Origin of the sequence: Daejeonella sp., assembly GCF_044342615.1 — a bacterium.
GTDB lineage: Bacteria > Bacteroidota > Bacteroidia > Sphingobacteriales > Sphingobacteriaceae > Daejeonella.
In genome coordinates this window covers 1-41407 of sequence record NZ_JBIIPN010000004.1, presented here as the reverse complement: position 1 = coordinate 41407, position 41407 = coordinate 1, and the positions used below count along the sequence as shown (strand labels likewise).

Annotated in this window: 33 protein-coding genes; 18 read left to right on the top strand and 15 right to left on the bottom strand. The window is 35.5% G+C overall.

All coding sequences use genetic code 11. The features are described from left to right. Nucleotides 1-43: 43 nt before the first annotated feature. The 3 genes from ACIQ0D_RS00780 to ACIQ0D_RS00770 all read left to right on the top strand — a co-directional run bounded on the left by ACIQ0D_RS00780 (nucleotide 44) and on the right by ACIQ0D_RS00770 (nucleotide 2449). Nucleotides 44-1336: a M20/M25/M40 family metallo-hydrolase gene (locus ACIQ0D_RS00780; protein ID WP_395802148.1), complete on the top strand. Its 1293-nt coding sequence runs from the start codon at nucleotides 44-46 to the stop codon at nucleotides 1334-1336. Between the two features lie 150 nt (nucleotides 1337-1486). Further along, complete coding sequence (locus ACIQ0D_RS00775) at nucleotides 1487-1918, top strand: hypothetical protein (protein ID WP_395802146.1); 432 nt, start codon at nucleotides 1487-1489, stop codon at nucleotides 1916-1918. A gap of 63 nt (nucleotides 1919-1981) precedes the next feature. Further along, on the top strand, nucleotides 1982-2449 hold the full coding sequence (locus ACIQ0D_RS00770; RefSeq protein ID WP_395802144.1) for a pyridoxamine 5'-phosphate oxidase family protein: 468 nt from the start codon (nucleotides 1982-1984) through the stop codon (nucleotides 2447-2449). 31 nt (nucleotides 2450-2480) lie between these two features. On the opposite strand, the gene glk is transcribed toward ACIQ0D_RS00770, so the two are convergent. Genes glk through ACIQ0D_RS00755 form a run of 3 tightly spaced genes read right to left on the bottom strand, consistent with a single transcriptional unit; the run spans nucleotide 2481 to nucleotide 4521 of the window. Further along, the gene (gene glk / locus ACIQ0D_RS00765) at nucleotides 2481-3503 is read right to left on the bottom strand and encodes a glucokinase (protein WP_395802142.1); all 1023 of its coding nucleotides are present in this window, start codon (nucleotides 3501-3503) and stop codon (nucleotides 2481-2483) included. A 41-nt stretch (nucleotides 3504-3544) separates the two neighbouring features. Then, nucleotides 3545-4138, bottom strand: coding sequence for a hypothetical protein (locus ACIQ0D_RS00760; RefSeq protein ID WP_395802140.1), 594 nt, complete (start codon nucleotides 4136-4138; stop codon nucleotides 3545-3547). A gap of 20 nt (nucleotides 4139-4158) precedes the next feature. Beyond that, complete coding sequence (locus tag ACIQ0D_RS00755; protein ID WP_395802138.1) at nucleotides 4159-4521, bottom strand: hypothetical protein; 363 nt, start codon at nucleotides 4519-4521, stop codon at nucleotides 4159-4161. A gap of 203 nt (nucleotides 4522-4724) precedes the next feature. On the opposite strand from ACIQ0D_RS00755, the gene ACIQ0D_RS00750 reads away from it, so the two are divergent. Further along, nucleotides 4725-4901, top strand: a complete 177-nt coding sequence (locus ACIQ0D_RS00750) for a twin-arginine translocase TatA/TatE family subunit (RefSeq protein WP_395802136.1) — start codon at nucleotides 4725-4727, stop codon at nucleotides 4899-4901. A gap of 34 nt (nucleotides 4902-4935) precedes the next feature. On the opposite strand, the gene ACIQ0D_RS00745 is transcribed toward ACIQ0D_RS00750, so the two are convergent. Beyond that, complete coding sequence (locus ACIQ0D_RS00745) at nucleotides 4936-5778, bottom strand: endonuclease/exonuclease/phosphatase family protein (protein ID WP_395802134.1); 843 nt, start codon at nucleotides 5776-5778, stop codon at nucleotides 4936-4938. Between the two features lie 84 nt (nucleotides 5779-5862). Beyond that, entirely contained in the window at nucleotides 5863-7212 is a 1350-nt protein-coding gene (locus tag ACIQ0D_RS00740) for an amidohydrolase family protein (RefSeq protein WP_395802132.1), read from the bottom strand. Nucleotides 7213-7528: 316 nt separating this feature from the next. On the opposite strand from ACIQ0D_RS00740, the gene ACIQ0D_RS00735 reads away from it, so the two are divergent. The 4 genes from ACIQ0D_RS00735 to ACIQ0D_RS00720 all read left to right on the top strand — a co-directional run bounded on the left by ACIQ0D_RS00735 (nucleotide 7529) and on the right by ACIQ0D_RS00720 (nucleotide 13617). Beyond that, a complete protein-coding gene (locus ACIQ0D_RS00735; RefSeq protein WP_395802130.1) occupies nucleotides 7529-7942 on the top strand; it encodes an HNH endonuclease in 414 nt (137 codons plus the stop codon). A 25-nt stretch (nucleotides 7943-7967) separates the two neighbouring features. Next, nucleotides 7968-8216 carry a hypothetical protein gene (locus tag ACIQ0D_RS00730; RefSeq protein ID WP_395802128.1) on the top strand — a complete coding sequence of 83 codons (249 nt, stop codon included), beginning with the start codon at nucleotides 7968-7970 and terminating at the stop codon, nucleotides 8214-8216. Between the two features lie 276 nt (nucleotides 8217-8492). Continuing rightward, nucleotides 8493-10115 (top strand): SUMF1/EgtB/PvdO family nonheme iron enzyme, encoded by a 1623-nt coding sequence (locus ACIQ0D_RS00725; RefSeq protein ID WP_395802126.1) that lies wholly within the window; start codon nucleotides 8493-8495, stop codon nucleotides 10113-10115. 4 nt (nucleotides 10116-10119) lie between these two features. Beyond that, nucleotides 10120-13617 (top strand): T9SS type A sorting domain-containing protein, encoded by a 3498-nt coding sequence (locus ACIQ0D_RS00720; protein WP_395802124.1) that lies wholly within the window; start codon nucleotides 10120-10122, stop codon nucleotides 13615-13617. Nucleotides 13618-13680: 63 nt separating this feature from the next. Here ACIQ0D_RS00720 and mnmE read toward each other — a convergent pair whose 3' ends face one another. From mnmE to ACIQ0D_RS00700, 4 genes are all read right to left on the bottom strand, one after another. After that, the gene (mnmE, locus tag ACIQ0D_RS00715) at nucleotides 13681-15141 is read right to left on the bottom strand and encodes a tRNA uridine-5-carboxymethylaminomethyl(34) synthesis GTPase MnmE (protein WP_395802122.1); all 1461 of its coding nucleotides are present in this window, start codon (nucleotides 15139-15141) and stop codon (nucleotides 13681-13683) included. A 298-nt stretch (nucleotides 15142-15439) separates the two neighbouring features. After that, nucleotides 15440-17995, bottom strand: a complete 2556-nt coding sequence (locus tag ACIQ0D_RS00710) for a family 20 glycosylhydrolase (RefSeq protein ID WP_395802120.1) — start codon at nucleotides 17993-17995, stop codon at nucleotides 15440-15442. A gap of 179 nt (nucleotides 17996-18174) precedes the next feature. Then, nucleotides 18175-18864, bottom strand: coding sequence for a lysoplasmalogenase (locus tag ACIQ0D_RS00705; RefSeq protein ID WP_395802118.1), 690 nt, complete (start codon nucleotides 18862-18864; stop codon nucleotides 18175-18177). 2 nt (nucleotides 18865-18866) lie between these two features. Then, nucleotides 18867-20072 (bottom strand): sterol desaturase family protein, encoded by a 1206-nt coding sequence (locus ACIQ0D_RS00700; protein WP_395802116.1) that lies wholly within the window; start codon nucleotides 20070-20072, stop codon nucleotides 18867-18869. A 134-nt stretch (nucleotides 20073-20206) separates the two neighbouring features. On the opposite strand from ACIQ0D_RS00700, the gene ACIQ0D_RS00695 reads away from it, so the two are divergent. Continuing rightward, complete coding sequence (locus ACIQ0D_RS00695; protein WP_395802115.1) at nucleotides 20207-20959, top strand: FKBP-type peptidyl-prolyl cis-trans isomerase; 753 nt, start codon at nucleotides 20207-20209, stop codon at nucleotides 20957-20959. Between the two features lie 96 nt (nucleotides 20960-21055). Here ACIQ0D_RS00695 and ACIQ0D_RS00690 read toward each other — a convergent pair whose 3' ends face one another. Beyond that, the gene (locus ACIQ0D_RS00690; RefSeq protein WP_395802113.1) at nucleotides 21056-21826 is read right to left on the bottom strand and encodes a queuosine precursor transporter; all 771 of its coding nucleotides are present in this window, start codon (nucleotides 21824-21826) and stop codon (nucleotides 21056-21058) included. A gap of 95 nt (nucleotides 21827-21921) precedes the next feature. Between ACIQ0D_RS00690 and ACIQ0D_RS00685 the strand changes: the two genes are divergently transcribed. From ACIQ0D_RS00685 to msrB, 5 genes are all read left to right on the top strand, one after another. After that, on the top strand, nucleotides 21922-23064 hold the full coding sequence (locus tag ACIQ0D_RS00685; protein WP_395802111.1) for a methionine aminotransferase: 1143 nt from the start codon (nucleotides 21922-21924) through the stop codon (nucleotides 23062-23064). A 40-nt stretch (nucleotides 23065-23104) separates the two neighbouring features. Beyond that, entirely contained in the window at nucleotides 23105-23884 is a 780-nt protein-coding gene (locus tag ACIQ0D_RS00680; protein ID WP_395802109.1) for an amidohydrolase, read from the top strand. Between the two features lie 295 nt (nucleotides 23885-24179). After that, nucleotides 24180-26645, top strand: a complete 2466-nt coding sequence (locus ACIQ0D_RS00675; protein ID WP_395802107.1) for a transglycosylase domain-containing protein — start codon at nucleotides 24180-24182, stop codon at nucleotides 26643-26645. A gap of 90 nt (nucleotides 26646-26735) precedes the next feature. Then, on the top strand, nucleotides 26736-29858 hold the full coding sequence (locus ACIQ0D_RS00670; protein ID WP_395802105.1) for a DPP IV N-terminal domain-containing protein: 3123 nt from the start codon (nucleotides 26736-26738) through the stop codon (nucleotides 29856-29858). A 93-nt stretch (nucleotides 29859-29951) separates the two neighbouring features. Next, nucleotides 29952-30446 carry a peptide-methionine (R)-S-oxide reductase MsrB gene (gene msrB / locus ACIQ0D_RS00665; protein ID WP_395802103.1) on the top strand — a complete coding sequence of 165 codons (495 nt, stop codon included), beginning with the start codon at nucleotides 29952-29954 and terminating at the stop codon, nucleotides 30444-30446. On the opposite strand, the gene ACIQ0D_RS00660 is transcribed toward msrB, so the two are convergent. Further along, nucleotides 30447-30821, bottom strand: coding sequence for a GIY-YIG nuclease family protein (locus ACIQ0D_RS00660; RefSeq protein WP_395802101.1), 375 nt, complete (start codon nucleotides 30819-30821; stop codon nucleotides 30447-30449). Between the two features lie 94 nt (nucleotides 30822-30915). Here ACIQ0D_RS00660 and ACIQ0D_RS00655 point away from each other — a divergent pair, with 94 nt between their 5' ends. From ACIQ0D_RS00655 to bioD, 3 genes are all read left to right on the top strand, one after another. Continuing rightward, the gene (locus tag ACIQ0D_RS00655; RefSeq protein ID WP_395802100.1) at nucleotides 30916-31692 is read left to right on the top strand and encodes an XRE family transcriptional regulator; all 777 of its coding nucleotides are present in this window, start codon (nucleotides 30916-30918) and stop codon (nucleotides 31690-31692) included. A gap of 109 nt (nucleotides 31693-31801) precedes the next feature. Next, nucleotides 31802-32926 (top strand): aminotransferase class I/II-fold pyridoxal phosphate-dependent enzyme, encoded by a 1125-nt coding sequence (locus tag ACIQ0D_RS00650; protein WP_395802098.1) that lies wholly within the window; start codon nucleotides 31802-31804, stop codon nucleotides 32924-32926. Next, nucleotides 32923-33528, top strand: coding sequence for a dethiobiotin synthase (bioD, locus tag ACIQ0D_RS00645; protein ID WP_395802096.1), 606 nt, complete (start codon nucleotides 32923-32925; stop codon nucleotides 33526-33528). The genes ACIQ0D_RS00650 and bioD overlap by 4 nt, the downstream gene beginning before the upstream one ends. 83 nt (nucleotides 33529-33611) lie before the next feature. Here the strand turns inward: bioD and ACIQ0D_RS00640 are convergent, their stop codons facing one another. The 3 genes from ACIQ0D_RS00640 to ACIQ0D_RS00630 are packed head-to-tail and all read right to left on the bottom strand — an operon-like array spanning nucleotide 33612 to nucleotide 38439. Continuing rightward, on the bottom strand, nucleotides 33612-34055 hold the full coding sequence (locus ACIQ0D_RS00640; protein WP_395802094.1) for a hypothetical protein: 444 nt from the start codon (nucleotides 34053-34055) through the stop codon (nucleotides 33612-33614). Between the two features lie 11 nt (nucleotides 34056-34066). After that, the gene (locus ACIQ0D_RS00635) at nucleotides 34067-35485 is read right to left on the bottom strand and encodes a RagB/SusD family nutrient uptake outer membrane protein (protein ID WP_395802093.1); all 1419 of its coding nucleotides are present in this window, start codon (nucleotides 35483-35485) and stop codon (nucleotides 34067-34069) included. Between the two features lie 17 nt (nucleotides 35486-35502). Beyond that, complete coding sequence (locus tag ACIQ0D_RS00630) at nucleotides 35503-38439, bottom strand: SusC/RagA family TonB-linked outer membrane protein (RefSeq protein WP_395802091.1); 2937 nt, start codon at nucleotides 38437-38439, stop codon at nucleotides 35503-35505. A gap of 379 nt (nucleotides 38440-38818) precedes the next feature. Between ACIQ0D_RS00630 and ACIQ0D_RS00625 the strand changes: the two genes are divergently transcribed. Then, nucleotides 38819-39709, top strand: coding sequence for a 3-hydroxybutyryl-CoA dehydrogenase (locus tag ACIQ0D_RS00625; protein ID WP_395802089.1), 891 nt, complete (start codon nucleotides 38819-38821; stop codon nucleotides 39707-39709). Between the two features lie 44 nt (nucleotides 39710-39753). Here ACIQ0D_RS00625 and argS read toward each other — a convergent pair. Next, nucleotides 39754-41407: arginine--tRNA ligase (argS, locus tag ACIQ0D_RS00620; protein ID WP_395802088.1), on the bottom strand; the 1654-nt coding region annotated here is incomplete at its 5' end.

The following is a 41407-nucleotide window of genomic DNA, read 5'->3' as shown; positions in this document are numbered from 1 at the left end:
TGAATTACTATATTTAATAATTCAATCTTAAGAATTTTTTTTTATGAAAAAAGCATCACTTTTCACACTTTTTTTCTTCGCTTCCGCGATGCTTTTCGCCCAAAATGAGAAAAACATAAATGCTCAACCTATTTTTAAGAAGGACATTGAAAAACTAAGCAAAAACGATAAAGTACAAAAGGCTTTCCAAATCATTCAGGATTTAGAGCCTACTAGTATCAAAGAGCTTATTGAGCTCACTGAAATACCCGCTCCACCCTTCCAAGAGCAGAAAAGAGCAGAACACTTCAAAAAAATGCTGGAAGATGCAGGAATTGACAGCATATGGATTGATGGTGTAGGTAATGTCTTAGCTTTAAGAAAAGGCAGTGGAAATGGCAAAACTGTCCTGATTGATGCACATTTAGACACTGTATTTCCTATCGAAACGGATGTTAAAGTAAAAATGAAGGGGGATACACTTTATGCACCTGGAATTGGTGATGATACCCGTGGATTAAGCATGATGCTTACCATTTTAAAAGCCATGAATAGCGCTTCAATAAAAACAGAATCAGATATTTTATTTGCGGGCACTGTTGGTGAAGAGGGTTTAGGAGATCTTAGAGGCATCAAAAACATCTTTAAACAAGGAGCTAAAAAAATAGTTTCACATATTGCTATTGATGGTGGCGAAATAAACCGGGTGGTTACTAGCGGACTTGGATCATTACGCTATAAAGTGACTTTTAATGGTCCTGGAGGACATTCTTTTGGTGCTTTTGGATTAGCTAATCCGCATCATGCAATGGGAAAGGCAATCGATTACTTCAGTACGGTAGCTAGTGATTTTGTGAGTACGGGACCAAAAACCACCTTCAATGTGGGACGTATTGGTGGTGGAACCTCGGTAAATTCTATACCTTTTGAGACTTGGATTGAAGTTGATATGCGTTCTTTAAGTCCTGAGAAATTATTAGGAACCGAAAAAATATTAAAAGAACAGATGAATAAAGCCTTGAACGACTATAATTCTAAAGTTCAAAAAGGCCCGAAACTTAGTTTAATTTTCGAAAAGATTGGTGAGCGTCCTTCAGGCCTTCAAGAAGAAAACTTGGCTATAATCCAAAGAGCAGCTGCAGCAAATGAATTCTTTAATCGTACGGCAAAAATTGGGGCAGGATCAACAAATTCGAACATTCCCATTTCATTAGGCATTCCAAGTATTACGATTGGACGAGGTGGAAATAGTGGAAATGCCCATTCACTAGACGAGTGGTGGATTAATGAAAAAGGCGATGAAGCCATAAAGTTCGGATTGCTCTTACTAATTGCCGAAGCGGGTTTATCCAAATAAGTTTTTTTATTCATCATGCTTGAAAATATCATTTTCAGGCATGATTATTCCTCAAAGCAAAGCTTGATAAACATCATAGATTTTGTTAGCCATTATCATCTAGCCTTTAAGCTAAAAAATGCAAATTGACCCAAGAAAAAAACAGGGTCAATGAAGTATTCAAACAAAACTATATTAAGATTTTACCAGCTCTTAGGTAAGATATTTTATGCCGCTGCAGCAGTAGATAAAATCGTAAGAAAAGAAGAAATGGCTGAATTAAAAAAATCAGTAAAAGCACATTGGTTAGCTTTTGATGATACTTTTGACGAATTCGAAACAGATTCAGCCTATCAGATTGAAATTGTGTTCGATTGGTTATCAGATAAGCATCCAGATCCGGGAAAAGCAATACATAGCCTACAAGTTTTTAAGGAAAAATACCCAGACCTATTTACTGAAAAAGTTAAGGGAATGATTATGAAAACTGCATCTGCGATAAGCTATTCTTTTGCTGCAAAAAATAAATCAGAATTAATTTTTTTAAGTCGTTTAGAACGTGCCCTAGAAGAATCGGATATTTATAAAACATTGGTGCTCTAAAAATTGTTAAAATAGAGAGTGTAAAAAACAATAAAAATGAGTAAACCATAAAAATCCGGAATTATGCTGGGAAATTTGAATGAAGAAGAAGTTGAAAACCTATTAAAGAGACAGGTTATTGGGCGTATTGCATGCCATGCAGACGGGGCTATCTATTTGGTCCCGACCAATTATATTTATGATGGCACCAGTATCATCTCACATTCGGCTTTGGGAAAAAAAATAGAGATGATGCGGAAAAACCCGGAGGTTTGTTTCGAAGTTGAAGAAATTCAATCCATTTTTCGATGGCAGACGGTAATTGCTTGGGGAAGATTTGAAGAAATCACTGACCCACAAGAGCGTGGCAGGGCTATGCAGGGATTAATTCACAAGATTATGCCTTTGGTAAGCGATCCTGCTCAGCATCCTTTTCATGCCATAAGTGTAAATGAATATGATATTGAAACCAAGATCGAGCTTATTTTATTTAAAATTGTTTTGAGTAATAAAACTGGACGTTTTGAGAGTGGTAAGCATCCTATGGTTTAAGATTTGGGAAGAAAATTATTATTCTTTTAAATTAATCATGATTAACACCAAACCAAGCTGCCCCCAACAAGGCAGCTTTTGTATTGAGAATGACCCTAACCGTAACATTCTCAATTAAATCGTTCAATCGACCACTTTGGCAGAAAAACCTATTAAAATCATATTCTTTAAAAAGAGCTAAAATAGAGGGCGCTATTCCACCACCAATAAATAGTCCGCCAGTAGCATTATGCTTTAAAACCAAATTGGCAGATTCAAAGGCTAAAAATCGTATAAAAAGCTTCATTGTTTCCTTGCAAAGCGGGCATTTTTCAACATTCCGACTAATTATAGAGGCATCGTAGCCATTTTTAAACTGCTCTTTTATAAAAGCACTTTCCTCTATTTTTACTTCGTGAACAAGAAATTGATAAATCTGAATAATTCCTGGTCCGCTAAGCACCCGCTCCCAACTCACATGTCCAAATTGCTTTTGTAAATAAAGGAATAAATCAAAATCTTGCGCATTGCGAGAAGCAAAATCAGCATGACCACCCTCGGTTGCAAAGGGATGATAAAATCTCCCATCCCAGTAAATTCCTGCTTCACCTAAGCCAGTACCTGGAGCAATAACTGCAGCATTTCCTGAAATTTGATCTTTCCCTTGATGAATTACAACGGTATCAGACTCATTCAGCATCGCCAAACCATAGGCTGTTGCTTCTAGGTCGTTGATGATTGAAAAATCCTTTTTAAAATGTTTTTTAAGTTCTTTTTGATCAATTTCCCATTTAATATTGGAGAGTTTAGCATGGCCATTGAGTACGGGACCAGCAACACCGAGGCAAATTTTATTGGGATCAGGTATATCTTTTAAAAATAAAGCCAAAAGCTCAACCAGGCTTGAGAAATCAGATGTGCGATATGAAAGATTATGCAAGGATACAATTTCATCGCCAGAGGCCTTAAATAAAGCCAGGTTGGTTTTAGTACCGCCAATATCTCCTGCCAATACCAGCATATCTTGCTTATTTGCTTGTAATTGATTGATAGATGGTTTAAAGTTTAATATCATCTAGAAATGATTATGGCTTGGACAGCGATTTTGAAGCACTATTATCCGAAATCCAATTTATAAAGCAGGTCTTTTCTACCATTCATCGCGGCAATCAAATCGATATCATGCTGATCTAAAATACTTTCCAAATTATTGAAAGCCGTTGCCTTCTCAATATTTACAAGCTTAAGTTCTAGTCCATTAACCTTCGACATCCCCTTATTCATGAAAAAGCTATGGGCATAATCATCATCCATTTCAGGAATTGCAGGTTCAGCAAAATTAAAAAGGGTTAATCCTGCCTGGAAGGATTTCGCAATTTTAACAATCATGGCAATGGTAGCGAGGCCCGTAAATCGTATGTCTGTGAAAAAACCTATTTTTTGAATAATGTTGCCACTTTGTATCCGCGGAAGCAATAATAATGGACATTCTAAATCATCCAATAATTTCAATATTCTTTGATTATAAACCGGGACCTTGGCTTGCTTCTCTTTATCCTCATTAAGCACATATTCATCAAAATTTAAAACACCTATAATCGGCATTTTAACCTTTTCTGTTTTAGGCTTCAGTTTAATTTTTTTTTCATGAGCAGGCTCAAAGAAAGTATCTGAAATCTGCTCAGGTAATATTTTAGATTCAATTTTCATATTTAATTGATTAATATTTATCATCCTGCTGTGAGCAAAGTTTGGGATGGGTAAGAATCCTTCCTTTTCTGCTTCTTTTCTTTTGTATTAGATAATTTTGTTTTGGGTCTTACAACCTCAAAAAGCTCAAAAACTCGATCCGAAACCTCATAAAGAATTCCTCTTTGTCCGCCATGAGTTTTTAATGCACATAAAATATTTTGCCTTCCCGGATACTCCTTCGAAGGAAATTTATAGGTCTCATCAATCTCTACATCCGTTAAGTCGATTTTTAGCTTCAAAGGCACGCAAATAATGTATTTAGAATAAAAATTAAAATCTAATCGGTACCCTCTTTTGCGAAGGTCGAAAATAGCTGTATTAACATCTTGGAGATTTTTCATAGCAAAAGAATTTATACAAAAATGTAAGAAATTAAGATGCTTTATATTGATTAAAATCAGTGAAATGCTTGATTTTAATTGAAGCCACATGGAAAGGATTTAGGTAAATTAAGGCCAAGAAAAAATATTTTGAAACAGATTAATTAATAATTTTAAAAAACTAAAATTTATTCACACCTTGCTTAAAAATAAGATATAAAATTATGGCTGGACTAGGCGGACCTGAAATTATTTTAATTGTGGTGGTGGTATTATTGATGTTTGGAGGCAAGAAGCTTCCAGAACTTATGCGTGGCTTGGGCCGTGGCATGAAAGAGTTTAAAGATGCTAAGGATGGAGTTTCAGAAGAACCCAAAAAAACCGAAGTAAAAGAGAGCTAAAAGGGTAAAAATTACCCTCTTTATCTTTTTAAAATCATTTATTGAATTTCAAGTAACTTACAACCGGGAAATGATCTGAAGGATATTTCCCAAAATAAGTATCCGTTAAAATGCCCCATTTTGTGGATGTAAAATGCTTTGAAATAAATATATGATCAATAACATCCATTCCTTTTGGGGTTTTAAACCCACTGAAGGATGTATTATTTTCATAAGGGAATTTCACTCCCGAATATGAATCGCTTAAAATCAGAGAGTTCGTTAAAATTTGGTATAACTCGCTTGATCGACTGCCATTAAAATCGCCAGTTAACACAACCGGCTGATTAGCAGAAATTTCCTTTATTTTTTGCACCATTAGCTTGGCACTTTCTCTTCTTGCAATTACTCCTTGATGATCAAAATGTACATTAAATAGATAAAACTTTTTGCGAGTCTTAATCTCTTCCAAATACACCCAAGAACAAATTCGATTACAACAAGTGGCATCCCAACCCTTTCCTGGTACATTTGGAGTCTCAGACAGCCAGAAATCGCCACTTTTAAGCAATTTAAATTGATTTTTTTTATAGTAAATAGAAGAATGCTCACCAGCTTGCTTTCCATCCTCCCTTCCAACTCCATAGCGTGCATATTCTGGCAAAGCACTGCTCATATCGTCCAATTGGTTTTTAAAAGCTTCTTGGACACCAAAAACATCAAAATCGTGAAAACGAATCAGACTGGCAACACGTGGGGCGCGATCTACCCATAAATTGCCAGTATCTCCATTATTATAAAGACGTACATTATAAGTGGCAATTTTAAGAGTCTGAGCCTCAATTCTAAGTATGCTAATTAACAAGAATGAGCATAAAAAAGCCTTTTTGATGAACATAATGAAGGTTATTAATATTTAATGAAGGTATAATAAAAAAGGTGCTTCCCAAATGAAAAGCACCTTTAAATTATTTCTTAAAAATTATTTTACTGCAGTTGGTCCCGCAACTTGAGCTATACCATTTAAATCATAAACAATATTACCATCTCTGATGGTCATTTCAGTTTGGAATCTTTTTGTTCCTTCAATTTTACCACCTCTAACTGGCCAGCCAAACTGACCCTCATTTATTTTAAAGATTGCAATATCAGCCACAGAGCCTACAGAAAGGTTACCCAATTCCTCACGCTTAATTGCTTTTGCAGGATGCCAAGTACTAGCTGCAACCACATCTTTTAATGGCATTCCTGTAGCCATGAATAATCCCATTAGGTTTTCCATGCTTTTCATCGGACCATTCATACTTCCTGTATGAAGGTCGGAGCTGATCGTAGTTGGGAAGAATCCAGCTTTAACGGCAGGAACACCTTGATTGTATAGATAAGATGCACCACCAAAACCAATATCGAATACAATTCCTCTGTCACGAGCTTTATAAACAAATGGCTTTACTTTACCATTCATGTCAACGATTGACTCTCTACCATTAGGGCTACTAGTACCATTACCACCGAATGCATGGGTATAAATATCGCCAGGGCGGAATTTCACATTAAATAATGAATCAAGAGGTAAGAAAGGATCTGCAGAACCAAAATCAACCATTACTGGAAGATTTGCCAAACGACCTGCCTCTATTAAACGATCTGTTGGTTCCCAAGTACGACCGCTATAGTGAGCTAGCTTGAAACCTACCACATCTTTTGGATATTTCTTAGCCATTTCAGCAGCTTTTTTAGAATCCATTTCATTGATATTGTTTTCTCCAGCACCGTCCATACCTGTACCGACAATGTTTAGCATGGCCATTACACGAGTTTTAGAAGCATCAATCGTTTGCTTTTTATAGAGTTCAAAATCTCTCCATCCAGTACATCCTGCATCAACTACAGAGGTTACCCCACTACGGAAAGTAAAACCATCAGCAGGTAATGCGGTTGCAGCATTTTTCAAATAAGAACCATCATGTCCCCAGAAAAAATGAACGTGAATATCAATCAAACCCGGAGTTACATAGAGTCCCTTAGCGTCAATAATTTGATCTGCAAGATCTGCGTTAATATTTTTTGCAATCATTGCCACTTTACCTTCTGTAGCAGGTACTGCGGGGCTTGCCGGACTGTTTGCACTTGCTGGGCGTGCTGCTTGTGCACGAGCTCCTGCCGTAATGGCAATATCCATTACTTCGTTGATATTATTCTTAGCGTCGATTACATGCCCACCTTTAATAATATAACTATAAGGTTTGCCTGAGCTTTTGACCGACTGCTGAGCATTTGCAGCCATTCCGAAGAATAAGAATGCAAAAAATAAAAAATGCTTTGTTCTCATTGTGTTTTTTAAATTTTAAACTGAAATATAAGAAAATACTAAAGAAGAAACAATAAGAAAGACGAAAAAAGAGATGGATTAAAAAAATTAAAATACATAAATAATTAATTATCAAAGACTTATGGTAAAAATTTGGAGATTGTAACAATAATATGGTTTGGGGAGAAAGTAGAATTGAAATGAAATGAATACTAACTTATAAAAAAACGCAAATAATGTGCCTCAACAGAATATATTTCTCTCAATTTTATATTTTTTTGATTGTTAATTCAAACGTAAATTATTTAATTAATTTAGCGCTCAAAAACATCCCATAATGAAAAAACTATCCCTCATCATAACACTCCTTTTATTTAGTGTTTGTTGCTTTTCTCAGAGTCGTTATATATCAGCAACAACAAAAAAGATTGTTTTTGCGAGAGATGGTGGCCTTTGTCAATGTTGTGGTAGTTCTCTAAACTTAGAATATGATCATATCACTCCATTTTCTTGTGGTGGTAAGAATAATGCCTCAAATATTCAGTTACTTTGTCAAAAATGTAACCGAAGTAAATCAAATAGCTGTTATTGTAAGGTACATGACAGGAAAGTGGGAAGAGATTGTTGTGATGTCAAGACCACCAGTACAAAATATAAAAGTACTTCAACACAATGCACCGGAACAACACAGAAAGGGTTAATATGCAAAAGGATGACAACAAGTTCCAATGGTAGATGTCAATCACATTAATAATTTAAAAGCAGTTTAAATCGCTATGAGCCAAAATATATTATTTGCAATAGATAAGCATACAGACGAAATAATTGTTTCAGAATCTCCAAATGGAAGTAATACAATCAATTTTATAGAACGTATTGCAAGTCAAGATAATGAAATGCTGTACCATGCTGTTTTAACTTTAACAAGCATTAGCAATGCTACCGATTTAGATGTTAAAATTTTTAAGGCAATGGATAAGGTTTGTCAAATGATGTATAGTAAGTATAAGGAAGGCATCGTTTAATTTTAGAAATCTTTATCTAGGTTAAGAAACTTCGAAACTGCATTAGAAGGAATGCTAAAAAAGCTTTGAAATAAGGGCTTTGAATTGCTTTGGATAACTGATTCTGGCAAAAATGCAAGATTATGGCTTTCTAAGAGCAGTTTAATACATAATGTTAATGAAATGACTTTGAAAAAAATCATTATCACTAACTATAAACTTGTAATTTTTACTTTAATTACCATGTTGTTGACACAAACAAAAAAATATTTAATTTAGTAAATCATTTATCAGATTATGAAAAAATATATACCAAGCATGATTTTAGTTTTCTTGTTAATTTTATTTGGGGAAGCAATTTTTGCAAACAATATCCGAATTAAAAAACTAACTCTAACAGATACAATTAAAACCACAAAGGACATAAAAATAAAATTTGACTTATCATGGGAGAATTCTTGGAGAGATGATATTAACTGGGATGCAGCATGGATTACAGCTAAGGTAAAAAGGCCGAACGGTACTTGGAAGCATATTAAATTTCAGACCTCAGGCAATTCTATTGAAGGTAATCCACAGAACGCAAAAATCGTGGTACCTTCAGATAGAATGGGGGCATTTATTTACAGATCATCTAAGGGTTCGGGGAATATCGATTTAAGTGGAATAAAAATATTATGGAACTACGGTATAGATTCTGTTGCAAATATTGACAGTGCAGAAATTAGATTCTTTGCTACAGAAATGGTTTACGTACCTCAGGGAAGTTTCGCTTTTGGAGATTCGTATACACCTACAAAAGATATTTACATGCAATCATCACCCGACCGATTGGTTTCCTCAATTTTTAAAAACTTCATCCCTTCCGATACAACTAAATTCGGAAGAAATACACCAATGTTTACAATCATTTCAGATAAAACCAGTCCCAAAATAACCACAGCTTCTACAAATTCAGGTCCAGGAAATAATTCAGACCAAGTAATTATAAATGGAATTTACATCAATGGTACTAAAGGAATTGGAATAAATAATGAAGAGCCATTTAAATATTCTAATTATCCGGTTGGATATAAGGCTTTTTACGCCATGAAATATGAAGTTAGTCAGGGTCAATACACAGATTTCCTAAATACTACAAAAGTATCGACTACTAACTCATCACCGCCTATGCCAATTCCTATGACAAACATGTTATTGCCTGCACCAAACTCTCCAAATCAACCCCTTGTACGATTTTCAATAGAAAAACAAGGTGAAAATTACATAGTTTCCAGACCCGATCGTGCCATGGATTATGCCAATTCTAATCATGTATTTGCATTTGCAAACTGGAGTTCCTTAAGGCCAATGACTGAATTAGAATTTGAGAAAGCAGCGAGAGGGCCACTAGCGCCAAGCTATAATGATCGGGCAAATGGTAAGATTCCGCAGGGGAATATGACTCCCATGGGAAATAATAATTTACTCGTTAATTCATTAAAGCTCAATGGGGCAGAAAATGGTACAGAAGCACCAGTATCAACTGATTCTACAAAATTTCTTGCTTTATACGATGGTAATATTGAAGGTGGCGATGGTGGATCCGGAGCCTATCGAGTAGGAGTATTTGCTACTAGCTCGTCTAGCAGAAGTAGCTCTGGGGCCAGCTATTATGGAATTATGGGGCTTACAGACAATGCATCTGAATTTGTAATAAGCTTAAACACTGAATCATCACGCTCTTTTAAAGAAGCAAACGGCATTGGTGAAAATTCTTCAAATGGAACCCCTAACATCAACCATTGGTTCGCTGGAACATATTTTGATAGCTGGTCATCCTCAATATATAAAAACAATTGGAGTGGTGTTTCAGGGAGGTCTTCGGGAGGTCAAAGCGGGGGATTTAGATTAGTTCGTTCAGCTCCATCAGATAATTAATCAATTGAAACGACTAATATTATTTCTGATTATTGGCCTACTTACTCAGTTTGCCTTTGCTCAAGACGCGCTGCTACTCAAAACGCCAACGAACGACCAAGTAATTTCAGGTGGCGATTATTTTAGTATCAGCTGGGAAAGTAGTAATGTGGACAATATAAAAATTGAATACTCTTTGGATGGAGGTATTTCATGGAGTACGATTATCAATTCTTACCCTTCCTCCGCTTCAAAATACGCCTGGCTAGTTCCCGCAAAACCTACTAAAAAAGGAAAGATAAGAATCTCAGATATTGAAAATATTAATATTGCGAGTGTTAATCCAGGTAATTTTATTATTTCAGAACCAACTCTGAAACTTGATGTCGATAGTACAACATCATTAGTAAGAGGAAACGCATTCAAATTTGGTTGGAAAAGTCAAACAGTAGAAAAAATAAATATTTATTATTCAATTAATGGGGGTACTGATTATACGCTAATTCGTAAAGGATACCCCTCCTTGGCAGAAGCGTTTACATGGATTGTTCCAGAACTAAATAGTTCAACAATTAGGTTAAAAATTGAATCCGCAGATAGTTCCGCAATATCAAGTATCTGGAATAGTCCTTTAATTTCTAATCCTGTGTCTTCCAATAAAAAGTTTCTTGGTGGTAGTTTTGATGGACACAGTGGAGTATCTAACACTTCACCAAAGCTTAGTTTACTTTTCCCATTAGGAGACGAAACTTTTGCTGCATCATCAATTCAAACTCTGAAATGGGACTCGAACAATATTGAATTTATTAAAATTGAATTTTCTATTGATAATGGACTAAATTGGTTAACCATAAATGAAAGTTACCCGGCAAATGCCAAAAAATATGAATGGAGAGTACCCCCTAACATTACCAACACTGGATTAATAAGGATTTCATCTATTGAAAGTCCAACCCTAAAAGCATTAAACATTATTCCATTTAAAATCCCCCTAAAAAGTATTGCAATCTTCAACCCTGAAGATAATTATTTTGTTAAAGATCAGCCTATTCCGATCTCATGGGTTAATAATGGAGTAGATTTTCTATCTATAAAATACAGGGAGAATAAAGCCAAACCATGGAAGAGTATAACTAATTCTGTATCCGCCTTATTGCTGAACTATATTTGGATTCCACCTACAACATTAATTACTGATTCACTTGAATTTAAAATAAGTTCTACCGATAATTCAGTGCAAGATTCATCGAAAACTTTTTTAAGAGTTAAACCTGCTAATAATTCAACTTCGAAATACAAGGGAGGTTCTTATGATGGTTTCAGCCAGGTATCGAATTTAAAGGCTAATATTCAAATTTTAAATCCTTTAGCTGGATTAAAACTAAATGGACTTTCCAAAACGTTAATTACGTGGAAGTCAGAAAATATAGAAGATATAGATATCTATCTTTCTGTAAATAATGGAAAAAGTTGGACTGTTATAAATAAAAACTATTCTGCCAATGCTATGAAATATGATTGGGAGATACCTGCCACTCCTACTGTTTCAGGACTAATTAAAATAAGTTCTTCCAATGATTCCACCATTAATAGCGTTAGCGGAGTATTTCAAATCATTGATGGTTATATTAAACTCACATCGGGTACAAAATCAAATGGCGATGCTAATAGTATCATTCCTATCTCATGGACACATTCAGGAGTTTCCAAATTAAATGTTTATTTGAAACAGAAATCATTGACAAACTGGACAAAAATCATCGATAACTACCAAGCAGACGCAGGAAGCTATTTATTTATTAATACACAGGAAATGAATGGTTTATTTGATATTAAAGTGGTTAGTGCCGATAACTCCTTAATTAGTGATTCCATTGCGGTAAATTTTGAAAAAAGCCTTAATTCAATAACGCCATCAAAATACAAAGGAGGTAGCTATGACGGACATGCAAACAGAAGTAATATCTCAAAAATATTAGTTACTAAACCACTGGCTGGCGAGGTGCTAATATCTGGCACTAAGTACTTAATTACTTGGAGTACTGTTAATGTTTCTGACTCAGTTAAAATCGAATACACAACAGATAACGGTAAAAATTGGAAAATAATTAGCGTTGCAGTTGATTCAAAATTAGGTACTTATCAATGGACTGTGCCTGGAAGTACATTGCCAAAAACTGGACAAAAACTCAAAAATAGTGGCAACTTTTATGTTAGCGAATTTACTGATGAATGTAAAATTCGAATTTCAGAAACCGGATCACAAGATGAAATAGTTGGTCTATCGAATAGCACATTTAAGATTTCAAGTTCTGGATCAAATGCGGCTAAACAAACACTTATTTTCAATGAAATAACAGACAAAACTTTTGGAGCCACTACATTTACAATTTCTGCAACAGCTAGTTCAGGCCTTCCTATAACGTTTTCAATTGTCTCTGGGCCTGCAACAATTTCTGGAAATATAATTACACTTACTGGGGCAGGCATAGTGGTCGTGAAAGCGTCACAAGCCGGAAATGCCAACTTCGATGGAGTAAGTGCAGAGCAGACTTTTAAAGTGTTGCAAGCTTCACAAACCTTAAACTTCAAGGAAATAGCGGATAAAATTTTTGGATCTAAACCGTTTGAAATATCTGCAACAGCTAGCTCAGGCTTGCCTGTCACCTTTTCAATTGTCTCCGGTCCTGCAACAATTTTCGAAAATACGATAACCTTAACTGGAAGCGGAACGGTTGTAGTCAAAGGAGTACAAGAAGGAAATGCTAATTATCAATCTGTACAAGAATTAAAAACATTTAGGATCCGTGAACTTCCAATTAATAATTTTACAATTCGAACAATTAGTTCTACTTGCGTGTCAAGCGATAATGGTAAAATTGAAATTAAGGTTGAAAACAAACTAAACTATACTGCGATAATTAAAGGGCAAGGCTTAGATAAACCTTATTCTTTTACAGATTCTCTTAAAATAACAAATCTAAAACCAGGAACTTATTCTCTTTGTATCACTGTTGAGGGGTTAAAAGACTATGTTCAATGTTATGAGCTAATTATTACAGAACCTAAAGAACTTAAGACATATATTTCAATAAACAGAAATACTAATTTCATTGATTTAACATTAGCTGGTAGCTCTACCTACACAATCGAATTGAACGGCAAACAGTATAAAACTAAGCTACCTTTTATAAGTCTTCCACTTGAAAAAGGTAATAATAATATAAAAATTTATACTGATATCCCATGTCAGGGTGTTATTTCTAAAAATTTCGAGGGATTTTCACCATTATTGGTTTATCCCAACCCTTTTTTAGACATATTAAAAATTGATCTCAGAGAAATTTCATCTAATTCTAAAATTGTAATAACAGATGCCACTGGCAAAACCGTTTATTCTGGTATAAACAATAACATTGGTGGTATTTTTGAGATTAATTTAACACACCTTAATCCGGGAACTTACTATGTTCAAATAATAACAAATGATGTTGTAATTACAAATAAGGTACTCAAGTTATAGAGAAACAAGGGAAAATATTTTGTCTGAAGCAGCCGGGTAAGATCTTAGCTTGATTTAAAAATATTACTTTCCGATACAAAACTTACTAAAAATCGTCTCCAATAAATCATCTGTAGTAACCTGACCTGTAATCTCGCCTAAGTAATAAAGAGCTTGTTTGATATCCGAAGCCAAAAAATCGGAGGTAATCGGATTGTCAATATTGAGCAATACGCGATTCAAGGATTCTTCCGTTTTTTGCAATGCCTCTAAATGGCGAATATTGGAAATAAGCACGTCATCTGTATTGATTTTATGAAGATTTACTTTTTCAAGTATACTTAATTTCAAGTCCTCAATTCCAATCTTGTTTTTAGCAGATATGAAAATGATTTTATTGTCCTTTGGCTTTTGACTCTCCTCCCTGCCTGACAACTGATAACCATCAACTGATAACTCATCCCCTTCTGACAACTGATAACTGACAACCGACAACTCTTCTTCCCATTCACTACTAACCAAATCCTTTTTATTCACTACCGTTAAGAAGGGAATTCCAAGTTCCTTTAGATAGGTAATTTGCGATTCTATTTCCTTTACATCTTGCTCTGGATCAACAAGATAGATGATTAATTTAGCCTGCTTTATTTTTTCATGAGTACGTTCTACGCCTTTGGCCTCAATTACATCCGCAGTATCACGTATTCCTGCGGTATCAATAAATCGAAAGCGCAAACCTCCAATAATCATCTCATCCTCAACGGTATCTCTAGTAGTTCCTGCAATTTCCGAAACTATCGCTCGCTCTTCGTTCAATAAGGCATTGAGCAAGGTTGATTTTCCCACATTTGGCTTCCCTGCAATTACTACCGGGACTCCATTTTTCATCACATTACCTTGTTCAAAAGATTGAATTAAACGGTGTAAAATGCGGTTTATCTGATAAATCAATCCTTTTAGATCCTCACGGTTCGCAAATTCAACATCCTCTTCACCAAAATCAAGCTCCAACTCAATCATAGATGCAAAATGAATCAATTGATCACGCAAATGTTGTAACTCGCCCGAAAAACCGCCTCGCATCTGCTGCATAGCCACTTGATGTGAAGCTTGAGAGTTAGAAGCAATTAAATCGGCTACAGCCTCTGCTTGAGATAGGTCTAATTGACCATTTAAGAAGGCTCTAAGCGTAAATTCACCCGGATTAGCTGGCCTTGCCCCTTTACGAATCAATAGCTTGATTATGCTCTCAATTATAAATGCAGAACCATGCGTAGAAATCTCAATTACATTTTCACGGGTATAGGATTTCGGACCAATAAACAAGGATATTAAAACCTCATCTAATAGTTGATTTCCATCTCTAATCGTCCCAAAATGAATGGTATGTGAGGGCTGTACACTTAAATCCTTACCCGCAAAGACCTGATTAACGATATGTATTGCATCGGGTCCGGAAAGCCTAATGACTCCAATTGCACCAATTCCTGATGGGGTTGCTAATGCAATTATTGTTTCGGAATTGTGTATTGGGCTTTGCTGCATATTTCTCATTTGGGATTATGCAAATATCGTGATTTTTGTTGGTAGTTGGTTAGATGGTTAGATGGTTAGATGGTTAGATGGTTAGGCTTACGACATCTTTTACCAGGTGGTTGAGGTATTCGAAGCCCGGAAAAGAGTTAACGGTTGTGAGTTATCAGGCAAACGACATCAGAAACAGGCAATCAGGCAAACGACAACAAAAATCATGAAAATCACACCAATCTCATAAATCATAGTTCAGACAATTAAATTGAAAAAATACCCCAATCGATAAAATTTATCGATTGGGGTAAAAAATCTATTTGTTTTCGATTTCGGTAATTCTACCTTTTCTACCTGCTACATCAAAAGCAGCGAACTTAAACTTACCTTTTTGAGAGATTGGAGTGGTATAAATTGCACTTGTTTCGCTCGGTTCCGAGCCATCAATTGTGTATCTAATCGTTAATCCAGGAAGCTGAATATTTGCATCAACTTTTCCATTATCGGCCTTTAAACCTGCCTCAGGAATACGATAAGCAAATCCACCATGATAATAGCTCAAACGTGGCAATTCTCTTTTCCCGAGCACATTTACGAAGCTTGCCCAGTCATTTGTGTATTTCAAATCATTTAATGCAGAAGACTCACCTGTTTCCCATTCTGGTGCTTTAGACCAAGCACGTTCTGCTAAACCTAATAATTTAGGTAATAACATGTATTCTAATCGCTCAGCACTTGTATTATGCTCCGACCAAAGTAATCCCTGCAAACCAACAATATTTGATTTTCCATAGTCAGTTAAGCGAATCATCTTTGTTTGATCTAAATTTTTTAATGGTCTACCTGAACCATCTTCCTTCACATTCTTCAAATAATCGAAAGGCAGGAAGTAAAAAGGTTTATCTACATCTACATATCCGCCCCATTTTAAGCCAGGTTCGAAATATGATGAATTTGTTGCTAAGTCGAAATACATATTAGAAACAGGCGATAAAACCACTTTATATCCTCCATTTGCTAATTTATGTGCTAAATCTTCAGCACCCCAGCCAATCACATTATTCCAAACATGCAGCTGAAAATGTTGGTTTCCAAAATCAGGATTTGCAATGTAGGTTGACTTGCCATCAAGCACAGTTTTACGCATTCCTGCTTCTTCCCATCCCGAGAGGAACAAACCACGCTTTTTAACCATTTGGTTTAACTTTCCGAAATAATAGTACCAAAGATCATCTACATTTTTAATTGAAGGGTTCGATTTTTTTAATTTTTGGTAAGAAGGAGATTTTTCCCATGCACCTGAAGGGACCTCATCACCACCATAGTGAATGGTTTTTAATGGCGCACCAGCCTCCTTGTACATCAAAATCAATTCATCAGTAACCTTTTCCACGAAAGTATAAACCGATGGCATTGAAACATCCATAATGTTATCATTCCAATTTTGAGCAGAACGATATTGGGATTTATCTTGTGGATCAGTCAAGCGATATTTTGTAGCCTCAGCCACATTACCCGCCTTCATAAAACGCTCATATCGATACTCCATCGCTCTAATCGCTGCACGTGCATGGCCTGGCGATTCAATTTCAGGAATAACCTCAATATGACGTGCGGTTGCATATTTCAATAGCTCAATAAACTCTTTTTTAGTTAAATAACCACTTCCATGTAATTTATTTGGAACCCCACCAGAAGCAAATGACGCTTGAAGCAGATTTTTATTATCCAGTGTATGTCCGCGAACACTACCAATTTGAGTCAGCTCTGGAAGTGAAGGAATTTCAACTCGCCATCCCTCATCCTCCGAAAAATGGAAATGAAAAACATTCAACTTATATAAACTCATTAAATCGAGAATCTTAAATAACTCTTCTTTGGTCTGGAAGTTTCTTGCAACATCCAACATAAAACTACGATAGCCAAAGCGTGGCTGGTCTTTCACATCTACCAACTGAATACTCACAGATGCCTGTTTTGATTTCCAACTTAAAGGAGGAATTAAACTTTTCAAGGATTGAATCGCGTAAAATGCACCTGCGGGACTAGATGCAGCAATCTGAATACCATTTTCAGTAACCTGAAGCGAATATGCTTCCGATGCCAAATTAACGTCCTTTTTAATATTTATTGCTCCTTGCTTAGCAATAGAAGGCTTTCCTGTTAAAATTTTTGTCAATTCATCAGATAAATATGCAGCTTCTTTCGCAAAAAGCGGATCTGTTGAAATGGATGTACTTGACGATATTTTAAATTCACCCGCATTGACCTTCATTTCTGTGGGACTTGGGAAAATCAAAGGTAATTTTGAGCTAGGAATATCTTGAATATCTTGATTTTTAGAATGTACAAAACTAGGATTCATCCAAGTTTTAGAGCTATAAAGTGTATTTAGGTATTCTGCACTTGGTTCAGGATAAGCACATTGAATAGGAATAGCTTTATTAGGTTCGCTATCAAAAACGATATAAAAACCTTGTGGCGACTGAGTTACATTGTCGGTGCTGCCAGATTTTAGCATTTGATAACTAAGTTTACCACCTGCCGGAATTCCTTCGAAAGCAGCGGTAGGCTCAATTTTATATAAATCTCCGTTAATATAAGACATGCTTAAGCCCCTACTCTCAGGTTTCGGAATATCTGCTCCATAATTGAAATATAAAGTCCAGCCCTTTGCGGGGATGTCAAATTCAGATCCATTAGTAATGCTCAGTACTGAAAGAGATTGATTCTTACCTTCATAATTATTCTTTACGGGTTGCCATTCAAGACTAATTTTATAGTCTTTAACTTGAGAGAAACCTGTGTAAACACTGCATAATAGTGCTAAAAATGTGACAAACAGGTGTTTTTTAGTGAAATTTAAGTTCATGATTAGATTTAAATAAAAAAGCAAATTACAAATTTATCCTGAGAGCTAACTGTAAGAAAGATGTTATTTTAACACCAATCAACATTCAGAATCAAAAAACATTCGGGTAAAAGCTTGAGAATGAAGCTTGAAAAAGACGATCATTCAAATAAAAAAGATGAAGACGAAAGGATAAAATATTACTTCATTTCTTCCACTTTTCTTTCTATTGCTCCAATTGTAATTAAGTATTGGGCTACCATATAGGTCGACATGATTAAAATACCTGCAAAAGAATAAGGTTCAACAAACTTATTGAAGGCAAGTGCAGCATCTGAAATCACGAAAAATACAGCTCCAAACAAAATCAAACGGAAACTTAAAAGATTAACCCTTTTATAGCGGTAAGCGGCCAAAATAGCCATCACAGAGATCACAAACATATAAACCATCACAGGAATTCTGAAGTCATTTAAATAGTCTCTAATAAAACTGTAAAAGCTCAAGGTAAATACGCCAAGTAGAAATAACATCAAATGACCATAAAACTTGGATGCTTGAGGATTATTCTTAAAATCCCTAAAAAAAGCGAAAGAATAAAGCACATGTGCTAATAGAAATGACACTAAACCATACAAGAAAAAGTAAATATCACTACTTGCAAACAGTAAAAAACAATCCCCGAAAAGTGAGAAAATTAATCCCGCACATACTAAACGATTAAAACCCACTGCCATATTTACATTTTTGTATAAATAAATGGCTAAAGAGATACAGATTAGAGGTTTTATAAATAAATTGAAGTCTTGAAGAAGATCAGATTGAGCAAAAATATTCAACAAGAAAATAAGTCCGAAAACAAGAGTAAAAACTTTATGATTCTTAAGCATAATTAATTACGAGCGAGACGATTAAACCAGATAAATGAAAGAAATACTAAGGCAGTATTCCCGATGACTAAATATGTAAAAAACGGGGCATAAGTAAATAAAATGGGCAAAACAAGCCATAGGATTAAACGAAAATTTTCAATTGTTTTAGCCCAATTCTTTTGTTCCATCAAAGCACCATAGGATGTGAGTCCCAAAATTACCAAAGCACAATTACTCACCAATTGTATTGTACTTAGCTTTGAGGCTGTAAAAAGTAAAATACTTGCAATCGCCAGCGAAAAAACGAATTGGAAAAAGATGTAAGCATTAAATTTAGGTTCATAAATGGGACTATATTTTTGATATTTATCCATGTCGATTTCTTTGGGATATTGCCTTCCTCCCATGCTTTTTGGAAACCAACCCGGCGATCCAAAGAATACAGAAAACTTTTCTTTTAGTCCATCAGCATTTTTAAAAGTATTAAACAACTCTACCCAATAATGAAAATTTGCCCACAGGGGGTTCCAGCTAGCTAGAGGCGTGGTAATTCCATAAACAACCTCTTCTTCTTCCTTTTGGAAAGTGCCAAATAATCGATCCCAAATAATCAAGGTACCAGCATGGTTTTTATCAATATATTTAGGATTAGAGCCGTGATGTACTCTGTGATGTGAAGGTGTATTTAAAATCCACTCTAAAGGTCCCATATTGTCAATAGCACGAGTATGAATCCAAAATTGATAAAGTGTATTAAAAGCACTGACTGTCAAGAACATAATGGGCTCAAAACCTACAAAAGCAAGAGGTAAATAAAACATCCATGAAAAACCTGACTGAAACCATGACTGTCGGAGGGCAACAGTTAAATTATACTCTTCCGATTGATGGTGAACAATATGAGCGGCCCATAAAGCGTTTATCTGGTGACTGTAACGATGGAACCAATAATAGAAAAAATCGACTCCCATGAACAATAGCAACCAAGTATAGAGTGTGTTTGAAAACGAAAAAAAACGCCAATGCTCATAAATATAGAGGTAGCCAAAAAAAGTAATAGTTTTTAAGAAAATCCCGACCAATTGAGATCCAATTCCTTGGCTTAAATTAGCAATTGAATCATTTATTCGATAGTAGTTAAGTTTTTTATAAAAAGCATAAACAAGCTCTACTGCAATCAGAATAAAGAAAATAGGAATTGATAGGGCAATATAATCAACTTTCATAAGCACAATTTAGGATTTAAACTTGAAGACAAAAAATCCAAATGAATATTATTCAATTAGCTACCAAGCTAGTATATTAGCAGAGTAATTAAAATTACAGAAACAAACGATTTTAAATCAAATAAACCATATCAATGAAACGTTTTCTTTTATTTTTTGCCGCAACGGCAATTTCAACTTTGGGCTTGGCACAAACTAAAACAGCAACAACACCTGCTAAAAAAGTTGTCACTCCCGCCAAAACAAGCGCTGCACCCATTAAAACGACGGTTGCTCCTGCTCCACTTTTCAAAAATCAAATCGACTCACTAAGCTATGCCTTTGGTGCAAGCATTGCCAACGACCTGAAAAAAAGAGGAGTAAATAATTTAAACTTCGCATTGCTAAATAAGGCAATGAATGAGGTTTTTACCTCGCAAACTCTTGCTATTAGTCCAGAAAAATGTCAAGAAACAATTTATACCTTTCTAAGCGGATTAGAAAAGAAAAAGTATGAAGGTTCCATTGGAGACGGTGCAGCTTTCTTAGCAGAAAACAAGAAAAAACCAGGAATTACAGAACTTCCAAGTGGTTTACAGTTCGAAGTTATTACCACAGCTGATGGACCTAAGCCCATAGCAACCGATGAAGTTACGGTACATTATAGAGGAACATTAATAAACGGGTTTGAGTTTGATAGTTCAATTAATCGCGGTCAGCCAGCTACATTTATGTTAAATCAGGTAATTCCTGGTTGGACTGAAGGACTTCAGCAAATGTCTGTAGGTTCAAAATACCGCTTTTTTATACCTTATAAACTGGGTTATGGAGAGCGGGGAGCAGGAAATGATATCCCACCTTACAGCACATTGATTTTCGAAGTAGAATTATTGAAAATAGGAAAATAATTTATTGGTAAGGCTGATGGAATAAAACATCAGCCTTATTTCATTTTAATCCTAACGAAACATTGCAAACCTCATAACAATTTCATTATGAATTAATTATGAATTCTTAGCTTCAGAAATTAATTTAGACGATAAATCCTTGCCTAAAAAACGATCAATGATATTGTGTACTACATACAATAAAGGTGTCATCAAAATAGCAACAATAAACTTATAGCTATAATTAACTAACCCAATTGCTGCTACCATTTGCCAGCTCCAATTGTACTGCGGATTGATGTAAAAAGCAATAAAAATCACTACAAAACTATCAATAAACTGAGAAGCCAAGGTAGAACCAGTTGCTCTTAACCATAAAAAACGCTCGCCAGTCATTTTTTTAATGCGATGAAAAATAATAACATCCACCATCTGCCCAATTAAGAAGGCTACAATTGATCCCACGATAATCCACATCCCCTGACCGAAAATTGCGGAAAAAGCGTTGTTCATATTCATAGGGTCATTATTTATGGTCTGATTAATCCAAAAATCAGATGGGACTAAATTCATGGCAAAACCTACGACTAAGAAGGCATAGCTTATTAAAATAGCTGCAAGAATTGACAAAAATCTTACTTGCTTTATCCCAAAATACTCATTTATAATATCGGTCATGATAAAAATTAATGGCCAAGTTATGACGCCTGCCGACATGTTAAAGGAGAGATCCGGTACACCGAACATATTGATATCAAATTTTTCAATCCCAAGAGAGCCTTCAACAGTAAATATTTTCACACCAATAAATTCGGCGAGAATGGCATTTGCGATTAAGAATGAGCCTAGAATAATAAATAAACGGCTTTCTTTGGTTTTATAAGTCATAGATAAATCAAAAATAGGCCTTAAGGTAATAATTTAATCTAAATTTTAATGATTCATAAGGATTCTGGAAATAGATTTCCCTATTTTAGCTTGAAATGAACATTGAATCAAAATTGCCCGAGGTAGGTACAACTATTTTCACTGTAATGTCGCAGCTGGCAATGCAATACAAGGCTGTAAATTTATCTCAGGGTTTCCCCGATTATGAGTGTTCTCAAGAGCTAGTTGGCCTAGTAGAACATTATATGAAAGCAGGTTTTAACCAATATGCACCCATGGCCGGATTAATGAGTCTGAGGGAGCGCATTGTAGAAAAACAAGAAAAATTACATCAGACAATTTATCATCCAGAAACAGAGATTACCATCACCGCAGGTGGCACACAAGCCCTTTTTGCCAGCATTGCTTGTATTATCCGACCAGATGATGAAGTAATAATCTTTGAACCTTCCTACGATTCTTATGCTCCTGCAGTGAAATTATTTGGCGGTATTGTAAGACCAATAGAGCTCAATGCACCAGATTATAGCATTAATTGGGATGAAGTAAAAAAAATGATCAATGCTAAAACAAAAATGATCATTTTAAATAATCCCAATAATCCAACAGGAAGAGTTTTGGAAGAAAATGACATCAAAAGGTTAATCGAATTAACCCGGAATTCCAATATTATCATACTAAGTGATGAAGTATATGAGCATCTAATTTACGATGGTAAAAAACACTTGAGTCTTTCAAGATACCCCGAACTAAAGGCAAGAAGCTTCATTATTGCCTCTTTTGGAAAGCTTTTACACGCTACGGGCTGGAAAGTGGGTTACTGCCTAGCGCCCGAGTATTTAATGAAAGAATTTAGAAAAGTACATCAGTTTGAGGTATTCAGTGTAAACTCGTTTATACAGCATGCTATTTCTGATTTTTTAAAAAATGATCGCAATTATTTGGAAATAAGCGATTTATTTCAGCAAAAGAAAGATTTTTTTCATAACTTGATGTTACAAACACGTTTCGATTTATTAAAATGCCATGGATCCTATTTTCAGACTGTCCAATATAAAAGGATTAGCGATGAAAAAGATACTGAATTGGCAATGAGGTTAATAAAAGAATTTGGAGTTGCATGCATTCCTGTTTCAGCATTTTACACAAAAAATACTGATCAACATGTACTTCGATTTTGCTTTGCCAAAAAGAATGAAACACTTGAAAAAGCGGTTAATTACTTAATTAAGATTTAGTTAAAACATTTATTGAATCATTACGTATAAATAAATACTCATGAGCACACTAAAGATTACCACCTTTCAATCTTACCTTTTTTGGGAAAACATTGACAAAAATCTTCAAAATCTAGGCTTAAGACTAAATTCTATTCGTGAGAAAACAGACTTAATTATCCTCCCGGAGATGTTCAATACCGGATTTTCAATGAATCCTGCCAAATTTTCCGAAGACATGGGTGGTAAAACTATGAAGTGGATGCATGATCAAGCACGAAAATTTGAAAGTGTAATTACAGGTAGTTTAATCATTAAAGAAGCGAATAAATTTTACAACCGACTCATTTGGATGCGTCCGGATGGCAGCTATGAACAATATGACAAAAGGCATCTTTTTGGCTTAGGTGAAGAAGATCAACATTACACAGCAGGTAGTAAAAAGTTATTTGTAGAGCTAAAAGGCTGGAAAATTTGTCCGGCAATTTGCTATGATTTACGTTTTCCTGTTTGGCTTAGAAATAAAAATGAAGAATACGATCTGCTATTAATTGTAGCCAATTGGCCAGAACGTCGATCCTTACACTGGCGCTCTCTCATACCTGCTAGAGCCATTGAAAATCAAGCTTTTGTGGTAGCGGTAAATCGCGTTGGGCATGATGGAAATGAAATCTTTCATTCCGGAGACTCTATGTGTATCGACCCCAATGGGAAGGTAATTTATTATAAACCCAACGATGAAGACCTTTACACATTCACCATCAATAAAGATGACCTAACTGAAGCTAGAAACAATTTTCCCTTTTTAAAAGATGCTGATTCTTTTAAATTAGACGAATAATAGACTTTAAAAACAAATATAGGTGCATTTTTTGCTTGAAAGCCTTAGAAAGGGTCTTTACAATTTTGAATCGACCTCATTACATTAATTACATCTTTTCTGGGCTCCCAATTAATAGAAAAAGCAAAGTTAACTAACATAAAACATTGATTATAAATTATATATACAATAATGTATCAATTTTGCAAACATGCTTTCTTTTTAAATAATTTAAATAACCATAAACTCAATCAAATAGGAGTAAAAATCAAAGAAATTTGCATCATTTTTATTATGATTTCCTCATATTTACCAGATGTTTAAAAGAATTAAAAACAGTCGTCTTCGCTATGCATGCATAGCATTATACTTTTTCGTACTCTTTTTCTGTGCCCTAGAACTTAATTTTTTATGGTTATTTGGATACTCACCAACCATAAAAGATATCAAAAATCCGGCAATCAATATAGTATCTGAGCTCTACACATCCGACGGAAAACTAATAGGTAAATATTTTAAAGAGAATAGAACCCCTGTTGAATATGACAGTATTTCTCCGGCACTAATCGATGCACTTGTTGCTACAGAAGATGTTCGTTTTTACAAACACAGTGGCATTGATGTTCGCTCTCTCCTATCCAGTATTGTTTCAACTGCCGGTGGTGATAAGAGAGGTGCCAGTACCATTACTCAACAATTAGCTAAAAACCTTTACAGCACTAGAAACAGAAAATCCCAGGGATTTATCAAATATATTCCTTTAGTAAGAACCATCATTTATAAATTAAAGGAATGGGTAACAGCTTATAAACTAGAGAATTATTATACCAAAAATGAAATTATAACCCTCTATTTAAATACAGTACCATTTGGAAATAATACTTTCGGCATAAAAACTGCAACCAAGAGATATTTTAATAAAAATGTCAACAGACTTCAAGTTGAAGAAGCTGCATTATTGGTTGGCATGCTCAAGGCAACTACCACTTATAACCCAATCAGAAATCCTGAAAAATCGCTGGAGCGTAGAAATACAGTCTTATCTCAGATGCAGAAATATGACTATCTCACTGAAAAAGAATATTTAAAATATAGCCAAAGAGCCCTCAAGCTCAATCCCGGTAGCATTGATGAAGGCAGCGATGGTGGATCATACTTAAGATCTGCCGTATCCCGTTATCTTGAAAAATGGTGTGAAGAAAATGACTATGATTTATATGCGGATGGTTTAAAAATTTATACGACTATCGACTCAAGAATGCAACAATATGCTGAGGAAGCGGTCAATAATCACATGAAAATCTTACAGAGAAGATTTGAGAATGTGTGGGGAAATGAAAATCCTTGGCGCACATCAGATGGTAAAGAGATCCTCGATTTTCCTGAAAAAGCTGCCCAGCGACTCCCCTACTACACTTTTTTAAAGAAGCGCTATAATAGCAATCAAGACTCTATTGATTATTATTTAAACCGACCGAAAAAAATGAAAGTTTTCAGTTGGAATGGCGAAAAAGAAGTCGAGTTTTCAACCATCGATTCTATAAAATATTATGCTAAAATCCTAAATACTGGAATGATGACCCTCGATCCATTCAATGGTCACATCAAAGTATGGGTTGGCGGTATTAATCATAATTATTTTAAATATGACCATGTAAATCAGGCAAAAAGACAAGCTGGATCTACATTTAAGCCATTTGCTTACTTAGCTGCGCTTGAGTCGGGCATGTCTCCTTGTGATAAATACATCGATCAAGCTGTCCGAATTCCTTATACCATGAAAGGTAAAACTGAATATTGGGAGCCTAAAAACTCTAGCTATACCTTCTCGGGAAGAGAAATGTCTTTACGCTGGGCAATGGGTAAATCCGTAAATTCAATAACTGCTCAAATTACTGAAAAAGTAGGTGCCGAAAATGTTGTAAAATATGCTCATGAATGTGGTATTGAAAGTGATCTTAAAGCAGTACCCTCGGTGAGTTTAGGTCCGAATGATGTCAGTGTTTTTGAGATGGTTAAAGCCTATGGAACATTCCTAAATAAGGGAGTTCGTTCTGAACCCATTTTAGTCGAGAAAATTCTGGATTTAGATGGAAAATTAATCGAAGAATTCAAATCAGAGCAGAAAAGAACATTAAGCGAAGAAATTGCGTGGTTGATGTTATACATGCTTCGTGGAGGCATGGAAGAGCCCGAAGGTACATCTCAAGCATTATGGGAATGGGATTTATGGAAAAATAACAATCAAATTGGTGGTAAAACAGGTACTTCCTCCGATTATGTTGATGGTTGGTATATGGGTGTTACTAAAGACCTTGTTACAGGTGTTTGGGTGGGATGTGATGAGCGAAGTGTGCACTTCAAAACTTCCGAAACTGGCGAAGGATCAAGAACAGCACTTCCTATTTTCGGAAAATTTATGGAAAAGGTGTACCGAGATAAGTCATTAGGGATAAGTCAGGGGCCATTTCCAAAACCAGGAGTAAAAATCACTAGAGAATATCAATGTGTGAGCCCTAGATTTTCAAGAGATACTAGCTTTGTGGATTCGCTGATCATTGACACTATTGGTATTCCTACAGATATTGCTGATAGTGTTAAAGGTGCAACAGCAATCCCAAAACAAACAATTAGTCCTAAATTACCAGAAAACCGGACCAATCCGGTGCCTGAGAATAAAACACCCGCAAGTCCCAAATCTGAACCTTCAACAGAGGTAAATAAAACAAGGAAGGAAATTAGAGACGAGCGTAAACAAAATAAAAACAAAGCTGTTAATTGATTTTACATTTCATTGATGCTTTTATCTAGGCTCAAAAAATCAGAATCAATATTTTTACGTATTTTAGTTAAGATCATTTTAAGATATCAAATGAGAGAAAAGACCATTACCCAAAGAAAGCCATCATTCTGGCTAATTATTTCCTTTCTGTTATTAGCAGTTTTCGGACAGATATCCGACGTTCAAGCTCAATATTTCGGCCAAAACAAGGTAAGGTATAAGAATTTGAAGTTTAAAGTGTATGAAACACCACACTTCGACCTTTATTATTATCTTAAAAATGACAGTCTAGTCCAGCGTTTCGCTAAGGAAGCAGAAGTTTGGTACGAATTACACCAACAAGTGTTTAGAGATACTTTCTTTAAGAAAAACCCATTTATTCTTTACTCCAATCACCCTGATTTCCAACAAACTACAGCATTGAGTGGCGAGGTTGGTGTGGGTACAGGTGGTGTTACTGAGGGATTAAAAAATAGGGTAATTATGCCTATTTCTCAGGTAAATCATCAAACAAGACATGTTTTAGGTCATGAATTGGTACACGCTTTTCAATATCATTCATTAATTGAGGGCGACTCAACCAATTTGGAAAATATAGGTAATCTTCCTTTATGGATGGTTGAAGGGATGGCAGAATACCTTTCTGTTGGTAAAAAAGATGCCTATACATCTATGTGGATGCGTGATGCCTATTTAAATAAAGATATTCCTACACTTAAAGATTTAACAGAATCGAATAGATATTTCCCCTACCGTTATGGGCAGGCATTTTGGTCGTACATAGGCTCAACTTATGGTGATACGGTGATTGTTCCTTTGTTTAAGGCAACTGCCAAATATGGTTATCAAATGGCCATTAGAAGGACATTTGGATACGATGATAGAACTTTATCTAGCCTTTGGAAATCAAGTATAGAAAATACATACAAGCCTTATTTAAAAGATACAGCACAGGTTCCTATTGGTAAGAAATTGATTGATGAAAAAAATGGAGGTGCAAATTACAATGTTGCTCCATCTATTTCTCCTGATGGGAAATTTGTAGCCTTTCTTTCTGAACGAGACCTCCTCAGTATCGACCTCTTTCTTGCTGATGCTAAAACAGGGAAAATTATCAGAAAGCTATCTAGCAAGGCAAAAAATGGAGATATTGATGAGTATAACTTCATCGAATCAACAGGTGCATGGTCGCCAGATAGCAAAAAATTCGCCTTTAGTGTTTTTAGTGCAGGCGTAAATAAATTAGTTATCGTAAATGTGTCCAATGGGAAACTACTAAGCTCAGTGGCTATGGGCAAGGTTGAAGAATTTAGCAATATCACTTGGTCGCCAAATGGGGAAGATATCGCTTTTTCAGGACTAAGTGAGGGTCAAAATGACATCTATGAATATAATCTTCGTGAGAAAAAATTAAACCAGTTAACCAATGATAAATACTCCGATTACCATCCTAGCTATTCTAAAGATGGTCAGTCTATTGTATTTAGCACCGACCGTCAAACATTAGATAAAGCTAGTGTGAGCGTAGATATTTCTTTGAGTTTGGCTACTATCGACGTGGTGTCAAAAAGAATTACAAATATCCCGCTATTTACGGGTGCAAACAATCTAAATCCTCAATATTCTGGGGATAATAGAAGCATTTACTTCCTATCCAATAGAGATGGATTTAGGAATTTATATCGCTATTCATTAACTAAAAAAACAGTTGAACAGTTAACTGATTATTTTACAGGTATCAGCGGAATTACTGAATATTCGCCAGCATTAAGTGTTTCGGCTAATGATGATATATTATACTCCTATTATAGAGCCCAAAAATATACCATCTACAATGCCAAAGCGGAAGAATTTACACCTAAACTAGTAGGGAATGAAGATATAAATTTTGATGCAGCACAGCTACCTCCCTTTAAATCAGTAGGAGTAAATATCATCAATGCCAACCTCCAAAACTTTGATCGTTTTGAAAGAATTCCAGAAGAATCTATTAAAACTATAGAATATAAACCAAAGTTTAAACTTGACTACCTTTCAAGTAATGGTGTTGGAGCATCGGTTGGAAGGTTTGGAACGGGCTTATCCAGTGGTGTTCAAGGAGTATTTAGTGATATTTTAGGTAGAAATCAGATATTCGCTACTGCTGCCGTTAATGGTGAAATTTATGATTTTGGAGCTCAGGTAGCTTATGTAAACCAGGAGAGTAGAATCAATTGGGGTGTTGTTGGATCACATATACCATATGTTTCAGGGCAATTTTCTGCTGCAATTGAAAATCTACCAGGTATTGGCCCTACCTACATAGAGCGTTTTGATATTATACGAACTTTTGAAGATCAGTTTTCAGCCTTTGGATCTTATCCATTTTCAAAGAATCACAGATTTGAAGCAGGAAGTGGTATTTCAAGATATAGTTATCGAATTGATCGCTTCAATAATTATTTCGACCTTAATCAGGGTTTTCAAATTGGTACCGATCGCGAAAAGCTCTCAAAAGAAAAGGCTCAACAAACTTATGGTGTTCCATTTGAAGCATTTACCACCGTACAGCTAAACGCAGCATTTGTGGGTGATAATTCATTCTCAGGACTCACAGCACCACTTTCAGGTTTCCGTTATCGAGTGGGATTGGAGAATTATCAAGGCGACTTTAAACTAAATGCTTTAACAGTTGATGGAAGAAGATATGTTCGTGTAAAGCCAGTTACCTTTGCCGCAAGACTTTATACTTATACTCGATTTGGAAGAGATGAAAGCAGGCTTTTTCAAATGTATGCTGGCTATGGTTACCTCATTCGTGGATATGAAGCAAATTCATTCTTTAGAAATGGAAACCAAACAACAGAAGGTTTTGATATCAATCAATTAGTAGGATCAAGAATTGCAGTTGCCAATTTTGAAGTCCGAATTCCCTTTACAGGACCAGAAAAATTAACCCTTGTTGAGTCAAAATTCCTATTTTCTGATTTAAATATATTTTTCGATATGGGACTAGCGTATGACAATGATTCAAAAGTAGCATTCAGATCTACCCCACAAAAAATTGGTGGTGCTAATGGTTACCTTGAACGTATCCCAGCGATGAGTGCCGGAGTATCTTTAAGAGTAAATGTATTTGGATACTTTGTCTTAGAACCTTATTATGCCATCCCCTTCCAAAGGAAGGATGTTAATTTAGGTGTATTTGGATTAACCTTTGCACCGGGTTGGTAAAATTAAAAAGCGACCTTTTGGTCGCTTTTTTTGTTAAAAAATTGTTTTTATCAATTATTTCGCGTATATTTTTTAGTAAAAAAAATCAAAACCATGAAAGCACTTCTTAGCATTATCCTATTAGTTTTTATTCTTACAAATACTACTTGCGGACAAAACAAATCAAAAAACGCTCAGGAAAGTAAAAAAATAAATTTCCCAATTCAGAAAACTGAAGAAGAATGGAAAAAGGTTTTAAGTCCCCTATCCTTTGAAATAATGGTTAAACGTGGTACCGAACCCCCTTTCAGAAATGCATACAACAGCAATAAGCAAAAAGGTATTTACGTAAGTGCTGCAACAGGAGAGCCTTTATTTAGTTCTGATGATAAATACGAATCAGGTAGCGGCTGGCCAAGCTTTACCAAGGCAATTAAAGAAGGCGTAATAACTGTGGTTAAAGACAATAGTCATGGTATGATCCGCGATGAGGTTATAGAAACCAAAACGGGCCTACACTTGGGTCATGTTTTTGATGATGGACCAAGAGACAAAGGCGGTAAACGCTATTGCATGAACTCGGCAGCACTAAAATTCATTAAGAAATAATTAAGACAAACTACTAAAAGAAGCACGCATAGGTTGAATACCTGAGACCATTATTTGCTCAAAATCTAATCCTATAGTTAAATCTATCCAATCTGGGTTTACCCCTCTAATTAAACGATCTTTCTGAATACGTGTAAACTTATTAATTAAATTAAATCGTTCTTTAGCAGAAGCTTCAGAGCTTAACTCTTCAAAATAAACTAATCTTGTTAATTGCTGTCCGGCATCAAAAAACAAATTAGGCATCTGCCTATAAAAAGTCATCGTTTTCATCAAGTCGGTACTCATACCCACGTGAATACTGTTGCGGTTACGGTCGGTAACTAAATAAACAAATTTCTTAGTTTTCATGGCAGGCTTAGATAGGATCGGCATATTTTTAAATTTAATTTTTAGTTCCAATTATAATTGCTAATTTTATGAGCATAAATTTACTAACAATTTTAGTATTTCCAAATTTATTTTTCAAATGGCAAACATTTCTTCCAATTTAAAGTACCTACGTAAGAAAAAAGGGCTTACACAGCAGCAATTTGCAGATACACTTGATATTAAACGCTCACTAGTTGGGGCTTATGAAGAAGATCGCGCAGAGCCTAAATATGAATTACTAAAAAAATTCGCAGAGTTTTACGAGCTTTCTATGGATGAACTCATTAATGAGCGCATCGATGACAAGTGGAAACCGAAGCCAAAAGCAGATCCTGCAAGCATCAGAGTATTAAGCATTTCTGTTGATAGTCAGGATAGAGAAAACATTGAGTTAGTACCCGTAAAAGCTAGTGCAGGATATTTAAATGGCTATGGTGACCCCGAATATATTTCAGAGCTTCCTAAGTTTCATCTACCAATGTTTCGCCAAGGCACCTATCGTGCATTTGAAATAAAAGGCGACTCCATGCTCCCGCTCCAATCTGGAACAGTGGTTGTAGGCGAATATTTAAGTAATTGGAATGATCTAAAACCTGGGGATACTTATGTAGTAATTAGCAAAAGTGATGGCATTGTTTATAAGCGAGTAGGCAATAAATTCAAAGAAAATAAAGCTTTGAAATTAATTTCTGATAATCCGGTTTATGAGCCATATACAATCTCAGGAGATGACGTTTTAGAAATATGGAAGGCAAAAGCATATATCAGCACCGATTTCCCGGAACCTGCTCCTGAACCTACATTAGAAACACTTACGAGCATGGTTTCACAAATGCAGAAATCAATTTCTAATCTTGATCGAAATAAGAATTAAATCTCAAGACTATTAAATTTATGACCTTTTTAAGACAGATTAAAAAGGATTGGAATACCAAGAAAAGCGGAATTATGTTCCGCTTTTCTTATTTTTAGCAAAAATACAAATGAAAAGCATCCATAAATTCATTTCTGAAAGTCTTGCGCTACGAAACGAAAATAATTCGCTACGCACGCTGAAAGCAGAAAGTAATTTACTGGATTTTTGCTCCAATGATTATCTCGGTTTTGCGCGCTCTAGTGATTTAAGAATCCTTTTTGAAAAAGAATTAAAAAAGTACCCCAATTATAGCATGGGTTCTGGGGGCTCGCGTTTGTTAGCTGGCAACTCAACATTCGCGGAAGAACTTGAACAAGAAATAGCTAATTTTCATCAATCGGAGGCCGCTCTACTCTTTAATTCGGGTTATGATGCAAACGTTGGAATCTTCTCTTCTATCCCTCAACGAGGCGATACCATCATTACAGATGAATTTATTCATGCTTCCATCATTGATGGCGTTCGATTGAGCCATGCTACACGCTATGTTTTTAAGCATAATGATTTGGAGAGTTTAGAACAAAAATTAAAAGTATCCAAAGGGAAAATATTCATTGTGGTTGAAAGCATTTATTCGATGAATGGTGATCAAGCTCCATTAATAGAGCTAAGCCATTTAGCAAAACAATACGATGCTGCTTTAATTGTAGATGAAGCACATGCGACAGGAGTATTTGGAGAATTAGGAAAAGGCTTAGTGTATGATTTAGGTCTCTGTGATCAGGTATTTGCCAGAGTCATCACCTTTGGTAAAGCATTAGGTACACATGGAGCTGCCATTTTAGGTACTGAAGCATTGAGAAGCTATTTAATTAATTTTTCAAGGTCATTTATTTATACCACTGCAGCTTCTTTTTTAAGTCACTTAGCCATAAAATGCGCCTATCATGAACTCAGGAATTCAGATTATCAATCGCCGCTTAAAGAACGTATTAAATACTTTAGGGAGAGCATTACCTCAAATATTAAATTATTAAATAGCCAATCTGGCATTCAAATTATTCTTATTCCTGGAAACAAAGAAGCGAGAGAAGCCGCACTCAATATCCAGAATGCAGGCTTTGATGTACGCGCTATTTTAAGCCCTACTGTTGCCCAAGGCACCGAGCGTATAAGAATCTGCCTACACAATCACAATTCAATGGATGATATCCAGAGATTATCTCACAATTTAAATCAGATAATTAAATGAGACCCATATTTATCAGCGGTATTGGAACAGAAATAGGCAAAACGATTGTTTCGGCGGTTTTGGTTGAGAAATTAGAAGCAGACTATTGGAAACCCGTACAATCAGGAGAGCTTGATAATAGCGATTCTATGCTTGTAGAGAGACTGATTTCTAATAATCGAACAATCATTCATCCTGAAGCCTATCGTTTAACTCAACCCTTCTCACCACACAAATCTGCGGCATTAGATGGAATCCATATTGATTTAGATAAAATTAATTTACCAAAAACAGATAATCAATTAATTATTGAGGGAGCTGGAGGATTAATGGTACCATTAAATGAGAAGGACTTAATTATAGATCTTATAAAAAAGTTTGATGCAGAGGTAGTTTTGGTCTCTAAGAATTATTTGGGAAGTATTAATCATACTTTACTTTCTGTTGAACTATTAAGAAGCTATGCTATTCCTATCCGTAAATTAATATTTAGTGGAGAGTCGAATCAAAGTTCGGAAGATGTGATTTACAAGCGAACGGGATTAGATATAATTAGGATACCATTTTTAGAAAAGGTAAATAGGGAGAGTCTTAGACAGATTGGGGATAAATTTAATTTCTAAGGCTAACAAAACCAAAATACAAAAAGAGGCTGAAGGTTTATAAACCTTCAGCCTCTTAATTTATTGTAACTGGTCCTAAAAAATTAAGGCACAATAGTTAGCGTATAACGCTTAAAATTAGGATTAGGTAATATACCTGCAGAACCTCCAGCGATATCAATAACTAATTTAACGCCTGCAGTTGCTGTAACACTACCAGGAATTAAACTAATTGGAATTTTCGTAGAACTAGAGTTTGCAGCTAATTTTACAACTGATCCAGTTGCTGCTATATTATAATGAACGCCAGCAACTGCGGTACTAGATGCATCAACTACAAATGGAATGGTAACCTCTGCACTTTGTTGAGGACCAACCAATTGAATCAATGCATCTGCTGATCCTGCCGCAGCAGTAAGTTTAACAGTTTTAGCGATAGGCTTAAATTCTGTTACTGTTGGACCATCAAATAGCTTTTCATTGTCAGGAAAACAAGCTGATAAGCTTGTTACTGCAAGAAAGAGGAAAAAATATTTTATATACTTCATAATTTTAAAGATTAGTATCCTGGATTTTGTTTAATAAGTGGATTTAATATAGTCTGAGCTTGTGGAAGTGAAGCTAGAACTTTAAAATCAGTGTACAATAGTTGAGTAACGCCTGCCGGCTTAGGTATATTCAAACCTCTTCTTTTAAAGTCAAAGAAACGATGTCCTTCTAAGTGCAATTCCACTCTTCGCTCATTAAATATTAAACTCATTAAGTTAGTACCTACTGTTGTACTAGGAACAGCAGCTAAGCCTCTTCTAGTTCTAATGGTACTTAAATCTTCTTGAGCTAAAGTTTCTTTACCAGCCTGGTTAGCACGTGCTTCAGCACGAATTAAATAAACTTCTGATAAACGAATCACAGGTATATTATTGAAATAATTACCTTTATGAGCGGGGAATTTCAAGCTATGAGAGACAGTTGCTCCACCATCCACAACCTCAGCAAATACTGTTTTTCTAACATCTCCTGTTTCAAAAGAATTCATTAATTCCGAAGTAGCTCTTACAGAGAATACACCACCTACAGTCTTTTGACTTAAAGAATTCATTGAATTATTGATACCGTCTACAGTAGAAAACTGCTCAGTACGATAATCCAATTCAAACATCGATTCAGTATTAGGCACCGCAGCAAACGCAGCAATATAATTAGCAGCAGTAGCTAAAGTTGTAGTGCTTTGTTTATTTGCTATCGCATCAGTAGCTGCCTGCTCTGCTAATGCCCATTTACCTTGATAAAGATAAACACGAGCTAATAATGCAAAAGCAGCTCCCTTGCTAGCTCTAAACACACCGGAACTACCAACCGCTACTGGCAAAAGTGTTGTAGCTAGCTTTAGATCATCTTCAATTTGTTTGTAAACTTCAGTTACTGATGAACGAGGCTTAAAATCAGCCTTAGATACATCGTCTGTTGGAACAGTACGAAGAACAATACCTTCAGACCATCCATTAACAGAATAACCAGGCTCGTATCCATAAATACGTACCATATCGTGGTTAAACATAGCTCTCATGAAGAATGCTTGTCCTTTGAGCGCATTTTTATTGTCCGGTGTAGCTTCAACCCTATCTGCGTTAGCTATAATGAAATTAGCTTCATTAATGGCAGGATAAAGAATACCCCATAGATCAAGGTGAGCACCAGGTAAATTTAATCTTTCTGATACATATCTACCTCCTGGATTTGCAGTGGTAGTATAGTTGTCAGCTAGAACTTCAGGAGCAATTAACATACGCTGCCCATAGTAACTAAATGATTGAGCTCTTGAATAAAGAGATACTGAAATGGCATTAACACTGGCAAAATCGGTTAATGCGGATGAAGCGGCCAAGGATTGTTTAGGCTGCACATCAAGTGCATCCTTACATGAAGTTCCGGCCAAAACCAGACTCACGATAGATACAGCTAATATTTTCTTATACATAATTTTCAATTTATAATTTATAAACCAATTTGAAGACCACCAGTGTAAGTTCTAGCTTGTGGATTGTTTCCTATTTCATTCAATCCAATTGGAGCCTCAGGATCCAAACCTGGATACTTAGTAAATGTCAACACATTAATTCCTGTTGCAAATACACGTACATTACGCAACTTAATCTTAGACGCAATACTCGCTGGAATAGCGTAAGATAAGGTTATGTTTTTTAGACGAATGTACGACGCATCGTATAAATATCTAGTTGAACCAGTCGTTAAAGCATTAGAAGGGCTACCAATATTGTTAAGGTGCGCAGCTGATCTACTCAAAAGCCTTGGAACTGCAGTAATTTGTCCAGGATTAAGCCACTGTTCGGCTAACTGAGAAACCAATTGATTATCATCTGATGCACCTGAGTTCCAAATAGTTTGGTACATAGACACAAAAGATTTGTTACCGTATTGAAACTGGAATAAAAAGTCTAAACTTAGATTTTTATAAGATACGGTATTATTCAATCCTCCAAAGAATTTAGGAAACCTAGTACCTTGTATAGCCTGATCTTGTGCAGCAATTAAGTTATAGGTATAATTTCCATTAATATCATACCACATTGGTCTACCATCTGCAGGATTAACACCAGCCCAACTGTAAGTCCAGATCATATCCACCGGTTGTCCTACAATAAAAGATGTTCCAATTCTATCTGATCCTTGTAGCAATTCCAATACTTTATTTCTTTGGAATGAAATATTAAAATCAGTAGTCCAGTTGAATCCAGATTTAGAATTCACATTAATGGTATTCAAACCTAATTCGATACCTTCGTTCTGAACTTTTCCAATATTTTCGCTAATTGCTCCAAATCCTGAATCAGAAACTAATGGTCTGCTTAATAAAAGATTATCATTTATTCTGCGATAAACATCAATGCTACCGGTAATACGATTTCCAAATAAACCATAATCCAAACCAAAGTTTAAGGTCTTCGCTTGTTCCCATGAAAGATTATTGTTTCCTAGTTGAGATGGACGAATACCATTTGCTCCAAGATAACTACCACCTGCACCAAATAATGCGCGTGATGCAAAATCAGAAATCTGATCGTTACCCACTACACCATAACTTGCACGTAATTTCAAGTCAGAAATAACCTTATTATCTAATAAGAAATCTTCTGCTGATAATCTCCAAGTTCCTGATACACCACCAAAAAACCCGTATTGCTTTGCTTCACCGAAACGTGAACTACCGTCGTATCTTAAAGTACTTGCGATATAATATTTTTCTTTATAATCGTAGTTGAATTTCGAGAAAACACCCGCCTTCTTATAACCTGTGAAAAAACCAGCTATGGAAAGTGGAGTTCCATTTTGCAAACTTCTAAAGAATGGATTCGGAAATCCTTGTCCAGTTGCAGATGCACTTTCTACATTCTGTTCTTTTAATTCACCTCCCACTAATGCTGCAAGAGAATGGTCACCGAATTTTTTATTCCAGTTAGCAGCAACGTTAGAGTTCCAATCTAAATTACGAGTGTTTACAACAGATGAAGTACCACCGTTTGCAGCGAATGCAGGAATACTAGCAGGACGCTGATTATCATCACGAGTATCTACGAAATCAATACCAGTGAAACCAGTAATAGATAGCGAAGGCGTAACTTTATAAGTAGCAGAAAAATTACTAACGGTTTGCAATGCATTACCCATTCTTACCTCTTCTTTAGCTCCCTGAACAATATTGTAAGCAAAACCAGCTTTCAGAGCAGCGCCTTGGGTATAAGTTCCATCAGGCTGATAAACTGGAACATCTGGTCTTAAAGTAAAAGGATAATAAAAAGGTGAGTTAACGAATGCACCATCTGCAATCGTACCAAATACCTTAGATGCTGTTAGATTTATATTTGCATTAACACTCAGCTTATCATTTATTTTGTGACCAATATTTCCTCTAAAAGTTCCTCTTTTATAGAATGACTCAATTACTTGTGCTTGCTGATCAGTATAAGAACCTGAAATAAAGAAGTTAGTTTTTGCATCTCCACCAGATATTGATAAATCATAAATTCTTGACTTTCCATCACGTGCAATTGCATCAAACCAATTTGTACTTGGAGCGTTAACATTTGAAGGATCACCATAAAATGCAACAGCTGATGCTTGAGCTATACCTGCATTAACTGCAGCTGGAACTAATAATTGAGCATATTGCTGAGCGTTCATCACATCATAACGAGCTATGTTTTGCATTACACCCTGCTGGGCTGAAAAATTAACAAGTGTGGCTCCGCTTTTACCTTTTTTAGTAGTAATTAATACTACACCATTTGCAGCAGCAGCACCATAAATTGAAGCAGCAGCAGCATCTTTCAAAACTTCAATATTTTCAATATCATTCGGATTGATTGATGCTAGAGTATTAGAAGAAGCTTGACCAGAAATTGAGGCTGTCTTCAATTGCACACCATCCACAATATAAAGTGGATCATTTCCAGCGTTTATTGAACCAACACCACGTACTCTAACGTTAATTGCTCCACCTGGCTGACCACTTTGAGCAGTAACCTGAACACCCGCAGCACGCCCCTGCAATGCACGGTCAAAACTCTGAATAGGTAAGTTCTCAAATTGTTTTCCTGTAACTAATGCGCTAGAAGAACCAAGATCTCGCTTCTGAGCAACTCCGTAACCAGTTACAACAACCTCTGCAATCATTTGAGAATCAGAAACTAAACGAACATTTATTGTTCCAGTAGCCCCAACTGATACATTTTGAGTTACATAACCTATATAAGTAAAGGTTAATGTTTTGGTTCCTTGAGGAACACTTAATGAATAATTTCCGTCTGATCCAGTTGTAGTACCTACGGAACCTGCTCTAACAGAAACTCCTGGAAGAGGGAGACCGTCGTCAGCCCCAACAACTTTACCAGTAATAGTCTTATTCTGTGCCATTACGCTAGTTATAGCGAACAAACACAATAACAAGAAAGCTAGTAATTTTCTTTTCATTTGATTTATGTTTAATTAATAATTTGGTTATGAGTCCACGCGATGAGGGACTTTCTAACACAATAATAGCACTTTATTCGCAAAATAGTATTTTATACAAGGTTAAAATAATGTAACTAACTTGTTACAAATCAATATTTGACAAAAATATGATTTAAAAACTTTAGTATTTAGATGTAATAACCTTGAAAATAAATAAAAACAATTTCAGACCACAACACTAAATAACATATTAGATAAAACAATATTCTATTTGGTAATGCTCTTGAACAAGAAAAATCATTCATACCTTTGTTCTTTGTTTATCTAAGTCCAATAGAACATGAAACTCATCTCAGTTATAGGCTCCGGAACAATGGGTAATGGTATTGCTCACGCATTCGCAATTTCAGGATTTCAAGTCAATTTAATTGATATTTCAGGCCCAAGCCTCGAAAAAGGAATGGATGCCATTCGTAAAAATTTAGACAGACAAGTCGTAAAAGCACTAATTACTGAAGATATTAAAGCTTTGGCTCTTAAAAACATACAAACCTTCACAGATACTAAATCTGGAGTTGAAAACTCAGATCTTGTTATTGAAGCAGCAACTGAAAACTTATCCATTAAGCTCGAAATTTTTAAAAACTTAGACCAATATTGTAAGAAAGCAGCCATTTTAGCTTCTAATACTTCATCTATATCTATTGGGAAAATCGCATCGGTTACCAATCGTGCCGATAGGGTAATTGGCATGCACTTCATGAATCCCGTTCCTGTGATGAAATTAGTAGAGGTTATTCGTGGATATTCAACTTCTGATGAGGTGACAGAAACAATAATGAACCTTGCCACTAAGCTGAATAAAATACCAGTTGAGGTAAATGATTACCCCGGATTTGTAGCTAATCGCATACTCATGCCCATGATTAACGAAGCTATTTATTCTTTATATGAAGGTGTTGCAGGTGTTAATGAAATAGATACCGTCATGAAATTGGGTATGGCCCACCCTATGGGTCCGCTACAATTAGCCGACTTTATAGGCTTAGACGTTTGCCTAGCAATTATGAATGTTTTACACCAAGGTTTTGGAAATCCTAAATATGCACCCTGCCCTCTACTAGTAAATATGGTTACTGCTGGAAATTTAGGTGTAAAATCTGGCTTAGGATTTTACGATTACAGCAATGGTGTTAAAGATCCTTCTATCGCAAAAAAATTTATTAAATAAAAAAGGCGTCTTAAAAAGACGCCTTGAATTAAAACAGTTGTTTATTACATTCTTGATGGGACTTTTATCCCAAGTAATTTCATCGATTTATTAATAATTGACGCCGTTGCTGCAGCTAAATCAAGTCGGAAATTTCGAACTTGTGGGTCTTCTGCTTTCAAAATGCTTTCTTCATGATAAAACTTATTGAAAAGTTTAGCAAGTTCAAAAACATAGTTTGCAATGTGTGCGGGACTATATTCTCTTGCTGCTGAGGATATTACATCAGGATATTTAGCCAAATTGACAATCAAATCCTTTTCAAGAGCAGTTAATATATTTGAATAGTTATCGGAAATTTTATTCTTATAATCAGCTTTAGCCAAAACAGAACAAATTCTGGCATGCGTATATTGGATAAATGGCCCTGTATGTCCTTGAAAATCAATAGATTCGTTAGGATCGAACAATAATCGCTTTTTAGGTTCAACCTTTAGCAGGAAGAATTTTAAAGCGCCTAAACCAATCATGTTATAAAGGTCTTTCTTTTCTTCCTCTGTAAAACCTTCAACCTTACCTAATTCTTCTGTCCTTTCTTGAGCAGTTTGAATCATGTCGTCCATTAATTCATCAGCATCAACAACAGTTCCTTCGCGGGATTTCATTTTGCCTGATGGCAAATCAACCATCCCATAAGAAAGATGAAATAAGCCATTAGCCCATGATTTACCTAGTTTTTGAAGAATCAGAAATAGAACTTTAAAATGATAATCTTGTTCATTTCCAACCACATAAATCGACTTATCCATTTTAAAGTCGTCATACTTCAATTGCGCTGTACCTAAATCCTGGGTGATGTAAACGGAAGTCCCATCAGCACGTAAAACCAATTTCTGATCTAAACCATCATCGGTTAAATCTATCCAAACAGAACCATCATCTTTTTTATAGAAAACACCTTTATCTAAGCCTTCCTGAATGGTATCCTTCCCTAAAAGATAGGTATCTGATTCATAATAATACTTTTTAAAATCAACACCAAGCTTCTTATAGGTAACGTCAAAACCTGCATAAACCCAAGAGTTCATCATTTTCCATAGATCAATGACCTCTTGGTCGGCCGACTCCCATTTCAAGAGCATTTCTTGAGCTTCCTTAATAACTGGGGCGTTCTTTTTGGCTTCATCTTCAGTCTGACCCTCGCCAATCAAAGCCTCAATCTGTTTTTTATATTCTTTATCAAAAATCACATAATACTTCCCAACCAAGTGATCCCCTTTTAAACCGCTACTTTCTGGTGTTTCTCCATTACCAAACAATTTCCAGGCGAGCATGGATTTACAAATGTGTATCCCACGATCATTCACCAAATTAGCCTTTATAACTTCATAACCATTGGCTGAAAGAATTTCTGCAACTGAGAAACCTAGTAAATTATTGCGAACATGGCCCAAGTGGAGTGGTTTATTGGTATTTGGCGAAGAATATTCAACCATTACTTTTTGTCCATTAGCAGGAAATTGCCCGAAAGACTGACTATGAACACGATTTAACAACTCGTCAACCCAGTAGGAATCGACAATAGAAAGATTTAAAAAACCTTTAATTACGTTAAAATCAGCAACTTCCTTAACATTTTGCTTAAGATACTCCCCTATTTCGATCCCCGTTTGTTCAGGAGTTTTTTTAGAAAATCGCGTAAATGGAAAAGTAACGGCC

Excerpts from the sequence above, each read along its gene's own strand:
- ACIQ0D_RS00780 (WP_395802148.1), top strand. The coding sequence starts at position 44 with ATGAAAAAAGCATCACTTTTCACACTTTTTTTCTTCGCTTCCGCGATG.
- ACIQ0D_RS00775 (WP_395802146.1), top strand. The coding sequence starts at position 1,487 with ATGAAGTATTCAAACAAAACTATATTAAGATTTTACCAGCTCTTAGGT.
- ACIQ0D_RS00770 (WP_395802144.1), top strand. The coding sequence starts at position 1,982 with ATGCTGGGAAATTTGAATGAAGAAGAAGTTGAAAACCTATTAAAGAGA.
- glk (WP_395802142.1), bottom strand. The coding sequence starts at position 3,503 with ATGATATTAAACTTTAAACCATCTATCAATCAATTACAAGCAAATAAG.
- ACIQ0D_RS00760 (WP_395802140.1), bottom strand. The coding sequence starts at position 4,138 with ATGAAAATTGAATCTAAAATATTACCTGAGCAGATTTCAGATACTTTC.
- ACIQ0D_RS00755 (WP_395802138.1), bottom strand. The coding sequence starts at position 4,521 with ATGAAAAATCTCCAAGATGTTAATACAGCTATTTTCGACCTTCGCAAA.
- ACIQ0D_RS00750 (WP_395802136.1), top strand. The coding sequence starts at position 4,725 with ATGGCTGGACTAGGCGGACCTGAAATTATTTTAATTGTGGTGGTGGTA.
- ACIQ0D_RS00745 (WP_395802134.1), bottom strand. The coding sequence starts at position 5,778 with ATGTTCATCAAAAAGGCTTTTTTATGCTCATTCTTGTTAATTAGCATA.
- ACIQ0D_RS00740 (WP_395802132.1), bottom strand. The coding sequence starts at position 7,212 with ATGAGAACAAAGCATTTTTTATTTTTTGCATTCTTATTCTTCGGAATG.
- ACIQ0D_RS00735 (WP_395802130.1), top strand. The coding sequence starts at position 7,529 with ATGAAAAAACTATCCCTCATCATAACACTCCTTTTATTTAGTGTTTGT.
- ACIQ0D_RS00730 (WP_395802128.1), top strand. The coding sequence starts at position 7,968 with ATGAGCCAAAATATATTATTTGCAATAGATAAGCATACAGACGAAATA.
- ACIQ0D_RS00725 (WP_395802126.1), top strand. The coding sequence starts at position 8,493 with ATGAAAAAATATATACCAAGCATGATTTTAGTTTTCTTGTTAATTTTA.
- mnmE (WP_395802122.1), bottom strand. The coding sequence starts at position 15,141 with ATGCAGCAAAGCCCAATACACAATTCCGAAACAATAATTGCATTAGCA.
- ACIQ0D_RS00710 (WP_395802120.1), bottom strand. The coding sequence starts at position 17,995 with ATGAACTTAAATTTCACTAAAAAACACCTGTTTGTCACATTTTTAGCA.
- ACIQ0D_RS00705 (WP_395802118.1), bottom strand. The coding sequence starts at position 18,864 with ATGCTTAAGAATCATAAAGTTTTTACTCTTGTTTTCGGACTTATTTTC.
- ACIQ0D_RS00700 (WP_395802116.1), bottom strand. The coding sequence starts at position 20,072 with ATGAAAGTTGATTATATTGCCCTATCAATTCCTATTTTCTTTATTCTG.
- ACIQ0D_RS00695 (WP_395802115.1), top strand. The coding sequence starts at position 20,207 with ATGAAACGTTTTCTTTTATTTTTTGCCGCAACGGCAATTTCAACTTTG.
- ACIQ0D_RS00690 (WP_395802113.1), bottom strand. The coding sequence starts at position 21,826 with ATGACTTATAAAACCAAAGAAAGCCGTTTATTTATTATTCTAGGCTCA.
- ACIQ0D_RS00685 (WP_395802111.1), top strand. The coding sequence starts at position 21,922 with ATGAACATTGAATCAAAATTGCCCGAGGTAGGTACAACTATTTTCACT.
- ACIQ0D_RS00680 (WP_395802109.1), top strand. The coding sequence starts at position 23,105 with ATGAGCACACTAAAGATTACCACCTTTCAATCTTACCTTTTTTGGGAA.
- ACIQ0D_RS00675 (WP_395802107.1), top strand. The coding sequence starts at position 24,180 with ATGTTTAAAAGAATTAAAAACAGTCGTCTTCGCTATGCATGCATAGCA.
- ACIQ0D_RS00670 (WP_395802105.1), top strand. The coding sequence starts at position 26,736 with ATGAGAGAAAAGACCATTACCCAAAGAAAGCCATCATTCTGGCTAATT.
- msrB (WP_395802103.1), top strand. The coding sequence starts at position 29,952 with ATGAAAGCACTTCTTAGCATTATCCTATTAGTTTTTATTCTTACAAAT.
- ACIQ0D_RS00660 (WP_395802101.1), bottom strand. The coding sequence starts at position 30,821 with ATGCCGATCCTATCTAAGCCTGCCATGAAAACTAAGAAATTTGTTTAT.
- ACIQ0D_RS00655 (WP_395802100.1), top strand. The coding sequence starts at position 30,916 with ATGGCAAACATTTCTTCCAATTTAAAGTACCTACGTAAGAAAAAAGGG.
- ACIQ0D_RS00650 (WP_395802098.1), top strand. The coding sequence starts at position 31,802 with ATGAAAAGCATCCATAAATTCATTTCTGAAAGTCTTGCGCTACGAAAC.
- bioD (WP_395802096.1), top strand. The coding sequence starts at position 32,923 with ATGAGACCCATATTTATCAGCGGTATTGGAACAGAAATAGGCAAAACG.
- ACIQ0D_RS00640 (WP_395802094.1), bottom strand. The coding sequence starts at position 34,055 with ATGAAGTATATAAAATATTTTTTCCTCTTTCTTGCAGTAACAAGCTTA.
- ACIQ0D_RS00635 (WP_395802093.1), bottom strand. The coding sequence starts at position 35,485 with ATGTATAAGAAAATATTAGCTGTATCTATCGTGAGTCTGGTTTTGGCC.
- ACIQ0D_RS00630 (WP_395802091.1), bottom strand. The coding sequence starts at position 38,439 with ATGGCACAGAATAAGACTATTACTGGTAAAGTTGTTGGGGCTGACGAC.
- ACIQ0D_RS00625 (WP_395802089.1), top strand. The coding sequence starts at position 38,819 with ATGAAACTCATCTCAGTTATAGGCTCCGGAACAATGGGTAATGGTATT.